At 69.6% G+C, this 57,671-nt stretch carries 50 protein-coding genes, 2 tRNA genes and 1 pseudogene (1 of these 53 running past the window's edge); 44 read left to right on the forward strand and 9 right to left on the reverse strand.

The genetic code is table 11. The annotated features are described in order from the left end of the window. Positions 1–204, reverse strand: a pseudogene (locus TU34_RS08135) (L,D-transpeptidase); the annotation flags it as partial. Positions 205–507: 303 nt separating this feature from the next. Between TU34_RS08135 and TU34_RS08140 the strand changes: the two are divergent. The 7 genes from TU34_RS08140 (at position 508) to TU34_RS08170 (ending at position 7,483) form a co-directional block, all read left to right on the forward strand. Further along, a tRNA-Gly gene (locus TU34_RS08140) sits at positions 508–578 on the forward strand. A 168-nt stretch (positions 579–746) separates the two neighbouring features. Then, positions 747–820, forward strand: a tRNA-Pro gene (locus TU34_RS08145). Between the two features lie 110 nt (positions 821–930). After that, the gene (gene tig / locus TU34_RS08150; RefSeq protein WP_045822381.1) at positions 931–2,343 is read left to right on the forward strand and encodes a trigger factor; all 1,413 of its coding nucleotides are present in this window, start codon (positions 931–933) and stop codon (positions 2,341–2,343) included. Between the two features lie 183 nt (positions 2,344–2,526). Continuing rightward, positions 2,527–3,138, forward strand: a complete 612-nt coding sequence (locus TU34_RS08155) for an ATP-dependent Clp protease proteolytic subunit (RefSeq protein WP_045822382.1) — start codon at positions 2,527–2,529, stop codon at positions 3,136–3,138. A 65-nt stretch (positions 3,139–3,203) separates the two neighbouring features. After that, on the forward strand, positions 3,204–3,875 hold the full coding sequence (locus TU34_RS08160) for an ATP-dependent Clp protease proteolytic subunit (protein WP_045822383.1): 672 nt from the start codon (positions 3,204–3,206) through the stop codon (positions 3,873–3,875). Between the two features lie 263 nt (positions 3,876–4,138). Next, on the forward strand, positions 4,139–5,419 hold the full coding sequence (clpX, locus tag TU34_RS08165; RefSeq protein WP_045822443.1) for an ATP-dependent Clp protease ATP-binding subunit ClpX: 1,281 nt from the start codon (positions 4,139–4,141) through the stop codon (positions 5,417–5,419). Positions 5,420–5,503: 84 nt separating this feature from the next. Continuing rightward, positions 5,504–7,483: a S9 family peptidase gene (locus tag TU34_RS08170; protein WP_082080037.1), complete on the forward strand. Its 1,980-nt coding sequence runs from the start codon at positions 5,504–5,506 to the stop codon at positions 7,481–7,483. Positions 7,484–7,502: 19 nt separating this feature from the next. On the opposite strand, the gene fdhD is transcribed toward TU34_RS08170, so the two are convergent. Beyond that, on the reverse strand, positions 7,503–8,324 hold the full coding sequence (gene fdhD / locus TU34_RS08175; protein WP_045822385.1) for a formate dehydrogenase accessory sulfurtransferase FdhD: 822 nt from the start codon (positions 8,322–8,324) through the stop codon (positions 7,503–7,505). Continuing rightward, complete coding sequence (locus TU34_RS08180; protein WP_045822386.1) at positions 8,324–10,654, reverse strand: FdhF/YdeP family oxidoreductase; 2,331 nt, start codon at positions 10,652–10,654, stop codon at positions 8,324–8,326. Before TU34_RS08180 ends, fdhD begins: the two co-directional genes overlap by 1 nt. A gap of 49 nt (positions 10,655–10,703) precedes the next feature. Between TU34_RS08180 and mobA the strand changes: the two genes are divergently transcribed. From mobA to proB, 11 genes are all read left to right on the forward strand, one after another. Continuing rightward, positions 10,704–11,339: a molybdenum cofactor guanylyltransferase gene (gene mobA, locus TU34_RS08185; protein ID WP_045822387.1), complete on the forward strand. Its 636-nt coding sequence runs from the start codon at positions 10,704–10,706 to the stop codon at positions 11,337–11,339. A 24-nt stretch (positions 11,340–11,363) separates the two neighbouring features. Next, on the forward strand, positions 11,364–14,036 hold the full coding sequence (locus TU34_RS08190) for a valine--tRNA ligase (RefSeq protein WP_045822388.1): 2,673 nt from the start codon (positions 11,364–11,366) through the stop codon (positions 14,034–14,036). After that, complete coding sequence (gene folC, locus TU34_RS08195) at positions 14,033–15,481, forward strand: bifunctional tetrahydrofolate synthase/dihydrofolate synthase (protein ID WP_045822389.1); 1,449 nt, start codon at positions 14,033–14,035, stop codon at positions 15,479–15,481. The genes TU34_RS08190 and folC overlap by 4 nt, the downstream gene beginning before the upstream one ends. Before the next feature lie 56 nt (positions 15,482–15,537). After that, positions 15,538–15,903, forward strand: coding sequence for a DUF4233 domain-containing protein (locus tag TU34_RS08200; protein ID WP_045822444.1), 366 nt, complete (start codon positions 15,538–15,540; stop codon positions 15,901–15,903). Positions 15,904–16,047: 144 nt separating this feature from the next. Beyond that, on the forward strand, positions 16,048–16,482 hold the full coding sequence (locus TU34_RS08205; RefSeq protein ID WP_045822390.1) for a hypothetical protein: 435 nt from the start codon (positions 16,048–16,050) through the stop codon (positions 16,480–16,482). Positions 16,483–16,504: 22 nt separating this feature from the next. Next, a complete protein-coding gene (gene ndk / locus TU34_RS08210) occupies positions 16,505–16,918 on the forward strand; it encodes a nucleoside-diphosphate kinase (protein ID WP_045822391.1) in 414 nt (137 codons plus the stop codon). A gap of 465 nt (positions 16,919–17,383) precedes the next feature. Continuing rightward, on the forward strand, positions 17,384–20,725 hold the full coding sequence (locus TU34_RS08215; RefSeq protein WP_045822392.1) for a translation initiation factor IF-2 N-terminal domain-containing protein: 3,342 nt from the start codon (positions 17,384–17,386) through the stop codon (positions 20,723–20,725). A 270-nt stretch (positions 20,726–20,995) separates the two neighbouring features. Continuing rightward, on the forward strand, positions 20,996–21,307 hold the full coding sequence (rplU, locus tag TU34_RS08220; protein ID WP_045822393.1) for a 50S ribosomal protein L21: 312 nt from the start codon (positions 20,996–20,998) through the stop codon (positions 21,305–21,307). A gap of 32 nt (positions 21,308–21,339) precedes the next feature. Further along, positions 21,340–21,603: a 50S ribosomal protein L27 gene (gene rpmA, locus TU34_RS08225; protein ID WP_045822394.1), complete on the forward strand. Its 264-nt coding sequence runs from the start codon at positions 21,340–21,342 to the stop codon at positions 21,601–21,603. A 156-nt stretch (positions 21,604–21,759) separates the two neighbouring features. Next, positions 21,760–23,301, forward strand: a complete 1,542-nt coding sequence (gene obgE / locus TU34_RS08230) for a GTPase ObgE (RefSeq protein ID WP_082080029.1) — start codon at positions 21,760–21,762, stop codon at positions 23,299–23,301. A gap of 7 nt (positions 23,302–23,308) precedes the next feature. Beyond that, complete coding sequence (gene proB / locus TU34_RS08235) at positions 23,309–24,421, forward strand: glutamate 5-kinase (protein WP_045822395.1); 1,113 nt, start codon at positions 23,309–23,311, stop codon at positions 24,419–24,421. Here proB and TU34_RS08240 read toward each other — a convergent pair. Then, entirely contained in the window at positions 24,377–25,315 is a 939-nt protein-coding gene (locus TU34_RS08240) for a Sir2 family NAD-dependent protein deacetylase (RefSeq protein ID WP_045822446.1), read from the reverse strand. The two genes, proB and TU34_RS08240, sit on opposite strands and share 45 nt — an antisense overlap. A gap of 62 nt (positions 25,316–25,377) precedes the next feature. After that, the gene (locus TU34_RS08245; RefSeq protein ID WP_045822447.1) at positions 25,378–25,935 is read right to left on the reverse strand and encodes a TetR/AcrR family transcriptional regulator; all 558 of its coding nucleotides are present in this window, start codon (positions 25,933–25,935) and stop codon (positions 25,378–25,380) included. 95 nt (positions 25,936–26,030) lie between these two features. Here TU34_RS08245 and TU34_RS08250 point away from each other — a divergent pair, with 95 nt between their 5' ends. Continuing rightward, complete coding sequence (locus TU34_RS08250) at positions 26,031–26,783, forward strand: SDR family oxidoreductase (protein WP_045822396.1); 753 nt, start codon at positions 26,031–26,033, stop codon at positions 26,781–26,783. Positions 26,784–26,793: 10 nt separating this feature from the next. On the opposite strand, the gene TU34_RS08255 is transcribed toward TU34_RS08250, so the two are convergent. The 4 genes from TU34_RS08255 to ectA form a co-directional block, all read right to left on the reverse strand. Beyond that, positions 26,794–27,714, reverse strand: a complete 921-nt coding sequence (locus TU34_RS08255; RefSeq protein WP_045822397.1) for a D-isomer specific 2-hydroxyacid dehydrogenase family protein — start codon at positions 27,712–27,714, stop codon at positions 26,794–26,796. Positions 27,715–27,731: 17 nt separating this feature from the next. After that, positions 27,732–28,127: an ectoine synthase gene (locus TU34_RS08260; protein WP_045822398.1), complete on the reverse strand. Its 396-nt coding sequence runs from the start codon at positions 28,125–28,127 to the stop codon at positions 27,732–27,734. A 67-nt stretch (positions 28,128–28,194) separates the two neighbouring features. Further along, positions 28,195–29,448: a diaminobutyrate--2-oxoglutarate transaminase gene (gene ectB, locus TU34_RS08265; RefSeq protein ID WP_045822399.1), complete on the reverse strand. Its 1,254-nt coding sequence runs from the start codon at positions 29,446–29,448 to the stop codon at positions 28,195–28,197. Positions 29,449–29,609: 161 nt separating this feature from the next. Beyond that, positions 29,610–30,128, reverse strand: coding sequence for a diaminobutyrate acetyltransferase (gene ectA, locus TU34_RS08270; RefSeq protein WP_045822400.1), 519 nt, complete (start codon positions 30,126–30,128; stop codon positions 29,610–29,612). Between the two features lie 193 nt (positions 30,129–30,321). Between ectA and rsmD the strand changes: the two genes are divergently transcribed. From rsmD to trmD, 25 genes are all read left to right on the forward strand, one after another. Further along, positions 30,322–30,924, forward strand: a complete 603-nt coding sequence (gene rsmD, locus TU34_RS08275) for a 16S rRNA (guanine(966)-N(2))-methyltransferase RsmD (protein WP_275041741.1) — start codon at positions 30,322–30,324, stop codon at positions 30,922–30,924. Positions 30,925–30,964: 40 nt separating this feature from the next. Then, positions 30,965–31,441 carry a pantetheine-phosphate adenylyltransferase gene (gene coaD / locus TU34_RS08280; RefSeq protein WP_045822402.1) on the forward strand — a complete coding sequence of 159 codons (477 nt, stop codon included), beginning with the start codon at positions 30,965–30,967 and terminating at the stop codon, positions 31,439–31,441. A 124-nt stretch (positions 31,442–31,565) separates the two neighbouring features. Continuing rightward, on the forward strand, positions 31,566–32,345 hold the full coding sequence (locus TU34_RS08285; RefSeq protein WP_045822403.1) for a DivIVA domain-containing protein: 780 nt from the start codon (positions 31,566–31,568) through the stop codon (positions 32,343–32,345). A gap of 62 nt (positions 32,346–32,407) precedes the next feature. Then, entirely contained in the window at positions 32,408–33,019 is a 612-nt protein-coding gene (locus tag TU34_RS08290) for a YceD family protein (protein WP_045822404.1), read from the forward strand. Between the two features lie 44 nt (positions 33,020–33,063). Further along, positions 33,064–33,792, forward strand: a complete 729-nt coding sequence (gene rnc / locus TU34_RS08295; protein ID WP_045822448.1) for a ribonuclease III — start codon at positions 33,064–33,066, stop codon at positions 33,790–33,792. A 27-nt stretch (positions 33,793–33,819) separates the two neighbouring features. Next, on the forward strand, positions 33,820–34,728 hold the full coding sequence (gene mutM, locus TU34_RS08300; protein ID WP_045822405.1) for a bifunctional DNA-formamidopyrimidine glycosylase/DNA-(apurinic or apyrimidinic site) lyase: 909 nt from the start codon (positions 33,820–33,822) through the stop codon (positions 34,726–34,728). A 289-nt stretch (positions 34,729–35,017) separates the two neighbouring features. Beyond that, the gene (locus TU34_RS08305) at positions 35,018–35,116 is read left to right on the forward strand and encodes a potassium-transporting ATPase subunit F (protein ID WP_045822406.1); all 99 of its coding nucleotides are present in this window, start codon (positions 35,018–35,020) and stop codon (positions 35,114–35,116) included. A gap of 5 nt (positions 35,117–35,121) precedes the next feature. Then, a complete protein-coding gene (gene kdpA / locus TU34_RS08310; RefSeq protein WP_045822407.1) occupies positions 35,122–36,807 on the forward strand; it encodes a potassium-transporting ATPase subunit KdpA in 1,686 nt (561 codons plus the stop codon). 71 nt (positions 36,808–36,878) lie between these two features. Next, positions 36,879–38,924 carry a potassium-transporting ATPase subunit KdpB gene (gene kdpB, locus TU34_RS08315; RefSeq protein ID WP_238981221.1) on the forward strand — a complete coding sequence of 682 codons (2,046 nt, stop codon included), beginning with the start codon at positions 36,879–36,881 and terminating at the stop codon, positions 38,922–38,924. Between the two features lie 6 nt (positions 38,925–38,930). Continuing rightward, a complete protein-coding gene (locus tag TU34_RS08320) occupies positions 38,931–39,557 on the forward strand; it encodes a potassium-transporting ATPase subunit C (protein ID WP_045822409.1) in 627 nt (208 codons plus the stop codon). Positions 39,558–39,590: 33 nt separating this feature from the next. Next, positions 39,591–42,245 carry a sensor histidine kinase gene (locus TU34_RS08325; protein WP_045822449.1) on the forward strand — a complete coding sequence of 885 codons (2,655 nt, stop codon included), beginning with the start codon at positions 39,591–39,593 and terminating at the stop codon, positions 42,243–42,245. After that, positions 42,245–42,952: a response regulator gene (locus TU34_RS08330; protein WP_045822410.1), complete on the forward strand. Its 708-nt coding sequence runs from the start codon at positions 42,245–42,247 to the stop codon at positions 42,950–42,952. The genes TU34_RS08325 and TU34_RS08330 overlap by 1 nt, the downstream gene beginning before the upstream one ends. A 38-nt stretch (positions 42,953–42,990) precedes the next feature. Further along, positions 42,991–43,425, forward strand: coding sequence for an OsmC family protein (locus TU34_RS08335; protein WP_045822411.1), 435 nt, complete (start codon positions 42,991–42,993; stop codon positions 43,423–43,425). After that, the gene (locus tag TU34_RS08340; RefSeq protein WP_045822412.1) at positions 43,422–43,718 is read left to right on the forward strand and encodes an acylphosphatase; all 297 of its coding nucleotides are present in this window, start codon (positions 43,422–43,424) and stop codon (positions 43,716–43,718) included. The genes TU34_RS08335 and TU34_RS08340 overlap by 4 nt, the downstream gene beginning before the upstream one ends. 99 nt (positions 43,719–43,817) lie before the next feature. Next, entirely contained in the window at positions 43,818–47,426 is a 3,609-nt protein-coding gene (smc, locus tag TU34_RS08345; protein ID WP_045822413.1) for a chromosome segregation protein SMC, read from the forward strand. A 61-nt stretch (positions 47,427–47,487) separates the two neighbouring features. Next, positions 47,488–48,882 carry a signal recognition particle-docking protein FtsY gene (ftsY, locus tag TU34_RS08350; protein WP_420835169.1) on the forward strand — a complete coding sequence of 465 codons (1,395 nt, stop codon included), beginning with the start codon at positions 47,488–47,490 and terminating at the stop codon, positions 48,880–48,882. 243 nt (positions 48,883–49,125) lie between these two features. Next, positions 49,126–50,508 carry an ammonium transporter gene (locus TU34_RS08355; RefSeq protein ID WP_045822415.1) on the forward strand — a complete coding sequence of 461 codons (1,383 nt, stop codon included), beginning with the start codon at positions 49,126–49,128 and terminating at the stop codon, positions 50,506–50,508. Between the two features lie 4 nt (positions 50,509–50,512). Continuing rightward, entirely contained in the window at positions 50,513–50,851 is a 339-nt protein-coding gene (locus TU34_RS08360) for a P-II family nitrogen regulator (protein ID WP_045822416.1), read from the forward strand. A 16-nt stretch (positions 50,852–50,867) separates the two neighbouring features. Next, entirely contained in the window at positions 50,868–53,510 is a 2,643-nt protein-coding gene (locus TU34_RS08365; protein WP_045822417.1) for a [protein-PII] uridylyltransferase, read from the forward strand. Positions 53,511–53,514: 4 nt separating this feature from the next. Continuing rightward, positions 53,515–55,086 carry a signal recognition particle protein gene (gene ffh / locus TU34_RS08370; protein WP_045822418.1) on the forward strand — a complete coding sequence of 524 codons (1,572 nt, stop codon included), beginning with the start codon at positions 53,515–53,517 and terminating at the stop codon, positions 55,084–55,086. A gap of 11 nt (positions 55,087–55,097) precedes the next feature. Next, entirely contained in the window at positions 55,098–56,183 is a 1,086-nt protein-coding gene (locus TU34_RS08375) for an amidohydrolase family protein (protein WP_045822419.1), read from the forward strand. Positions 56,184–56,359: 176 nt separating this feature from the next. Continuing rightward, positions 56,360–56,809 (forward strand): 30S ribosomal protein S16, encoded by a 450-nt coding sequence (gene rpsP / locus TU34_RS08380; RefSeq protein ID WP_045822420.1) that lies wholly within the window; start codon positions 56,360–56,362, stop codon positions 56,807–56,809. Further along, positions 56,806–57,048 (forward strand): RNA-binding protein, encoded by a 243-nt coding sequence (locus tag TU34_RS08385; RefSeq protein ID WP_045822421.1) that lies wholly within the window; start codon positions 56,806–56,808, stop codon positions 57,046–57,048. The genes rpsP and TU34_RS08385 overlap by 4 nt, the downstream gene beginning before the upstream one ends. A 28-nt stretch (positions 57,049–57,076) precedes the next feature. Continuing rightward, on the forward strand, positions 57,077–57,592 hold the full coding sequence (gene rimM, locus TU34_RS08390) for a ribosome maturation factor RimM (RefSeq protein ID WP_045822450.1): 516 nt from the start codon (positions 57,077–57,079) through the stop codon (positions 57,590–57,592). 17 nt (positions 57,593–57,609) lie between these two features. Further along, positions 57,610–57,671, forward strand: partial view of a tRNA (guanosine(37)-N1)-methyltransferase TrmD gene (trmD, locus tag TU34_RS08395; protein WP_082080040.1) — the 5' portion only. The gene runs 694 nt beyond the window's last position; only the first 62 of its 756 coding nucleotides appear in the window; it begins with the start codon at positions 57,610–57,612; its stop codon lies off the right edge, out of view.

Here is a 57,671-nt window from a genome sequence, read left to right on the forward strand (position 1 = left end):
GCTCGGGGCCGGCGGGGCCGGGAGCAGCGGCTTGAGGAAGTCCGGCACGGGCACACCCGGCAGGCCGGGGATGGTCGGTGTCGGTGCGGCGGGGGCGGCCATCGCCGCGGTCGGGACCGCCACGAGGGCGATCACGACGCCCATGAGCACGGTGAGCACGCGGCGCACGGTGTGGGCACGGCGAGTGGACTTGGGAGTCAGCACGAGTTCGAGACCTGTCCTTCGATCGGATGCGGGTGTACGGCGCGAGACCCCACGCGCCCACTCATGGTGACACGGACCGAGGACAGCGCCCAACCCAGACCGTGTCTGATTCGTTACAGGAGTGTTGTCATGCGACTCGTGAGGCACACGTGACAGCTCGTGCGGGAGGAACTCCTGGGAGACGCGTGTCACACGAGATGGTCAGCGATCGCCTCGTCGGGGATTTCGGATCGGCCACGCCCACGCGGTACAGTCGCTTCCGCACGCGACGCCGGTGGCGATCCCACCCGGCGTGGTGTGCTCGCGGGTGTAGCTCAATGGTAGAGCCCTAGTCTTCCAAACTAGCTACGCGGGTTCGATTCCCGTCACCCGCTCACCGGACGTCACAGGCGCCGATCGCACTGCGGTCGGCGCCTGTGTCATGTCGGTCGCCCCACCGCCTCGCGAGGCGATTCCCGAGGTCGCACCGCGGCAACGTAGTATTTGCGCTCGGTGTCTGCGAGGACTGCGAGCCTTCTTCTCCGCTGTGGCACCGGCGAGTCCGGGATGTGGCGCAGCTTGGTAGCGCATCCGCTTTGGGAGCGGAGGGTCGCAGGTTCGAATCCTGTCATCCCGACGACAGATGGATCCCCGGGCGAGAACCCCCGACGCGTCTGCGTCCGGACCAGACCCCTGGCCCGGAGACCCCAGACCCGTACCACCGTCATCACACAAGGAGTCAAGTTCGTGAAGAGCACTGTCGAGCAGCTGAGCCCGACGCGCGTGAAACTCAATGTCGAGGTCCCGTTCGAGGAGCTCGAGAAGGATTTCGCCCGCGCCTACAAGTCGTTGGCCCAGCAGATCCGCATCCCCGGCTTCCGGCCGGGCAAGGCCCCCGCCAAGCTCATCGAGGCACGGGTCGGCCGCGATTCGGTGCTCGCGCAGGTCGTCAACGACGCGCTCCCGGGCAAGTACTCCGAGGCCATCGCCGAGACCGAGACCAACCCGATCGGTCAGCCCGACATCGACCTCTCCGAGCTCGAGTACGGCAAGTCGATCACCTTCACCGCCGAGGTCGACGTCCGTCCCGACATCGCCCTGCCCGACTTCGCGTCGCTGTCGGTCGAGGTCGAGCCCGTCGAGGTCGACGACGCCGCGGTCACCGAGCAGTTCGACGCGCTGCGCGCCCGCTTCGGCACCCTCACCGGTGTCGACCGGCCTGCGAAGGACGGCGACTTCGTCTCGATCGATCTCGCCGCCACCGTCGACGGTGCCGAGGTCGAGGAGGCCTCCACCACCGGCCTGTCCCACGAGGTCGGTTCGGGTCAGCTCATCGACGGTCTCGACGAGGCGCTGGTCGGTATGAGCACCGGTGAGGACAAGGTCTTCACGACCACGCTCGTCGCCGGCGAGCACAGCGGCTCCGAGGCCGAGGTGACCGTCACCGTCAACTCGGTCAAGGAGCGCGAGCTGCCCGAGGCCGACGACGAGTTCGCCCAGATGGCCAGCGAGTTCGACACCATCGACGAGCTGCGCGCGGACCTCACCGAGCGCGTCGGCCAGTCGAAGAAGATGGAGCAGGCGAGCGCGATCCGCGACGCGGTGCTCGAGAAGCTGCTCGACTCCGTCGAGGTGCCCCTGCCGCAGGGTGTCGTCGACGCCGAGGCCGAGAGCCAGATGCACCAGGTCGTCCACGCCTTCGATCACGACGACGACAAGGTCGCCGAGTTCCTCGCCCAGCAGGGGACCACCCGCGAGGAGTGGGAGACCGAGGCGCGCGAGGGTGCCGAGAAGTCGGTCCGGTCGCAGCTGCTGCTCGACGCGATCGCCGACGCCCGCGAGACCGTCGTCGGGCAGGACGAGCTGACCCAGCAGATCATGTTCCAGGCACAGCGCTACGGCATGGCGCCCCAGGACTTCATCGCCCAGCTGCAGCAGGCCGGACAGGTGGGCGCGATCTACGCCGACGTCCGTCGTAGCAAGGCGCTCGCGGGCGTCATCGGTCTGGTGTCGGTCACCGACACCACCGGCGCGACCGTCGACACCGCCGAGTTCTTCGGTGGCGGCGAGGACGCCGACCCCGAGGGCGACACCCCCGGGATCGAGGGCGCCGGGACCGAGCAGGCCGAGGCCTCGGCGAAAGAGCCCGAGACCAGCTAGGACCACCGACGACAGCGGCCACCGATGTGTTCCGCTGTCAGCGAATAGGGGCGGCTCCGACGACTCGGGGCCGCCCCTGTTCGTTAGTGTCGACGAAGAGCACTCCCGCACAACGATCTCGTGCACGGCGCCTCGTGCGCCGACCGCCGAGATCTCTCCCGACCTCTTTCGAAAGTAGGAATCGTGACCGAGTCGAAGATCCACACGCCTGCGATGAGCTCGGGTGTCACCGCGAGCTCGGGCATGTCCGGCCTGAACCTGAGCGACTCGGTCTTCGAGCGCCTGCTGCGCGAGCGGATCATCTTCCTGGGCACCCAGGTCGACGACGACATCGCCAACCGGCTGTGCGCCCAGATCCTCCTGCTCGCCGCCGAGGACAGCACCAAGGACATCAACCTCTACATCAACTCGCCCGGCGGGTCGGTCACCGCGGGCATGGCGATCTTCGACACCATGCAGCTCGCTCAGTGCGATGTCGCGACCTACGCGATGGGCATGGCCGCCTCGATGGGCCAGTTCCTCCTCGCCGCCGGTGCGAAGGGCAAGCGTCACGCCCTGCCGCACGCGCGGATCATGATGCACCAGCCGTCGGCGGGCATCGGTGGTACCGCGGCCGACATCGCCATCCAGGCCGAGCAGTTCGCGCTGACCAAGAAAGAGATGAACCGCCTCAACGCCGAGTTCACCGGACAGCCGCTCGAGAAGATCGAGGCCGACGCCGACCGTGACAAGTGGTTCACCGCAGAGGCGGCCAAGGAGTACGGATTCGTCGACCACGTGATCTCTCGGGCCTGACCGACCCCGACCCGACTCCACCCACGCCCCGCGCGCATCGCCGCCCAGAGAACCTCGGAGAAACCATGAGCAACGTGTTCGGATCCACCCCCAGTCCCGCAGGCGTGGCCGCCGCCGGACTCCAGAGTCGCTACATCCTGCCCTCGTTCATCGAGCACACCCCCAACGGCATGCGGGAGTACAACCCGTACGCCAAGTTGTTCGAGGAGCGCATCGTCTTCCTCGGCACCCCGATCGACGAGACCGTGTCGAACGACATCATGGCGCAGCTGCTGGTGCTCGAGTCCCAGGATCCCGACCGGGACATCACCATGTACATCAACTCGCCCGGCGGCAGCGTGCCCGCGATGCTGGCGATCTACGACACCATGCAGTACGTCCACTGCGACATCGTGACGGTCTGCCTCGGCGAGGCCGCCTCGGCCGCGGCGGTCCTGCTCGCCGCGGGTACCCCCGGCAAGCGCGCCGCACTGCCCAACGCCACGGTGCTCATCCACCAGCCGCGCACCGGCGGTTCCTACCAGGGCCAGGTGTCCGACCTCGAGATCCAGGCCGCCGAGATCGAGCGCATCCGCCGCCTCCTCGACGAGATCCTGTCCGGTCACACCAGCCAGGACCCCGACAAGATCCGCCGCGACACCGACCGCGACAACATCCTCACCGCGGCGCAGGCCAAGGAATACGGGATCATCGACGAGGTCTTCGAGTACCGCAAGAAGTCCGCACGCCGTAGCTGACGGTGCACAGCTCTCGGGCGACACGCCGGGTGCGCAGCGGTTGCGCCCGGCGTGGTCACCGAGGGGTGATCCTGTACGCCTGGGACCACTGAGAACTCGTGTTCCCCACCCGTGTCGGCCCCCTGCCGACGCGGTCATGACAAAAGTGTTTATCGGTCGAAGTTCGGTCGGCCCGCGGGTACGGTCGTTCATACTGACGCCAGGTCGGTTCGCCCGACGCGATGCCCATCGCGCCGGTGCACAAGGAAGAGGTACAGCACACGATGGCGCGAATCGGAGACGGTGGCGATCTGCTGAAGTGCTCGTTCTGCGGAAAGAGCCAGAAGCAGGTCAAGAAGCTCATCGCGGGCCCCGGCGTGTACATCTGCGACGAGTGCATCGACCTGTGCAACGAGATCATCGAGGAGGAGCTCGCCGAGTCGAGCGACGTCAAGCTCGACGAGCTGCCCAAGCCCTCGGAGATCCGCGACTTCCTCGAGAACTACGTCATCGGCCAGGACACCGCGAAGCGCACCCTGGCGGTGGCCGTCTACAACCACTACAAGCGCATCCAGGCCGGCGACCGCAAGGACTCGCGTGGCGGCGAGGCCGTCGAGCTGGGGAAGTCGAACATCCTCATGCTCGGCCCCACCGGCTGCGGCAAGACCTACCTCGCGCAGACCCTGGCGAAGATGCTCAACGTGCCGTTCGCCATCGCCGACGCGACCGCGCTCACCGAGGCCGGCTACGTCGGTGAGGACGTCGAGAACATCCTGCTGAAGCTGATCCAGGCCGCCGACTACGACGTGAAGCGGGCCGAGACCGGCATCATCTACATCGACGAGGTCGACAAGATCGCCCGCAAGAGCGAGAACCCCTCCATCACCCGCGACGTCAGCGGCGAGGGCGTGCAGCAGGCCCTGCTGAAGATCCTCGAGGGCACCCAGGCCTCGGTTCCCCCGCAGGGCGGCCGCAAGCATCCGCACCAGGAATTCATCCAGATCGACACCACGAACGTGCTCTTCATCGTGGCCGGCGCGTTCGCGGGCCTCGAGCGCATCGTGTCCGATCGAATCGGCAAGCGCGGCATCGGTTTCGGCACCGAGGTCGCGAAGAAGAACGACGACGAGATGACCGACGCGTTCGCCGAGGTCATGCCCGAGGACCTCATCAAGTTCGGTCTCATCCCCGAATTCATCGGCCGTCTGCCGGTGGTGGCATCGGTGACCAACCTCGACAAGGAGTCGTTGGTCTCCATCCTCTCGACCCCCAAGAACGCGCTGGTGAAGCAGTACGTCCGCCTGTTCGACATGGACGGCGTCGAGCTCGAGTTCACCCCTGACGCCCTCGAGGCCGTGGCCGACCAGGCCATCCATCGGGGCACCGGCGCTCGCGGTCTGCGCGCCATCATGGAAGAGGTCCTGCTCCCGGTGATGTACGACATCCCCAGCCGCGACGACGTCGCCAAGGTGGTCGTCACCGGAGAGACGGTGCGCGACAACGTGTTGCCGACCATCGTCCCGCGCAAGCCGCGTCGCGACGAACGGCGTGACAAGACCGCGTAGTCTCGCGGCGTGACGCACGCCGAGAAATCAGACTTCGCCGATCTCGATCACTACATCGCCCTGCCCCGCGTGAGCGGCCTGGCGATGTCGCCCGACGGCCATCGGCTCGTCACCACCGTCGCCACCCTCGACGACGCCTCCACGAAGTACGTCTCCGCCCTGTGGGAGATCGACCCCGCCGGTGACGAAGCTGGCCACCGTCTCACCCAGGGCGCCGACAGTGCCACCGCGCCCACCTTCGACGGCTCCGGTGCCCTGTGGTTCCTCCGGAAGTCCACGCAGGGTCCCGATGCGGACCCGCAGGCCGCCCTCTGGCGCCTGCCGGCGGTCGGCGAGGCCGAGCGGGTCGCATTGCGCCCGGGCGGTGTCGCCTCGATCGCGAGTGCGACCGCGAGCGACCGGGTGCTCGTCCTGGCCGACGTGCTCTCGCGCACACCGGACACCGACGCCGACGTCCGCGAGCGCCGGCAGACGACGACCACCTCGGCGATCCTGCACGATCGCTACCCGGTACGTCATTGGGACGCCGACCTCGGGCCCGGGCGACCGCACCTGTTCGACGTAGCCCACGACGGCCGGCTCGATCCCGTCGTCACGCGACCGGGCGCGGCGCTACGTGATGCACATGTGGCGATCGCCCCCGACGGCGACGTCGCGGTCACCACCTGGCGGACCGGCGCACCCCAGGCGGCGACGCGAACCGCCCTGGTGCGCATCGATCTTCGCGCCGACACACCGACCGAGCCGGTGACGCTGCGTGCCGATCCCGACGCCGACTTCTTCGCTCCGACGATCTCGCCGGACGGTACGCGGGTCGCGTTCGTGTCGGAGTCGGTGACCACCCCCACCACCGCGCCGGTGGTGACGGTCGGCATCATCGACCTCGCCACGGGCGCGGTCACCGAGCCGGCCGCGAACTGGGATCGATGGCCCACCTCGGTGTCGTGGTCGGCGGACGGAACGGCCCTGATCGTCACCGCCGACGACGACGGCCGGGGGCAGGTGTTCGTGATCGACGCGACCGGGCGCGAGGACCGCGAACCCGTGCGCGCGGTGACATCCACCGACCACTGCTACAGCGATGTGTGCGTACACCCGGACGGCACGACGCTGTTCGCGCTGCGCAGCTCGCCCGCCGAGCCGTCGCACGTGGTGCGCATCGACATCGCCGACGGTGCGGTCACCCCGCTGCCCGGGCCCGCCGAACTCCCGGCACTGCCCGGCACCCTGGAGGAGCTGCGCACCCAGACCATCGACGGCACACCCCTGCGGGCGTGGCTCGCGCTGCCGCACGGTGCGAGCGAGCAGGCGCGGGTTCCGCTGCTGCTGTGGGTGCACGGCGGACCGCTGGCGTCGTGGAACGCGTGGTCCTGGCGGTGGAACCCGTGGATCGCCGTCGCGGCGGGCTACGCGGTGGTGCTGCCCGACCCTGCCCTCTCGACGGGATACGGGCAGAACTTCATCCAGCGCGGGTGGGGGAGTTGGGGCTTCGAGCCCTACACCGACCTCATGGCGGTGACCGACGCCGCCGAGGCCGACCCCCGCATCGCGTCCGAGCGAACGGCGCTCATGGGCGGATCGTTCGGCGGGTACATGGCGAACTGGATCGCCGGGCACACCGACCGGTTCCGGGCCGTGGTCACCCACGCGAGCCTCTGGGCGCTCGACCAGTTCGGGCCGACCACCGACGGCGCCGACTACTGGTCGCGCGAGATGTCGCCGGAGATGGCGGTCGAGAACTCGCCCCACCTCTACGTCGCCGACATCGTGACCCCGATGCTCGTCATCCACGGCGACAAGGACTATCGCGTCCCGGTCGGCGAATCGCTGCGGCTCTGGTACGAGCTGCTCTCCGAATCGGGACTCCCCGCCGCCGACGACGGGACGACCGTCCACCGGTTCCTGTACTTCCCCGACGAGAACCACTGGATCCTCAAGCCCCAGAACGCGATCATCTGGTATCGGGTGGTGCTGGCCTTCCTCGCCCAGCACGTGCGGGGCGAGACCGTCGACCTGCCCGACATCCTCGGTGACGTCGAGATCGCGCCCCACGACCCGATGTGATCGGGTCGTGGACGGTCGCTCAGGCCCCGATGATGCGCTGTGGGGCGGAGTAGACGTTCATCGACGCGCCCCGCAGGAAGCCGACGACGGTGAGATCGAGCTCGGCGCCGAGGTGGGCGGCGAGCGACGACGGCGCCGACACCGCCGCGATGATCGGGATCCCCGCCATCACCGACTTCTGCACGAGCTCGAACGACACCCGGCTCGACATCATCGCCACGGTGTGGCGCAACGGGATCCGTCCTTCCCGCAAAGCCCACCCGACGGCCTTGTCGAGAGCGTTGTGGCGCCCGACGTCCTCGCGGACCACCAGCAGCGTCCCGTCGGTGTCGAAGAGTGCGGCGGCGTGCGTACCGCCGGTCGCGGTGAAGGTGGCCTGCGCCGACCGCAGCCGGTCGGGTAGCGCACCGAGCGCCTCGACGCCGATCGACGAGTCGTCGGTGGAGAGGTCGAACCGTGAGGTGGCGCGGATGTCGTCGATGGCCGACGATCCGCACACCCCGCACGCCGAGTTCGACACGAACGCCCGTGGTCTCGGCGCGATCGACACCCCGTCGGCCGGGGTCACGTCGATCACGTTGTAGGTGTTCGCACCGGCGTCGTCCACGCCGTCGCAGTAGCGAATGGTGGCGATGTCGTCGACCGATCCGATCAGCCCCTCCGACAACAGGAATCCGTGCACGAGGTCGATGTCGGCGCCGGGTGTGCGCATCGTGACCGTCAACGACCGACCGCCGACGCGGATCTCGAGGGGCTCCTCGACGGCCAGCGTGTCCGGTCGGGTGGCGTCGAGTTCCCCGCGGATCCGACGGACCGGTACCCGGGTGGTGACGCGACCCATCAGGCGGCGATCAGACGCACCGTGATCCCCTTCGACACCGGCGTGTTCGACTTCACGGCCACGTGATCGAGGGGGACAAGGGGGTTCGTCTCGGGGTAGTAGGCGGCGGCGTTGCCACGCGGGGTCGAGTACGCGACCACGGTGAACCCGTCGATGCGGCGTTCCTCGACACCGCTGTCGGTCGCGAACTCCGAGACGATCGACACCGACTGCCCGTCGCGCAGACCGAGTTCGGTCAGATCGTCGCCGTTGACGAGCACCACGCGACGGTTGCCCTTGATCCCCCGGTAGCGGTCGTCGTGACCGTAGATCGTGGTGTTGTACTGGTCGTGGCTGCGCATCGTCTGCAGGATCAGTCGTCCGGCAGGGGTGGGGAGCCACTGCAGCGGGTTCACCGTCAGCACGGCTTTGCCGCTGTCGGTGGGGAACTCGCGGTCGTCACGCGGCGGGTGGGGCAGCAGGAACCCGTCGGGCTGGCGGACCCGGGTGTTGAAGTCGGTGAACCCCGGCACCACGTTCGCGACGTGGTCACGGATCACGTCGTAGTCGTCGGCCATCGCCGACCAGTCGACGGGATGGCCGCTACCGAGCACCTTCTCGGCGAGCTGGCAGATGATGGCCACCTCGCTGCGGAGCTCCTCGCTCGCCGGTCGCAGCGATCCGCGCGACAGATGCACCGATCCCATCGAGTCCTCGACGGTGACCTTCTGCTTGTGGCCGGCCCGCATGTCGCGGTCGGTGCGGCCCAGCGTCGGCAGGATGAGCGCGGTCGATCCGGTGGCGAGATGCGAGGCGTTGAGCTTGGTGCTCACCTGCACGGTCAGTCGACACCGCCCCAGGGCCGCGCGGGTGACCTCGGTGTCGGGTGTGGCCGAGACGAAGTTGCCGCCCATCGACATGAACATCGACACCTTGCCGTCACGCATGGCGCGGATGGAATCGACGACGTCCCAGCCGTGGTCGCGCGGGCTGGTGATTCCGAACTCGGCATCGACCGCGGCGAGGAAGGCCTCGTCCATCTGCTCCCAGATCCCCATGGTCCGGTCGCCCTGCACGTTCGAGTGTCCGCGCACCGGGCAGACACCGGCGCCGGGCTTGCCGATCATGCCGCGCAGCAGGAGCGTGTTGGTGACCTCCTCGATGGTGGCGACGGCGTGCGCGTGTTGGGTCAACCCCATCGCCCAGCAGACGATGATGCGCTCCGACGACGCCCACCGGTCGGCGAACTCCTCGATCTGCCGCAGCGACAGCCCGGTCGCCGCGACGATCTCGTCCATGTCGGTGTCGGCGAGCGTGGCGACGTAGTCGTCGACGCCCTCGCAGTAGGTGTCGAGGAACTCGGTGTCGAACACCGTTCCCGGAGCGGCCTTCTCGGCACGGTGGAGCAGTGTCGCGAGACCGCGGAACAGCGCCATGTCGCCGCCGAGCCGGATCTGGAGGAACTCGTCGGCCATGGTGGTGCCGGAACCGACGACACCGTTGACGCGCTGAGGGTCCTTGAACCGCATCAACCCGGCCTCGGGCAGTGGGTTGACCGCGACGATCGTCGCGCCCTTGCGCTTGGCCGCATCGAGGATCGAGAGCATCCGGGGATGGTTGGTGCCCGGGTTCTGTCCGGCGATCACGATGAGGTCGGCGTTCTCGACGTCGAGCACCGACACCGATCCCTTGCCGATGCCGATGGTGGTCGACAGGGCATGGCCCGACGACTCGTGGCACATGTTGGAGCAGTCGGGCAGGTTGTTGGTGCCGAGGCTGCGGGCGAGCAGCTGGTAGGTGAACGCGGCCTCGTTGCTGGTGCGACCCGACGTGTAGAACACCGACTCGTCGGGGGAGGACTGGGCGGCGAGTTCGTCGGCGATGAGGGCGTAGGCGTCGTCCCAGTCGATCGGGCGGTAGTGGGTGTCGCCTTCGCGCAACACCATCGGATGGGTCAACCGGCCCTGCTGCGAGAGCCAGTACTCGGTCCGGTCGCGCAGCGCCTCGACGCTGTGCGCAGCGAAGAACTCCGGGGTCACGGTACGACGGGTCGCCTCCTCGGCCACCGCCTTCGCGCCGTTCTCGCAGAACTCGGCGTGCTTGCGTCCGCCCGGCTTCTCCGGCCACGCGCATCCCGGGCAGTCGAACCCGTCGCGTTGGTTGAGCTCGAGCAGTGTGCGCGCGGTGCGCAGCGGACCCATCTGGGTGAGGCCCCGCTGCATCGACACCGCCACCGCGGGCACCCCCGCGGCATAGGACTTGCGGTGTCCGACCCGTGTGGTCGTCGGCTCGTCGACGTCGGTCTCGGTCGCCTGTACTGCGCCGGTGGGATCGGATTCGATGGAAGTCATTCCTCCATAGTGGCCCCGAGTACGGGGTGCGTCACGCGATACTGGGCCGATGATCGATGTGGCGGGTGTGGTGTTGGCCGGTGGAGCGTCGCGACGGATGGGCTCGGACAAGGCCGGTCTCGACTGGGAGGGCCAGCCGATGCTCGCCCGGATCGTCGCCGAGGTGGGCACCCGGTGCTCGCCGGTGTCGGTCGTCGCCGCGGCGTCGTCGCCCGCGTACAAGACGCTCAAGGGCTCCGGCGGTCCCGAGGCGCACTGGGTCACCGACGAGCAGGCCGGCGCCGGACCTCTCGGTGCCCTGGCCGCCGGACTGGCCGACGCCGCCGCCGCGGGATGTGAGATCGCCTTCGTGTGCGCCACGGACATGCCTCTCATCGAGGTGGCGATCGTCGACGAGCTGCTCCTGGGCCTGCGCGAGGGCGACGACGCGGCGATCGCCGTCGACTCCCAGCGGGTCCATCCCTTCGCCGGCGTGTATCGGACGGCATGCGCCGGACGCATCCGCGACCTGGCCGCGACCGGTGAACGACGCATGCTCGCCGCGCTCGACGCCATCGCCGCCAACCGCGTCGCGGTCAGCGATGTCGCCTGGCTCACCAACGTCAACGCGCCCGAGGACCTGCACCGGCTGCGCCACGCGGGGAGCGGGATCACCGCCGACACGGCAGGCGTGAGCATCCCGTAGGTGGGGCGTCACTAGAATCGAGGGGTGACCGAACTCCCAGACGCGCCCACCCCTGCCGAGAGGCTGCCCAAGTCCTGGGAACCCGCCGCCCACGAGTCGTCGATCTATCAGCGATGGATCGACGACGGCCTCTTCACGGCCGACCCGGCGAGCGGCAAGCCGACCTTCTCGATCGTCATCCCCCCGCCGAACGTCAACGGGTCCCTGCACATGGGCCACGCCTTCGAACACGTCCTGATGGACGCTCTCACCCGACGCCGTCGGATGCAGGGTTTCGAGGTGCTGTGGCTGCCCGGCATGGACCACGCCGCGATCGCCATGCAGGCCATGGTCGAGAAGCGGTTGGCCGCCGAGGGCACCACCCGTTCCGACCTCGGGCGGGAGGCGTTCATCGACCGCGTGTGGCTGGCCAAGGACGAGATCAGCGGGGACATCGGCGCGCAGATGCGCCGTCTCGGCGACGGCGTCGACTGGTCGCGTGAGCGTTTCACGATGGACGAGGGCCTCTCGCGCGCCGTGCACACCGTGTTCAAGCGGATGTTCGACGACGGACTCATCTATCGCGCCGAGCGACTGGTCAACTGGTCGCCGGTGCTGCAGACCGCCATCAGCGACATCGAGGTGTCCTACGACGACGTCGAGGGCGAGCTCGTGAGCTTCCGCTACGGCTCGATGGACGACACGCAACCCCACCTGGTGGTGGCCACGACGCGACTGGAGACCATGCTCGGCGACACCGCGATCGCGGAGCACCCCGACGACGAGCGCTACGCACACCTCGTCGGCACCGAGCTGCCGCACCCGTTCCTCGATCGCTCGATCCCGGTGGTCGCCGACGACTACGTCGACCCCGAGTTCGGCACCGGCGCGGTGAAGATCACCCCCGCCCACGACCCCAACGACTTCGCGCTCGGGCAACGCCACGGGTTGCCCATGCCGACGATCATGGACACCTCCGGTCACATCGCCGACACCGGAACACGATTCGACGGTCTCGACCGGTTCGACGCGCGCGTCGCCGTGCGTGAGGCGCTGGCCGCCGAGGGCAGGATCGTCAAGGAGGTCCGCCCCTACCTGCACAGCGTCGGGCACTCCGAGCGCAGCGGCGAACCGATCGAGCCGCGGCTGAGCATGCAGTGGTGGGTGCGGGTGGAGACCCTGGCGAAGGCCGCCGGCGACGCCGTGCGCAGCGGCGCCACACAGATCCATCCGGCGTCGATGGAGCCGCGCTGGTTCGGGTGGGTCGACGACATGCACGACTGGTGCATCTCGCGGCAACTGTGGTGGGGCCACCGCATCCCGATCTTCTACGGGCCCGACGGTGAGGTCGTGTGCACCGCGCCCGGCGAGGAGCCGCCGGCGGGATACGTCCAGGACCCCGACGTGCTCGACACGTGGTTCTCCTCGGGTCTCTGGCCGTTCTCGACGCTGGGTTGGCCGGACGACACCGCCGACCTGCGCGCGTTCTACCCCACCAGCGTGCTGGTCACCGGCTACGACATCCTGTTCTTCTGGGTCGCCCGGATGATGATGTTCGGCACCTACGTCGGTGCGACCCTCGATCAGGACGCGCCGGTCCCGTTCCGACATCTGTTCCTGCACGGGCTCGTTCGCGACGAACACGGCAAGAAGATGTCGAAGTCGAAGGGCAACGGCATCGACCCGCTCGACTGGGTCGACCGTTTCGGGGCCGACGCGATGCGATTCACCCTGGCCCGCGGAGCCACGCCCGGCGGTGACCTGTCGGTGGGCGAGCGGCACGCCGAGGCGTCGCGCAACTTCACCACGAAGCTGTTCAACGCGACCCGTTTCGCCCTGATGAACGGCGCCACCCTGGGCACCCTGCCCGACCGCGCGACGCTCACCGACGCCGACCGCTGGATCCTCGACCGCCTCGACGAGGTGCTCGCCGACGCGGATTCGGGCTTCGAGTCCTACGAGTTCGCCCGCGCGTGTGAATCGCTGTATCACTTTGCGCGCGACGAGTTCTGCGACTGGTACGTCGAGCTGTCGAAGGTGCAGGTGTACGCCGACGCCGACGGTCACGTCGACGACGATCGTGTGCGGACGACCGGCCTCGTGCTCGGCACCGTGCTCGACTCGATCCTGAAGATGCTGCACCCGGTGATGCCGTTCGTCACCGAGACCCTGTGGACGACCCTCACCGGTGAACCGACGGTGGTCACCGCGCCGTGGCCCACCGCCGGCGGGGCCACCCGGGACGCCGACGCGGCGACCCGCGTCGCCGACCTGCAGCACCTGATCACCGAGATCCGTCGCTTCCGCGGCGATCAGGGCATCCCCGACAACAAGCGGGTCCCTACCCGTCTCGACGGCATCGACGCGGCGGGTATCGGGCACCTGCGGCCCTACGCCGACTCCCTGGCCAGGCTCACCGTGCCGGGCCCGGAGTTCACCGCCACCGCGACCCTCGAGGTGCGGTTGTCGACCATGACCGTGACCGTCGATCTCGACACCTCCGAGGCGATCGACGTCGAGGCCGAGAAGCGCCGACTGGCAAAAGATCTCGCGGCCGCCGAGAAGGAGCTGACGCAGACCGCGGCGAAGCTGTCGAACGAGCAGTTCCTCGCCAAGGCGCCCGATCCGGTGGTGGAGAAGATCCGGCTGCGTCAGCGGATCGCCACCGAAGAGGTCGAGCGGATCGGCGCCAAGCTCGCGTCGCTCGGTGGCGCGTGAGCACGACCGACGCCGGCGGGTCGAGCCCGACGGGGTCCGCCGACGAGACCCCGACGCCGGAGGACCTCGCCGAGTTCGCCGACGTCGAGACCGAACTCGACGGGCGGTGGCCGGAGACGAAGATCGAGCCGTCGCTCACCCGGATGACCGCGCTGATGGACCTCTTGGGGTCACCGCAGCGCGGATACGCCTCGATCCACATCGCCGGGACCAACGGCAAGACGTCGGTGACCCGCATGATCGACGCCCTGCTGACCGCCCTGCACCGTCGCACCGGCCGTATCACCAGTCCGCACCTGCAGCTCGCGACCGAGCGCATCTCGGTGGACGGACAACCGATCTCGCCGCGCCGGTACATCGACGCGTATCGCGAACTCGAACCGTTCATCACCATGGTCGACGACTCGTCGGAGGCACAGGGCGGCCCGCGGATGAGCAAGTTCGAGGTGCTCACGGCGATGGCGTACGCCGTGTTCGCCGAGGCGCCCGTCGACGTCGCGGTCGTCGAGACCGGCATGGGCGGGACCTGGGACGCCACCAACGTCATCGAGCCGTCGGTCGCGGTCATCACGCCCATCGCCATGGATCACGCCGACTACCTCGGTGACACGATCGCGGCGATCGCGGGGGAGAAGGCGGGGATCATCAAGGCCGCCGCCGACGACCTCGTGCCCGTCGACCCGGTCACCGTGATCGCCGTGCAGGATCCCGAGGCCGAGAAGGTGCTGCTGGCCCGGACGGTGGAGACCGAGACCCTCGTCGCGCGTGAGGGATCGGAGTTCCGTGTGCTCGAACGCCGCACCGCCGTCGGTGGGCAACTGCTCGAACTGCAGGGCCTCGGCGGGGTGTACTCGGAGATCTTCCTGCCCGTCCACGGTGGGCACCAGGCCTCGAACGCGGCGATCGCGCTGGCGGCCGTCGAGGCGTTCTTCGGCGCCGGGGCCGACCGTCAACTCGACATCGACGCCGTGCGAGCCGGTTTCGCCGCGGTGACGACGCCGGGGCGGCTCGAGCGGGTGCGGTCGGCGCCGTCGGTGTTCCTCGACGCCGCCCACAACCCGCACGGCGCTGCGGCCCTGGCCCGCAGTCTCACCGAGGAGTTCGACTTCCGTCGGCTCGTCGCCGTCGTCGGCGTGATGGCCGACAAGGACGCCGTCGGCCTCCTCACCGCCCTCGAACCGGTGGTCGACTCGATCATCACCACCCACAGCGGGTCGCCGCGATCGATGGAGGCCGAGGTGCTCGCCGATCTCGCGCTGCCGATCTTCGGCGAGGATCGCGTGGCGGTCCACCCGTTCCTGCCCGATGCGGTGGAGGCGGCGATCGCCGCGGCCGAGGACGTCGGCGAGGACCTCGACCACCTGTCCGGCGCGGGCGTGGTGATCACCGGTTCGGTGGTGACCGCGGGTGCGGCCCGCACCCTCTTCGGAAAGGATCCCGCGTGAGCGAGACCCGCTTCACCCCGCCGGTCAACGATCCGTGGCGCGGACTGCGCGGAGTGATGGCGGGGACCCTCGTGCTGGAGGGGATCGTGGTCGTCCTCGCGCTGCCGATCGTGGCGAAGGTCGGCGGGGGACTGACCGTCGCCTCGACCACCTACCTCGTGGTGCTGACCGTCGCCATGTTCCTCGGCGCCGGCCTGCAGGGACGGTCGTGGGCGCTCACCTTCGATCTCGCGCTGCAGGTGCTGCTGATCGCCGGCGTGGTGTTCCACTGGTCGATCTGCGCCGTCGGCATCGTCTTCGGGTTGGTGTGGGTCTACATCGCCTACATCAAGCGCGACGTCGAGAAACGCGTGGCGAGGGGACAGTTGCCCGGTCAGGAGCCCATCGTCGACGACGGTCCCGGCGGCGTGTCCGATTCGTGACCTGTTGATCGGCGTCGTCGCCGAGACGTGGCTCGGGACGACTGACACCATGCCCGTGTGAGGTGGCGCCGAACCAGGCCGACACCGACAGATCCCCCTTTCACCGATCTCACCGACAGTCCCCGACGAAAGGCCCGCCACGTCATGCCCCGTCCCCGCATCCTGTTCCCGGCCGTCACCGCCGGTGTGTTCGCCGGCCTGTGTCTGACGGTGGTCGCACCCGCCGGCGCCGACGTGCCCCCGGCCGGTACGTCCCAGGCGCCGGGCGCGTCGACGCAGGTGGTCGTGCCGCCCGGCCCGCCGGTCCCGGTCTCGCCGTCGGAGTTCGGATACGTCGCCACCCATGCCCTGACCGTCCGTGCCGCCTCGATCGACCTCGCCGGTTTCGTGGCCTCGATCCCCGTGCCCGAGCAGTACCGTGCGGCGAACCTCGCGCTCGCCGACCGCTTCCAGGCGACCGTCGCCGAGGCCCTCACCTCCCGGGGCGGCTGTGTGCAGGTCGTCGTGAACCCCCGGGCGACCGACGGCAATCTCTTCAACTACGGCTTCTTCCCGGTGGCGGGCGAGTTCTGCGACTGAGCACCTCGCTACGCTGTCGAGCGTGACTGAACGGACACTGGTCCTGATCAAGCCCGACGGCGTAGCCCGGGCAGTGGTCGGCGAGATCATCAGCAGAATCGAACGCAAGGGCCTGTCGCTGGTCGCCTTGCAGCTCACCACCGTCAGCGACGAGGTGGCGCGGGGCCACTACGCAGAACATGCGGAGAAGCCCTTCTTCCCGTCGCTGCTCGAGTTCATCACCTCGGGGCCCCTCGTGGCCGCGGTGGTGGAGGGTCCTCGTGCCATCGCGGCCTTCCGGCAGCTCGCCGGTGGCACCGATCCGGTGGAGAAGGCCGTTCCCGGCACGATCCGTGGCGACTTCGCCCTCGAGACCCAGAACAACCTGGTGCACGGATCGGATTCGCCCGAGTCCGCCGAACGCGAGATCGCCCTCTGGTTCCCCGGCCTGTCCTGATCTGACCGACCGTCCCCTCGGCCCGCCGCCCTGCGAGCACCGCCACGCAGACCCGGCGGGCCGACTCATGTCCCGGGTCGGTGCGGCGCCTCTCGAACGGTGTGTCCGCTGGTCGCGATGGCTCGGTTGCGCGATCCGCTGCGGGGCCGCGGCGTGCTGGTGTGGGATACTCGTGGAGTTGTCCTCGACACAGTTCGGTGACGACACGATGACCAGCCGATTCCTCGGTCCCCGCTACAGGCGTTGATCACAACAACGCGACGGCGTCGATCACAACGACGCATCGCGGTGTGGACCGTACGGACACCGGGATGGCCATCACCGCCAAGGCGTGGCAGCGACACGGCACAACCGACGTCCTGCGACGCGAGACCATAGAGAATTCGGACCGTCCGCGGTCCGATACACAGAGCACACCCTCGCGAGGCCGCGTCACGACGATGCGCCCGGGGGTTAGGAGAGCACGTGGCCGACAATGGCGCGCCCGAGGATCAGAGCAGTGAATCGACCTCGGCGCAGGAGTTCCCGCACAAGATGAGAGTGCACGCACTGGCCAGGATCCTCGGGATCACCAGCCGCGAGGTGCTCGCCTTCCTCGCCGAACTCGGCGTCGCGGCACGCAGCCCGCAGTCCAGCATCGACCGCAGCGCGGCGGTGCAGGTGCGCGACCGGGCGGCAGCGCCCGACGCCGAATCCGTCGCCGAGTCGACGGACGGCGACACGCCGACCGTCGACGCCCCCGCTACCGAGAAGGCCGCGCCCTCGGCCTTCGAGCAGACCCCCTCGCTGTTCTCCGCAGCCGCGACCGCGGAGCCGGCAGCGCCGTCCGCCGACGCCCCGGCGACCGAGCCCACGTCCGAGGCGGCGCAGACCCCGCTGTTCCTGCAGCCGCAGGCCCCGGAGCGTCCCGCTCGGGCGCGTCGCGCCGAGCGTCCGGCCGCCCAGGCCACCGACGATCCGTCCGAGAAGGTCGGCGCCGACACCTCACCGCGCGAGACCCCTGCAACCGAGGCCGTGACCTCCTCGACCGATGCCGAGGCCGATACCACCGCCGGCGACCCGAACGGATCCGACGACCGCTCCGACAACGACGGCGAGGGCGGTGCCAACCGTCGTCGGCGTCGTGGACGCCGCGGTCGCGGTCGCGGTCGCGGTGACCAGAGTGGCGACGAACAGAACAGTGACGATCAGTCCGGGGACGACGAGTCCAAGGATGATCAGAACACGGCCGACCGGAACAGGGCCGACCGGAACAGGGACGCCGAGAACGGCGACGCGACGAGCGGGTCCGACGACTCGACGTCCGGACGTACGGACGAGGGCGATGCGAACGGCGACGACACCGGCGATGCCGCCGACGACGACGCCACAGAGGCCACCGGACCCCGCGGATCGGGACGGTCGCGCAACGCCCGTCGATCGGGTGGCAAGAGTGCGGGTGGCGACACCACGAACGCTCCCGAGAACGAGAGCTCGGACAGCTCGCCGTCGAACTCGGACGACGACTCCGACAGCGACGGGGACGACTCCGACGACGACTCGGGGTCGGGCACCCGTCGTCGGCGCCGCCGTCGTCGTCGTAAGGGCGGAGCCGGCGACGGGGACAGCCCCGACGCGCCGACCGACGACGATCCGCCGAACACCGTCGTCCACGAGCGGGAGCCGCGCAACAAGTCACGCAGCCGCGACCGTGACGAGGTACAGGGCATCTCCGGGTCGACCCGACTCGAGGCGAAGCGTCAGCGTCGCCGCGACGGCCGCGACGCCGGTCGTCGGCGGCCGCCGATCCTCACCGAGAGCGAGTTCCTCGCCCGGCGCGAAGCGGTCGACCGCGTGATGGTGGTGCGCGAGCGTTCGGCCAACACCCGGCTCAACGACGACACCGGTGAGACCACCGCCGCCGAGGACTACACGCAAGTGGCGGTCCTCGAGGACGGCGTGCTCGTCGAACACTTCGTGACCACCTCGACCTCGTCGTCGATGGTCGGCAACATCTTCCTGGGCCGCGTCCAGAACGTGCTCCCCGGCATGGAGGCCGCGTTCGTCGACATCGGCCGCGGCCGCAACGGCGTGCTCTACGCGGGCGAGGTCAACTGGGACGCCGCCGGTCTCGACGGCGGCAGCCGCAAGATCGAGCAGGCGCTCAAGCCCGGCGACCCGGTCGTCGTGCAGGTCAGCAAGGACCCCGTGGGCCACAAGGGAGCGCGTCTGACCACGCAGATCTCCCTCGCCGGCCGCTACCTCGTGTACGTGCCCGGTGGTTCGTCGACCGGGATCAGCCGCAAGCTGCCCGACACCGAACGCAAGCGGCTGAAGTCGATCCTGTCGAAGCTCATCCCCTCGGATGCGGGTGTCATCATCCGCACCGCGTCGGAGGGTGTCAGCGCCGAGGAACTCGCCGCAGACATCGATCGCCTCAAGAACCAGTGGGCGCAGATCGAGAAGGTCACCGCCGAGGCCGGCGGGGGCAACGGGGGCAAGGGCGGAAAGAACGGCTCGAAGGGGTCGGCACCGCAGGCGCTCTACGAGGAGCCCGATCTCCTCGTCAAGGTCGTGCGCGACCTGTTCAACGAGGACTTCACGAGCCTCATCGTCGACGGCAACTCGGCCTGGGATCAGGTGCACGGGTACGTCGAGGCGGTGGCACCCGACCTCATGGAACGGCTCGAACGCTTCGAGAAGGCCCACGCCGACGCGCCGGACGCGTTCGTGGTGCACCGCATCGACGAGCAGCTCGCCAAGGCCCTCGAGCGCAAGGTGTGGCTGCCCTCGGGCGGCACGCTGATCATCGAGCACACCGAGGCCATGACCGTGGTCGACGTCAACACCGGCAAGTTCACCGGGTCGGGCGGCAACCTCGAGGAGACGGTCACCCGCAACAACCTCGAGGCCGCCGAGGAGATCGTGCGGCAGATGCGTCTGCGCGACATCGGCGGCATGATCATCGTCGACTTCATCGACATGGTGCTCGAGTCGAATCGCGACCTGGTGTTGCGTCGACTGACCGAGGCACTCTCCCGTGACCGCACCCGGCACCAGGTGTCCGAGGTGACGTCGCTGGGTCTGGTCCAGATGACCCGTAAGCGACTGGGAACCGGTCTGCTGGAGGCGTTCTCGTCGACCTGCACCTGCTGTAACGGTCGTGGCATCGTGGTGCACGCCGATCCGGTGGAGGTGCAGTCGGGGGACGAGGCGCCCCGTCAGGAGGGGTCGAAGCGGTCCCGTCGTGGCGGCAAGCGCAAGTCGGAGGCGTCGACCGAGTCGAAGCCCGCGCACAATCCCTCCGAACACCCGATGTTCCGGGCCATGGCCTCCCACGGCGACGAGCCCGCCGACGACTCGGGCCACGAGACCGCGGGCCACGAGAGTCCGGCAACGGACACCGCGGCCGACACGAGTGGCCCGGCCACCGAGGTCGAGGTGGTCGTCGAGACGGCGACCGACGCCGAGGTCGCCGTCGTGGAGGTGACCGGACCCGCGGAGGTCGACGCCTCCCCGGAGGTCGCCGACGACGTCGAGATCGCACCCGACGCCGCAGCACCGGAGACCGCAGCGCCCGAGACCGACGCACCCGAGACCGCGGCGCCCAAGCGGCGCCGTCGGGCTGCCCGTCGTCCCGCTGCGGCACCCACCGGCGGCGGCGAGGCCGTCGCCGGGACCGCGGAGACCCTGGCCGCGACGGTCACCACGACCACCCCGGTCACGACGATCACCGCCGCGACCTCGGAGGAACCGACCGTGGCGGTGCGAACCCGCCCGCGGCGACGAGCCGCCGGTCGCCCCGCGGGACCGCCGGTCGAGGAGTGACGCGGGGTGGGCGGGTCGCGGTTTGACCCGGCCGACGGCGCTCCCGTAACCTTGGACGGTCGCCTCAGGGCGAGCATGGTGACGCTGTGTCCGAAACCAGCGTGACGCCCCTGCGCGGAGAACGTTCCACGACAGACGGCGACCGAGCTCACCGAAGGCATCGTCGGATCCCACGCGGTGCGACCGTGACACCCGCACGACAGACAGACGCCAACAGCGCCCGCGCAACCGCGGGCGCCCGGACAACAGACAGTAAGAGGTAGTGCTTCGATGGCAACGTACGCGATCGTCAAGACCGGCGGTAAGCAGTACAAGGTCGCTGAAGGCGACCTCGTGAAGGTCGAGAAGATCGACGGCGCCGTCGGCGCGACGGTCTCGCTCCCGGTCACCCTCGTGGTGGACGGTTCGACGCTGACCACCGACGCCGCCGCGCTCGCCAAGGCCTCGGTGACCGGCGAGGTCGTCGAGCACGTCAAGGGCCCCAAGATCCGGATCCACAAGTTCAAGAACAAGACCGGCTACCACAAGCGCCAGGGGCATCGTCAGAAGCTGACGGTCCTCAAGGTCACCGGTATCAAGTAACGCGACGCGACTGCTAGAAGGGATCCACAGACATGGCACACAAGAAAGGCGCGTCCAGCTCGCGCAACGGTCGTGACTCCAATGCCCAGCGCCTCGGCGTGAAGCGTTTCGGCGGCCAGCAGGTCAGCGCAGGCGAGATCCTCGTCCGTCAGCGCGGCACCCACTTCCACCCCGGCGTGAACGTCGGCCGTGGCGGCGACGACACCCTGTTCGCCGTCTCGGCGGGTGCGGTGGAGTTCGGCGCCAAGCGTGGTCGCAAGACCATCAACATCGTCCCGGCCGCCGCGCAGGCCTGACGCGCGGCGTTCTGACCGGACAACGCTTCACGCTCCACGAGGGGCGGGCCAGGGTGATCGTGAACCCGGCCCGCCCCTCGTGGCGTTTGCATCCTTCTTCTCCACCCCCGCCGACCCGGCGGACCGAACACCCTGAGCACCGAGAAAGGCCCGCACATGTCGAGATTCGTCGATCGCGTGACCATCCACGCAACGGCGGGCAACGGCGGTCACGGCTGCTCGTCGGTGCATCGCGAGAAGTTCAAGCCCCTCGGTGGTCCCGACGGCGGTAACGGCGGAAACGGCGGCAACGTGACCCTCGTCGTCGATCCCCAGGTGCACACCCTTCTCGACTTCCACTTCCGCCCGCATGCGAAGGCGGGCAACGGGCGTCCCGGCGCCGGATCGAACCGGGACGGCGCCCACGGCGACGACCTCGTGTTGCCCGTCCCCGACGGCACCGTGGTCCTCGACGGTGACGGCACGATCCTCGCCGACCTCGTCGGTGCCGGCACCACCTTCGCCGCGGCCGCCGGTGGACGCGGAGGACTCGGCAACGCCGCCCTCGCCTCCCGTGCGCGCCGCGCACCCGGCTTCGCGCTGCTGGGCGAGGAGGGCGAGATCAACGAACTCGTCCTGGAACTGAAGTCGGTCGCCGACGTCGGGCTCGTCGGCTTCCCGTCGGCGGGCAAGTCGTCGTTGGTGTCGGTGCTCTCGGCCGCGAAGCCGAAGATCGCCGACTACCCGTTCACCACCCTCGCCCCCAACCTCGGTGTCGTCACCGCGGGCGCGGAGGTGTTCACCATCGCCGACGTCCCCGGACTCATTCCCGGCGCGTCGGCAGGCAAGGGCCTCGGCCTCGAGTTCCTCCGCCACCTCGAGCGGTGCGCCGTGCTGGCGCACGTCGTGGACTGCGCGACCCTCGAACCGGGTCGCGACCCGCTGTCGGACATCGACGCCCTCGAGGCCGAACTCGCCGCGTACACCCCCGCGCTGAGCTCCGATCACGGGCTGGAGGATCTCGCGACCCGCCCCCGCGCGGTGATCCTCAACAAGATCGACGTCCCCGACGCCGCCGACCTGGCCGACCTGGTCCGTCCCGAGCTGGAGGAGCGCGGTTGGCCGGTCTACGCGATCTCCGCGGTGAGCCGGACCGGACTGAACGAGTTGACCTATGCGCTCGCCGACCTCGTACGCCGGCACCGCACGGAGAACCCGCCGCCGGTGCCGCGTCGCGCGGTCGTGCGCCCGAAGGCTGTCGACGAGGCGGGCTTCAGCGTGATCGCCGACCCGAACCAGCCCGGTGGCTTCATCGTCCGCGGTACGCGCCCCGAACGATGGATCAAGCAGACCGCCTTCGACAACGACGAGGCCGTCGGCTACCTCGCCGACCGGTTGAACCGGCTCGGTGTCGAGGCCGAGTTGGTGAAGCGAGGCGCCCAACCGGGTGCCCCGGTCACCATCGGTGCCGTCACGTTCGACTGGGAGCCCCAGGTGCCCAGCGGTGAGGACGTCCCCATCCAGGGACGCGGCACCGACATCCGTCTCGACCGTCCCGACCGCATCGGCGCCGCCGACCGCAAGGTCGCACGCAAGGCCAGGCGTCATCACGCCGACGACATCGGCGCGGGGTGGGTGTCGATCGGGTCCGATGACACCGTCGACCCCGGCGCCGTCGCCCCCGCCACGACGTCGGAATCCGCGCAGAGCGACGACTGAGGGTCCGGTGAGCACCTCCGAGAATCCGACGGTCCGCGCCGAGATCGCCTCGGCGCGCAGCGTCGTGGTCAAGATCGGTTCGTCGGCTCTCACCGACATCGACAGCGGTCTCGATCTCGACCGCCTCGACCGGCTGGCCGACGCCCTCGAGGCGAGGATGGCCGCGGGCAGTGACGTCATCGTCGTGTCGTCGGGCGCCATCGGTGCGGGCATCGCGCCACTGGGTCTCAAGCGCCGACCGACAGATCTCGCGACCAAACAGGCCGCGGCCAGCGTCGGGCAGCTCGCGCTCGCCCACGCCTGGGGCACGTCGTTCGCCCGCCACGGACGGACGGTCGGTCAGGTCCTGCTGACCGCGCACGACATCTCCATGCGGGCCCAACACGCGAACGCCCAACGGACACTGGACCGTCTGCGGTCCCTCGGCGCGGTGGCCGTGGTCAACGAGAACGACACCGTGGCCACCGACGAGATCCGCTTCGGCGACAACGACCGACTGGCCGCGCTCGTCGCCCACCTCGCCGGCGCCGACGCCCTCTTCCTGCTGTCCGACGTCGACGGCCTCTACGACGGCGACCCCCGCAAGGGGGACGCGCGGTTGATCCCCGAGGTCGCCGGACCCGCCGACCTCGACGGGGTCATCGCGGGCTCGGGTGGCGCGCTCGGTACCGGCGGCATGGCCTCGAAGCTGTCGGCGGCGCGCCTGGCCGCCGACGCCGGGGTACCGGTGTTGCTCGCCGCGGCCGCCGACGCCGGGGCGGCACTGGGAGACGCCACCGTCGGGACCGCGTTCGCCGCGCGTCCCACCCGCATGTCGGCGCGCCGGTTCTGGGTGCGGCACGCCGCCGAGACCCGGGGACGCATCGTCGTCGACGACGGTGCCGCGGTGGCCATCTCGCGCCGCAAGTCGTTGCTGCCGGCCGGCGTCCTCGATGCGCACGGGCGGTTCTCGGCCGGCGACGTCGTCGACGTCGTCGACAGCGGGGGAGCGATCCGCGCGCGCGGCGTCATCGCCTACGACGTCGACGAGGTCGGGGAGATGGTGGGGAAGTCGACCGGCGACCTGCCTCCGGGCCTACGGCGACCGGTGGTGCACGCCGACGACCTCGTCGGGGTGTGAAGCGACGCCCGCGCCGATCCGCTCGACGAGCGCGGTGAGGACCTCGGCGCAGCGATGGTCGATGGTGAGGTCGGCGAGGCTGTCGCCCCGGGTGTGGCCACGGTTGACGATGGCGACCGACTTGCCCTGTCGTTTGGCGTGTTTGACGAACCGCAGGCCGGACATGACCGTCAACGACGACCCGAGGACGAGCAGGGTGTCGGCGGCGTCGACCATCGCGTACGCCCGGTCGACGACGTCGGCGGGAACACTCTCCCCGAAGTAGACGATGGCCGGTTTCAGCGGACCGCCGCACGCGGGACAGTCGATCATCACGAAGTCGTCGGTGTCGCCGACGGCGACGTCGGCGTCGGGGGCGACCTCGATCGCGCCGCGGCTGCGGATGCGCGCGGTGAAATCGGCGTTGAGGGGTTCGAGCATGCTCGCGAGGCGATGTCGCGAGACCTGCCACCCGCAGTCGATGCAGCAGACGCGGCCGTAGCACCCGTGCAGTTCGAGCACGGGGTGGTTGCCCGCCTTGGTGTGCAGCATGTCGACGTTCTGGGTGATCACCCCGGACACGAGCCCGAGCCGCTGCAGATCGGTGATGGCGTGGTGAGCACGGTTGGGTGTCGCGGCGTCCATGTGACGCCACCCGAGATGGTTGCGCGCCCAGTAGTGGGTGCGGAACTCCCGCGACGCCAGGAACGCGTCGATGGTCATCGGGGTGCGCGGCGCGGCATCGGGACTGCGGTAATCGGGGATCCCGGAGTCGGTGGACATGCCCGCCCCGGACAGGATCACCGTGTGTCGGCCCGCGACGAGGGCCGACAGCCGCGCGACCGCGCCATCGAGGTCGAGGTCGATCTCGGTGGGTTCTCCCGGAGTCCAGGCGACCTGGCTACGCGTCCGCATCACCATCCAGAGTAGCGATCGGCGCGCGCACCGAGTCCCGGGTCGAACCGGACGGTCGTCCGCTACACCTCGCCGGTTGCGCGGAGGCCGTCGAGGACCACGCCGAGCAGGTGCCTTGCGCGCGAGTCCCATTCGTCATCGGAGAGGCGGGTCAGGTATCCGATCAACAGGATCACGTCGCGTGCGTCGACGTCGTCCCGGATCGTGCCGTCGGCCTGACCGGCCGCGAGCAGCGTTGTCACCGCGTCGCCGATCGGCCCGATGCTGTGTGCGGACAACTGCTGCCACACCCCTGCCTCGACCGCGGCGAAGACCCCCCGTTTGATCCTGGCGTACTGCGCCACGCGATCGAACCAGTGCGACAGCGCCTCGATCGGCGGGTATCGGTCGAGCAGGTCCGGGGCGGCGGCGACCAACTCGTCGACGTCACCGCGGTAGACCTCGACGAGAAGGTCCTCGCGCGTGGGGAAGTGGCGGTACAGGGTGCCCTGGCCGACATCGGCCTGTTTGGCGATCGCGTTGAGTTTCACCTCGCCCGACGTCGCGATCACAGCCCGTGCGGCGGCGACGATACGTGCGCGGTTCTCGACGGCATCGGCCCTGCGCCCCGGACGGCTCACCGCACCCACCGCACGGGCCTTTGCTCAAGCGGACACGTGTCCGCTACGGTTGGGGAGTAAGCGGACATGTGTCCACATTAGCCGGAGGTGGTGTGATGACCGAAATGGTCGACAAGGTCGTGGCGATCACGGGTGCGAGCAGTGGCATCGGGGAGGCGACCGCCCGGCTGCTCGCTGCGCGCGGTGCGGCGGTGGTGCTCGGTGCCCGCCGGTCCGACCGCCTCGATCAGGTGGCCGCCGACATCGTCGACCGTGGTGGTCGTGCGGAGGTGTGCACCGTCGATGTGACCCGACGCGCTGATCTGGAGCGGTTGGTCGACACGGCGGTGACGCGTTTCGGCCGTCTCGACGTCCTGGTGAACAACGCCGGTGTGGCGAGGCTGGGCCCGGTCGGCGATCTCGACGTCGACGGATGGTCGGCGATGATCGACGTCAACGTCCGCGGGGTGCTGAACGGGATCGCTGCCGCACTACCGGTGTTCCGGGCTCAGGGCCATGGTCACCTCGTGACCACGCTGTCGACATCGGGACTGACGATCACGCCGACGCAGGCGGTCTACGCGGGTACGAAGAACGCGGTTCGCACACTGCTGGAGGGACTGCGCCAGGAGTGCACCGACGGTGCGCTCCGGACGACGTCGATCTCGCCGGGGATGGTACGCACCGAGTTCTCCGATCGCATCGCAGAGTCATGGACCGACCGTGGCGCCGCGTCGGCGCTCACCGACGCCGTGGCCGAACTGGGGATGGCCCCCGACGCGGTCGCTCGGGCGATCGCGTTCGCCATCGAGCAGCCCGATGACGTGGAGGTGGGTGACATCACGATCCGGCCCACCCGACAGGGCTGATCGCCGTCGATCAGTAGGTGCTGTCGGGGGAGATGGTCGAGAGGAGTTCCTCGCCGGCCCGGAAGCGTCGGAGGTTCTCGGCGACCCACGGCGCCAGTGTCCGTGTGAGTCCCGAGGCGGGGTTGGCGACATGCGGGGTGACGATGATCCGGGGCTCGTCGAAGAGGGGGTCGTCGGGACCCGGGGGCTCGGGGTCGGTGACATCGAGGGCCGCACCGGCGATCTCGCCCGCACGGACCGCCCGCAGCAGGGCGGACTGATCGACGAGGGTGCCGCGAGCGACGTTGACGATCCAGGCGTGGTCGGGGAGCGCGGCGAGAACCGAGGCATCGATGAGGTGACGGGTCTCGGCGGTCGACGGCGCGGCGAGCACGACATGGTCGCAGCGCGGCCACACCTCGTCGACGCGGTCGGCGGGCAGGGTCTCGCGGGCTCCGTCGACCCGACGACCGGATCGGTTGACGGCGATGACGTCGGCGCCGCACGCCACGAGTCGGGGGATCAGCGATCGCGCGATGCCGCCCGCGCCGATGATCGCCACGGTGGAGCCGTGCAGCGAGCGGATGGTGGTGTCGATGACCTGCTTGTCCCAGCGCGACGTCACGGCCGCGGGGATCTGACGCAACCCGGCGAGCAGCAGCGCCAGGGCGTGCTCGGCGACGTTCTCGGCGTAGAAGCCCGACGCATTGGTCCATGTACGACGGTCGTCGATGAGTCCCGCCGCCATGAACTCCTCGATTCCGGCGAGTTTGAGTGCCACCCATTCGACGGCGTCGGGAAGGTCGGTGGGGAAGTCGTCGACACCTCCCGCCCACACCAGGACCTGCGCATCGGCCAACGAGGCGAGCACCCCACCCGCGGATTCGATCGCGGCGGTGAGGTGCTCGTCGTGTCCCGGCGCCAGGGCGACCGGGGTTGTCTCGCTTGTCATCCCATGACGATAAGGGGTCAGTCGACGGTGACGAGCGGGTAGACACCGTTCTCGTCGTGGGTCTCGTTGCCGACCACCGGCGGGTTGAACACGCAGTACATGCGCAGCTCGGTGGTCGCGGTGACGGTGTGGCGCTCGTGGCCGTTCAGCAGGTACATGGTGTCGGGCCCCAGCGGGTACTCCTGGCCGGTCTCACGGTCGAGCAGCGTGCCCTCACCGGAGATGAGCCACACGGCCTCGACGTGGTTCGCGTAGTGGAACTCGTTCACGGTACCGGCCTTGATGACGGTCTCGTGCAACGAGAAACCGACCTTGTCGCCACCGAGGATGATCCGCTTGGAACGCCAGTTGCCGTTCTCGGCGACGATGTCGCGGTCGGTGTCGGTGATCTCTGTGGTGGTGCGGACGATCATGGACGCGTTCCTTCCCGTTGCGGTCCGGCCCGGTCGGGCCGGGGACATGCGTGTGTTCTCCGAGTGCTCAGACGACCTTGGCGGTCGCCCGCGCGAGGATGTCGAGTCCCTGCTCGAGCTCGTCGTCGGAGATCGTCAGCGGCGGAAGCAGTTTCACGACCTGATCCGACGGCCCGGCGGTCTCGGTCAGCAGGTGCTCGTCGAAGGCGAGCGAGCACACCTTGCCGGCGTTCTCGGCGACCTCGAACACGAGGCCCTGGGCCATGCCGCGACCCCGGGTGCTGACGCCGTCGTACTTCTCCGACAGCTCGGTGAAGGCCTCGTGGATCCGGTTGCCCTTGGCGATGGTCGCCTTCTCGAAGGTGTCGTCGGACCAGAAGTGGTCGATGGCGGCCTTCGCGGTGACGAACGACGGGTTGTTCCCGCGGAAGGTGCCGTTGTGCTCGGCGGGGCTCCACACGTCGAGATCGCGCTTGAACAGGGTCAGGGCCATCGGCAGGCCGTAGCCGCCGATCGACTTCGACAGGGTGACGATGTCGGGGGTGATACCGGCGATCTCAAACGAGAAGAACGGACCGGTACGGCCACAACCCATCTGGACGTCGTCGACGATGAGCAGGATCTCGTGGCGCTTGCACAGATCGGCCAGTCCACGCAGCCACTCGGCGCGGGCGACGTTGACGCCGCCCTCACCCTGGACGGTCTCCACGATGACACCGGCGGGCTTGTTGAAGCCGCTGCCCGAGTCGCCGAGGACCTGCTCGAACCAGCGGAAGTCCTTCATGTCGCCGTCGAAGTAGTCGTCGTAGGGCATCGGGGTGGTGTGCACCAGCGGCACGCCCGCCCCGGCGCGCTTGAACGCGTTGCCGGTCACCGACAGCGCGCCCAGCGTCATGCCGTGGAAGGCGTTGGTGAAGTTGATGATCGCCTCGCGGCCTGTCACCTTACGGGCCAGCTTGAGGGCGGCCTCGACGGTGTTGGTGCCCGTGGGGCCCGGGAACATGACCTTGTAGTCGAGGTTGCGCGGCATCAGGATCGTGTCCTGGAAGGTCTGCAGGAACTCGCCCTTCGCGACGGTCGACATGTCCAGACCGTGGGTGATGCCGTCGCCGGACATGTACTCCAGCAGTGCCTCTTTGAGCACCGGGTGGTTGTGCCCGTAGTTCAGCGCGCCGGCGCCGGCGAAGAAGTCGAGGTAGCGCACGCCCTCGCGGTCGGTGAGCCACGAGCCCGACGCCTTCTCGAAGACGGCGGGCCAGCCGCGGCTGTAGCTGCGGACCTCGGACTCCCGCGTTGCGAATATGTCGGATGAGAAGGTCATGGTCGTCCTCAGATCTCCAGATGGTGAGTGGTCACGGCTGCGGCGAGATGCGCGCGCCGGGCGACACGGCTGTACCCGGGTACGCGGCGAACGTCGTCGTCCGCTCGCACTGGAAAGCGCGCCCGGACCGTCGTCTGTACATCCGGCACGCGAAACGGGGTCTAGGCGCGCGGCGCGATGGTGTAGAGGTCCTCGGGCTCATGGGAGTCCGGGAAGTCCTCGGGCGCGAAATAGTCGCGACGGCTGATCGTCATGTCCCGACGCTCGGCGAACGAGGTGAACAGCTTCTGCGACGCCTCGTTGTCCGGGCTGATCGTGGTCTGCATCCGAGTGATGGAGTCGGTCTCCACTCGGTCCATGAGCGCTGACAACATCCGTCCGGCGAGACCGAGACCACGCTGGTCGGCGTCGACCGCGACCTGCCACACCATCACGGTGTCGGGGGCCTGCGGACGCACGTAGCCGGTCACGAAGCCGACGACGGTTCCGTCGACCTCGGCCACGATGCTCGTGCGCGCATAATCCTGGCACCACAGCACGTAGGCGTAGCTGCTGTTGAGGTCGAGGACCTCGGAGTCACGGGCGATTTCCCAGAGACGAACGCCATCGGCGACATCGGGCTCCCGGAAGGAGACCTCGGGTGTAGTGGTCAGGGTGGCACTCGTCTGTATGGGGGTCATGGCATCTCTGAAGTTAACAACGGGTCACACCGATGTCACCCAGAACCGGATATTTGCTGGTGAAAGCGCCTCTAAGCGCCAGTACAGACCCTCTTTGTGATACCCGTCACGAAGTGGCGTGCCACGTCGGTGCGACGGGGTCGTGTCATGCCCGAACGGCCGTCGCCACGTCGCGGGGACGTCGGCGCCCTGGGTGCGACCACCGGGTAGGACAATCACGGGCATGAGGATCATCGCGGGGTCGGCGCGGGGACGCCCGATCACGGCGCCGCCCGCCGGCACCCGACCCACATCGGATCGCGTTCGCGAGTCGGTGTTCGCGATGCTCGACGCCCGCGTCGACCTCGATGGGGCCCGAGTCCTCGACCTCTACGCGGGGTCCGGCGCTCTCGGGCTCGAGTCGCTCTCGCGGGGGGCGGTGCGGGCGGTGTTCGTCGAGTCCGATGCGAAAGCGGCGTCGACCATCGCCGGCAACGCCGCGCGGTGCGGATTCACGGCCGCGTCGCTCGACGTGCGGCGGCGACGCGTCGAGACGGTGGTCTCCGCCGCGGCCGACGACCGTTTCGACATCGTGTTCTGTGACCCGCCCTACGACGTCGACACCGAGGTCGTCGAGGGACACCTGCAGGCGCTCGCCGACCACGACTGGTGTGCGCCGGGCGCGCTCGTCGTGGTGGAGCGTTCGGCCCGGACGCCGCAGATCACGTGGCCGTCGGCCTTCACCCCCGAGCGTTCGCGACGGTACGGCGAGACCCGTGTCGACCTGGGCGAGGTGGCCGACCCGGAGCAGGAATGACGACCACGGGCACCGGCGGGCGACTGCTAGCTTGACCGGTATGGCTGGAGCCGTCTGTCCGGGATCGTTCGATCCGCTCACCCGCGGTCACCTGTTCGTCATCGAGCGCTGCGCCCCGCGATTCTCGGAGCTGGTCGTGCTGGTGACGGTCAACCCGTCGAAATCGGGTCTGTTCGACATCGACGAGCGGGTTGCGCTGATCACCGAGTGCACATCGCACCTGCCGAACGTCCGCGTCGACCGTTGGCAGGGACTCCTCGTGGACTACCTCCGCACCCACGAGCTGACCACGGTGGTGAAGGGATTGCGGGGAGCGGTCGACTTCGAATACGAGATGCCGATGGCCACCATGAACCGCGACCTGGCCGACGTGGAGACCTACTTCATGCTCACCGAGCCCCGATGGGCGCACGTGTCGAGTTCGCTGGTGAAGGAGGTCGCGCGACTCGGCGGCGACGTCGAGACGTTCCTCCCGCCGCCGGTGTTCGCCGCGCTCGGCGCCAAGCTCGCGCAGTAGTGCCGACGCGCCGACACACCGAGGCTCGCCTGACCGGGATTCGTCGTACCAATGGGCACAATAGTCACAGGAACAACACCAACCACTCGAGTCGGGCTCGTCCCGGCCGAGAAACGAGGTAGCTGTGTATCGGGTATTCGAAGCTCTGGACGAACTGGGCGCCATCGTCGAGGAGGCGCGCGGGGTCCCGATGACCGCCGGATGCGTCGTCCCCCGTGGCGATGTGCTCGAACTCCTCGACGATGTCAAGGACTCCATCCCCGCTGAACTCGACGACGCGCAGGACGTGCTCGACCAGCGCGACAAGCTCATCGGTGACGCGCGTGCACACGCCGACACCGCTGTCTCCGAGGCGACGTCGCAGTCGGACTCGATGGTCGCCCACGCGCGGGCCGAGGCAGACCGCATCCTGTCCGAGGCGAAGTCGCAGGCCGACCGGATGGTGGGCGAGGCCTCGGCCCACGCCACCGAGCTGGTCACCGACGCCACCGCCGAGGCGCAGCGGACCGCGGCCGGTGCCGCCCGCGAGTTCGAGGCCGTGACCGGCCGGGCCCGCGCCGAGGCCGCCCGGATGATCGAGTCCGGCAACGCGAGCTACGAGAAGTCGGTCGCCGACGGCATCGCCGAGCAGCAGCGACTGGTGTCGGAGACCGAGGTCGTCGCGGCCGCGAAGAGCGAGGCCGACCGCATCATCGACGCTGCTCACGCCGAGTCCGACCGCCTGCGCGGCGAGTGCGACGTCTACGTCGACAACAAACTCGCCGACTTCGAGGAGGTCCTCACCTCCACGATGCGCTCGGTGAACCGCGGCCGTCAGCAGCTCCGCACCGGGGCCGGCGTGCACGACTACAGCGAGCATCCCCGCGCCGTGCGGGACGACTACCCGACCGGCGTCGCGGTCTGACCTCGTCTCCCACCTCGGGCGAGGTGGGAGACGGTGGCCCTCGCGGCGTATCGTCTACTCCCGTGTCCGATCAGCGTCTTCGATCGAGTTCCGCGGTCACCCCGTTCGTTCTCGACATCCGTTCCCTGGGACGTCGTCCCGGCACGATGACCCAGATCCATCGCACGGTCACCTGTGACCACAGCCTGGGTCTCGACCTCATCGCCATCCCCGCCGACAGCGAGATCGATCTCGACCTCCGGCTCGAGTCGGTCAACGAGGGAGTGCTGGTGACCGGCACGGTCAGCGGCGAGACCGAGGGGCAGTGCGCGCGCTGCCTCGATCCGGTGAGCGGCACGGTGAACGTCTTCCTCACCGAGCTGTTCGCCCACCCCGACAGCGTCACCGAGCAGACGACCGACGCCGACGACGTGCACCGCATCGTCGACGACAGGGTCGACCTCGAGCAGGCGGTCATCGACGCGGTCGGTCTCGATCTGCCGATGACGCCGCTGTGTCGCGAGGACTGCGGCGGCCTGTGTGTGGAGTGCGGCGTGCGACTCGACACCGCAGATCCCGAACACGGACACGAGTTCATCGACCCGAAGTGGGCGGCGTTGCGCGAGAAGTTCGCGGACCCGGCGTCTGCGGATGCACCCGGACCGGCCCGCGACGCGGCCGGCCCCACCGGGTGAGCACGGTGTCGCCGAAGGCCTCCGATCCCGCTGGCGCCGCGTCGCTGCCGGGGCTGCCCGATCTCGTCGACGATCCGACCGACCTGCTCGAGGCGCTCGGTGTCGACATCTCGCGCGGGCTCCTGACGCTCGCGCTGACCCACCGCTCGTACGCCTACGAGAACGGTGGACTGCCCACCAACGAGCGCCTCGAGTTCCTGGGCGACTCGGTGCTCGGTGTGGTCGTGACCGAGACGCTGTATCTCACCTATCCCGACCGTCCCGAGGGCGAACTCGCGAAGATCCGCGCCAGCGTCGTCAACATGTACGCACTCGCCGACATCGCGCGCGGGCTGGGACGCGGCGGCCTCGGTCGCCACATCCTGCTCGGCCGCGGTGAGGAGCTCACGGGCGGTCGCGACAAGGCGAGCATCCTCGCCGACGGCACCGAGTCGATCCTGGGCGCGGTCTACCTCGACCACGGCTTCGCGACGGCGCAGCGCGTCGTCGGTGCCCTGTTCGCGCCCTCCCTCGATCGGGCCGCCGTGCTCGGCGCCGGACTGGACTGGAAGACCTCGCTGCAGGAGCTGACCGCCGAGCGCGGCCTGGGCGTCCCGCAGTACGTGATCACCTCCACCGGACCCGATCACTCCAAGGAGTTCACCGCCACCGCGGTCGTCGCCGGTGCGTCCATGGGTGTCGGTGCGGGCCGCACGAAGAAAGAAGCCGAGCAGAAGGCGGCCGCCACGGCATGGCAGGTGATCTCGGAGTCGAAGGCCGGCCCCACCTCGTGACCGGCGCGCTCATCCCGCGGGTGTGCGGTGCCTGAGCTCCCCGAGGTCGAGGTGGTGCGGCGCGGGCTCGACGCCCACGCCGTCGGCCGGACGATCGAGTCGGTCACCGTGCACCACCCTCGCGCGGTACGTCGTCATCTCCCCGGCGCCGAGGACCTCGCAGGTGTTCTCGCCGGCACGCGCATCGTCGCGGCCCGCCGCCGCGGCAAGTATCTCTGGCTCGACATCGACACGTCGGCGTCCTCGTCGTCCGCGGTCGACCCGCTGACCGAGGCCGCCCCTGATGTGGCCCTCGTCATCCATCTCGGGATGAGCGGTCAGATGCTGGTCTGCGACCCCGCGACCCCGGACCCCACACACCTGCGGGTGCGGGCGGCCCTCGGCGACGGCATGGAACTGCGCTTCGTCGATCAGCGGACGTTCGGCGGATGGTTCCTCGACGCGCACACCGACACCGACACCGGGGTCGGGATCCCCTCGACGATCGCGCACATCGGACCCGACCCGTTCGATCCCGCCTTCGACCCGCGATCCGTGGTCGCGACATGGCGCACCCGACACACCGAGATCAAGCGGGCACTGCTCGACCAGACCGTCGTGAGCGGCATCGGCAACATCTACGCCGACGAGGCGTTGTGGCGCGCCAGGATCCACGGCGCGCGGCCGACCGACGAGATCGGACCGCGCAAGTTGAACGACCTCCTCGCCGCGGCGACCGAGGTGATGGAGCAGGCGCTGGCCTCGGGCGGGACGTCGTTCGACTCCCTCTACGTCAACGTCAACGGCCAGTCGGGGTACTTCGAGCGATCGCTGAACGCCTATGGGCGCGAGGGGCAACCGTGCCGCCGATGCGGACGCATCATGCGTCGCGAACAGTTCATGAACCGCAGCTCGTTCAGCTGCCCGAAGTGTCAGGTGCGTCCGCGCGGCGCCTGACATCGGCGCGGAGAAGAACTTAGCGAACCGAACTATAGCGTAGAGGCACCGCCGCTCGCCGTAGGGATCCCGTAAAGGCGCCAGGTCGCGGCGTCGGGAGTCCGTTAACGACGGCGGAACCGGGGATCCGGATGGGTCACGATCGGGCTCGTAGATCGGACCACCTCGAGTCCGGTCCTTGCCGTTCGTCAGGAGATCGCGTGACCGACTTCGTCTTCGTGCTCACCATCATCGGGTTGTTCGGAGCCTGTGCACTGGTGCTGCGCGCCGTGTCGGGACGGATGTCGCGATGACCGCCTCGGGGACGGTCAACGTCATCCTCCTGGTCGCCGCGCTCGTGGTGGCCGTCTATCTGCTCGTCGCACTGGTCTTCCCGGAGAGGTTCTGACACACGTGAACCCCGCACTCGCCGCCGCCCTGCAGGTCGGCGTCGTCATCGTCGTCCTCGCCCTCGTGTACGTCCCCCTCGGCGACTACATGGCCCGCGTCTTCACCAGCGCCCGCGACCTCGCCGTCGAGCGCGTCTTCTACCGCGTGGTGCGGGTGGACGCGGGTCGGCAGCAGACCTGGGTCGGCTACGCCGCAGCCCTCCTCGGCTTCTCGCTGGTCGGTGTCCTGTTCCTCTATGTGCTGCAACGGATCCAGGGTCACCTGCCGATGTCGGGGGGACGGCCCGGGGTGCCGGGCGCGATGGCCTTCAACACGGCGGTGTCGTTCGTCACCAACACCAACTGGCAGTCGTACTCACCCGAGGTGGTGATGGGGAACCTCACCCAGGCCGGTGGCCTGGCGGTGCAGAACTTCCTCTCCGCCGCCGTCGGCCTTGCGGTCGCGGTCGCGCTCGTCCGCGGCATCATCGCCCGCACCACCACCGGTGAGATCGGCAACTTCTGGGTCGATCTCGTGCGCGGTGTCGTCCGAATCCTGTTGCCGCTCAGCGTGCTGTTCGCGATCCTGTTCGTGGCCCAGGGTGTGGTGCAGTCGTTCCATTCCGGGTTCGACTTCACCGGACTCGGCGGCGGCAGCGGCCACGCCGTGGTCGGCCCCTTCGCCTCGCAGGAGGCCATCAAGGAACTCGGCACCAACGGAGGTGGCTCGCTCGCCACGAACTCCGCGCACCCGTTCGAGAACCCCACCCCGCTGACGAACATCGCCCAGATCATCGCGATCCTCGTGATCCCGGTGTGCCTCACGAGGACCTACGCCACGATGGTCGCCGACCGTCAGCAGGGCTACACCGTCCTCGGTGTCATGGCGACGCTGTTCGCCCTGATCCTCGCCGTCACTTGGTTCTTCGAGGAGCGGACCAACGGGGCCGCCGCCACCGCGGCCGGCGCGATGATGGAGGGCAAGGAACAGCGCTTCGGTATCCCGGCCTCGGTCCTCTACGCCGTCGCCACCACCGGCACGTCCACCGGTGCCGTCAACGCCCAACACGACAGCTTCTCCGCGGCGAGCGGCGGCGCGGTGATGTGGAACATGCTGCTCGGCGAGGTGGCGCCCGGCGGGGTCGGGACCGGTCTCTACGGCATCCTCGTGCTGGCCATCATCGCGGTCTTCGTCGGCGGTCTGCTCGTCGGACGTACCCCCGAGTTCCTGGGCAAGAAGATCGGCCAGCAGGAGATCACGATGGCCGCCCTGTCGATTCTCGTGATGCCCGCACTGGTGCTCGTCGGGACCGCGATCACCGCGATCCTGCCGTCCACCACCGGTTTCCAGGGCAACAGTGGCGACCCCGGGACCCCGGGATCGATCCACGGATTCTCCGAGGTGCTCTACGCCTACGCCTCGGCCGCCAACAACAACGGCAGCGCGTTCGGCGGCCTCACCGTGACCAGCGACTGGTTCCAGGTGTCGCTCGGCGTGTGCATGCTGTTCGGCCGGTTCCTGCCCATCATCTTCACCCTCGCCCTCGCCGGACTGCTCGCGAAGCAGAAACCGAAACCCGCATCGACGGCGACCCTGCCCACCCACGGCCTGCTCTACGGCGGCCTGGTGACCGGCACCGTGCTCCTCGTGGCCGGTCTCACCTTCTTCCCCGCCCTTGCCCTGGGGCCCATCGCGGAGGCACTCGCATGACCATCACCGATCCCGGTCCCTCCGGACCGAGCACCTCAGATACCGCGGGTGCACCCGCGGTGTCGGACGACATGGCCGGCAGCGGGGCGTTCTCGCCGACCCAGCTCGTCCGTTCCCTGCCCGACGCCGTACGCAAGCTCACCCCGCGCGACCAGGCCCGCAACCCCGTCATGTTCGTGGTCTACCTCGGGGCCATCGCGACCACCTTGCTCGCGATCTACCAGCCGTCGTGGTTCTCGTGGGCCATCGCCTTCTGGCTCTGGTTCACCTCGCTGTTCGCCAACCTCGCCGAGGCGGTGGCCGAGGGTCGCGGGAAGGCCCAGGCCGCGAGCTTGCGGAAGGTGAAGCGCGACACCATGGCCCGGCGTCTCGGTGACGACGGGTCGATCACCGAGGTCCCCGGCTCGGATCTGACGATCGGTGACCGCATCGTCGTCGAGGCGGGCGAGGTGATCGCCGGTGACGGCGATGTCGTCGAGGGCATCGCCACCGTCGACGAATCGGCGATCACCGGTGAATCGGCGCCGGTGATCCGAGAGTCCGGCGGCGACCGCTGCGCGGTGACCGGGGGCACCGTGGTCCTGTCGGACCGCATCGTCGTCGAGATCACCACCATGCCCGGCGAGTCGTTCGTCGACCGGATGATCGCCCTCGTCGAGGGCGCGTCGCGGAAGAAGACACCGAACGAGATCGCCCTCGACATCCTCCTCGCGAGCCTCACCGTCATCTTCCTGCTCGCGGTCGTCGCCATCGGACCCATGCAGCAGTACGCGGGGTCGACCCCCGATCCGGTGAAGCTCATCGCGCTGCTGGTGTGCCTCATCCCGACCACGATCGGCGCGCTGCTGTCGTCGATCGGCATCGCGGGCATGGACCGGCTCGTCCAACGCAACGTGCTCGCGATGTCGGGGCGCGCGGTCGAGGCGGCCGGCGACATCGACACCCTGTTGATGGACAAGACCGGCACCATCACCTTCGGCAACCGCAGGGCCACCGCGCTCGTCCCGGCACCCGGCGTCGCGATCGGCGACATCGCAGGCGCGGCATGCCGTTCGAGCCTCGGCGACGACACCCCCGAGGGCCGCAGCATCATCGACCTCTGCCGTGAGCGCTACGGCGTCGACGTCGACGCGCTGCGACCCGCACCGGGCGCCGCCACCATCGTCGCCTTCACCGCCCAGACCCGGATGAGCGGTCTCGACCTCCCCGACGAGGGTGACCTGCTGATCCGCAAGGGGGCCGCCGACGCGGTGGTGCGCTGGGCCCGCGAGGGGGGAACGACCGTCGATGACGCGGTCACCTCCGCGGTCGAACAGATCGCGGCCGGTGGCGGCACACCGCTGCTGGTGGCCGACCGCGCAGGGTCGGCCCCGGTCCGCGTCCTCGGGGTGATCGCGTTGTCCGACGTGGTGAAACCCGGTATGGCCGAACGGTTCGCGCAGTTGCGCGCCATGGGCATCAAGACGGTGATGGTGACCGGCGACAACCCGCGCACCGCCGCGGCGATCGCCGCCGAGGCCGGCGTCGACGACTACATCGCCGAGGCCACCCCGGAGGACAAACTCGCACTGATCAAGACCGAGCAGACCGGTGGACGGCTCGTCGCGATGACCGGCGACGGCACCAACGACGCACCGGCGCTGGCGCAGGCCGACGTCGGCCTGGCGATGAACACCGGTACCTCGGCGGCCAAAGAGGCCGGGAACATGGTCGATCTCGACTCCGACCCGACCAAGCTCATCGACGTGGTCGCGATCGGCAAGCAATTGCTGATCACCCGCGGTGCCCTCACCACGTTCTCCCTCGCCAACGACCTCGCCAAGTACTTCGCCATCCTGCCCGCACTGTTCACCGGCATCTACCCCCAGCTCGACTCGCTCAACGTGATGCGCCTGCACTCGGCGCAGTCGGCGATCGTGTCGGCGGTCATCTTCAACGCGCTCATCATCGTCGCGCTGATCCCGCTGTCGCTCAAAGGCGTTCGCTACCGGCCGTCGTCGGCCTCGAGGCTGCTCGGGCGCAACCTGCTCCTCTACGGCGTCGGCGGTGTGGTGTCACCGTTCGTCGGCATCTGGCTCATCGATCTCGTCGTCCGCTTTCTCCCGGGAATGGGGTAGCAGCACATGCTCGTCATCCGAAACGTCGTGCGCCAGTCGCTCGTCGGTCTCGCCGTGCTCATCGGCCTGACGCTGCTGTTGGGGGTGGCCTATCCCGCCGCGGTGTGGGGCGTCTCGCGCCTGACCACCCACTCCGCCGAGGGATCGCAGGTCACCGACGCCAACGGGTGCGTTGTCGGGTCGAAGCTGCTCGGCGTCGACATCGCGGTTCCCGCCGGAACGCCCGACCCCTATCTGCACTCACGGGTGGTCGGCTCGGCCGACGACCCGTTCGCCCCCGGAGACCCGTCGGCGTCGGCGGCGAGCCAGCAGGGACCCAACAGCGAACTGCTCGCCAAGAACATCGATGCACGCCGCGCGGCCATCGCGGCCCGCGAGGGCATCACGCCCGGGCAGGTCCCCGTCGACGCCGTCACCGGGTCGGGTTCCGGGCTCGACCCCGACATCAGCGAGGCCTACGCGGCGCTGCAGGTGCCCCGGATCGCACGCGTCCGCAATCTGACCCCGCAGCGCGTGCAGGCGGTGATCGACGCGCACACCTCCGATCGCCAGCTCGGGTTCCTGGGCCAGTCGCGCGTGAACGTCCTCGAGGTCAACATCGCCTTGGGCGCCACGGCACCGAAGTGCGGGTAGCGGGCGGTGGCGGCGTCCGACGATGATCGTGTGGTGACCACCGGACCCGAGAGCGCCGAACGGCGCGGCACCCTGCAGATCTTCCTGGGCTGCGCTCCCGGCGTCGGCAAGACCTACGAGATGCTGGCGCAGGCCGCGACTCTGGCGGCCGAGGGTGCCGACGTGGTCGCCGCGGTCGTCGAGACGCACGGTCGGACGGGCACCGCACGGATGCTCGAGGGCATCGAGGTCATCCCGACCGTGACGATCGAGTACCGGGGCACCGTTCTGTCCGAACTCGATCTGGAGGCGGTCCTGGCCCGCGCTCCCGACGTGGTGCTGGTCGACGAACTCGCGCACAGCAACGCCCCCGGCAGTCGCAACGCCAAACGGTGGGAGGACATCCGCGACATCGTCGACGCCGGCATCTCGGTGCTCTCCACGGTCAACATCCAGCACCTCGAGAGCCTCAACGACGTCGTCGCCCAGATCACCGGCGTCACCCAGCGCGAGACCGTCCCCGACGAGATCGTGCGTGCGGCCGACGCGATCGAACTGGTCGACATCGCCCCCGAGGCGCTGCGGCGGCGCCTCGCCGCGGGCAAGGTCTACCCGGGTGAGCGCATCCAGGGTGCGCTCGTCAACTACTTCCGCCAGGGCAACCTCACGGCCCTGCGGGAGTTGGCGCTGCTGTGGCTCGCCGACCGGGTCGACGACTCGCTGGCCGACTATCGAGCCGAACACGCGATCACCGACACCTGGGAGACCCGTGAACGCGTCGTCGTCGCGGTCACCGGTGGCCCCGAGTCGGCGACCCTGCTGCGCCGCGCATCACGGATCGCCTCGCGGTCGAGCGCGGAACTGATCGCGGTGCACGTGGTCCGCGGCGACGGCCTCCTCGACCGACTCTCCGGTGAGATGCCCTCGCTCACCGAACTGGCCGCCGGTTTCGGCGCCCGGATCCACACCGCGGTGGGCGATTCCATCCCCGAGACCCTCCTCGACTTCGCCCGCGGCGTGAACGCCACGCAGCTGGTGATGGGGACCTCGCGCCGATCACGATGGCAACGACTCCTCGACGAGGGGACCGGGGCCACCGTGGTGCGGATGTCGGGGAAGATCGACGTCCACATGGTCACCCACGACCAGGCGCGACGACGCAACCGGCTCGACATCCGCGAGACCCGTCTGCACCGACCGCTGAGCTGGGTGCTGGCGGTGGTGGTCCCGTGCGTGGCCGCCGCCGCGATCTTCGGTCTCGACCGGTGGCTGGGGTTCGCCAGCGAGACCGCCATCTTCTTCGTGGTGGTGCTGGCGATCTCGATGCTCGGCGGTGTCGGGCCCGCGGCGCTCACCGCGATCACCTCGGGACTGCTGCTCAACTTCTTCTTCACCGCACCCCGCTACACGTTCACCATCGACAGCGTCGAGAACCTGTCGACGATCGTGGTGATGTTGCTGATCGCCATCGCCGTTGCCGTGCTGGTGGATTCGGCGACCGTGCGGAGGCGGGAGGCCACCCGCGCGGCCAGGGAGGCCGAGCTGCTGACCACCTTCGCCGGGGCGGTGCTCCGGGGACAGGGCCTCGCCACCCTGCTCGATCTCGTCCGGACCACCTTCGATCAACGGTCGGTGTCGGTGGTGCGGATCGACGAGGGCGCCTCGGCCCCGGTGGTCACCGACGCGGTCGGCGACGACCCGGCGACCGCCCCGGCGCAGGCCGACACCGTCTGCACCGTGCCGTCGGGTCCCTACGCGTTGCTGCTGCGCGGCCCGGTGGTGACCGGCCGCGACCGTCGGGTGTTGACCGCCGTCGCGTCGCAGGCCGCCGCGGTGGTGGAGCGCCGCCAGCTCGCCGAGGAGGCCTCGAACGCCAAGGCGCTCAGCGAGACCGACCGACTGCGACGTGCCCTGCTCTCGGCGGTGAGCCACGATCTGCGGACCCCGCTCGCCGCGGTGAAGGCCGCGGCGTCGAGCCTGCGCAGCACCGACGTGTCCTTCTCGGCCGAGGACACCGCCGAGCTGCTGGCGACGATCGAGGAGTCGACCGACCACCTCACCGCCCTGGTGGGCAACCTGCTCGACTCCTCGCGTCTGGCCGCCGGTGTGGTGCGACCGCAGATGAAGTTCGTCTACCTCACCGAGGTCGTCAGCCGAGTGCTGGTGGGCATGTCGGCGTACGACACGCGCCAGCTCGCGCGGGTGCGACTCGAACTCGGTGACACGCTCGTCTACGCCGATCCCGTTCTGCTGGAACGCGTGTTGGCGAACCTCATCGACAACGGGTTGCGGCACAGTGGGCGCGGTGACGGATACGGGGCAGAGGGTGAGGGCGAGGTGACCGTGTGCGCCGAGGTCGTCACCGAGGGTCCCGGCCAGGGCATCGGCACCTCGACCTCGGTCACCGATCCCGACGCCCCGACGCGCGTGCTGATCCGTGTCATCGACCACGGCGCGGGCATCGCCCCGGCCGATCGCGAGCAGATGTTCGCCGCGTTCCACCGGGTCGGTGATCAGAACGCGAGTTCCGGTGTGGGTCTGGGTCTGTCCGTGGCGCAGGGGTTCACCGAGGCGATGGACGGTCGACTCGAGGCGGTCGACACCGACGGTGGGGGCCTGACCCTCGTCGTCGACCTCCCCGGCGCGCCGGGGGAACCACGACCGTCCGACGACCACCGCCTCGCGCGCGAATCCCTGGGGGGCCACTGATGTCACAACCGCAACCGGTCGAGCACACACGCGTCCTCGTCGTCGACGACGAGCCGCAGATCCTGCGCGCGCTGCGCATCAACCTGAACGCCCGTGGATTCGACGTGACGACCGCCTCGACCGGTGCCGGCGCACTGCGTGCGGCCGCCCAGACGAACCCCCAGGTGGTGATCCTTGACCTCGGCCTGCCCGACATCGACGGGTTCGAGGTCCTCGAGGGCCTGCGCGGGTGGACGACCGTCCCGGTGATCGTCCTCTCGGCGCGCACCGACTCCGGCGACAAGGTCCAGGCCCTCGACGCCGGCGCCGACGACTACGTGACCAAGCCGTTCGGGATGGAGGAACTGCTGGCCCGTCTCCGTGCCGCCGTCCGGCGTGCGAGCGCCCCCTCCCCGGGGCTGGAGGAACCCGTCGTCGACGCCGGGTCGTTCGTGGTGGACCTGCGCGCGAAGCTCGTCACCCGGGAGGGGACCGACGTCCATCTCACCCCGACCGAATGGGGTGTGCTGGAGATGCTGGTGCGCAACGAGGGCAAGCTGGTGGGGCAACGCGAGTTGCTCCACGAGGTGTGGGGACCGTCCTACGACTCGCAGACCCACTATCTGCGCGTGTATCTCGCGGGTCTGCGACGCAAACTCGAACCCGATCCGACGCACCCGCGCCACCTCATCACCGAGGCCGGGATGGGGTACCGCTTCGTCCGGTGAGCGGAATTCGGGGTCCCGGCACGGTGTTCAATGCTGCTATGAGCACCGAGAACACCACCCCCGCCGCCACGACACTCTGGGTCGAGCGCACCGGCACCCGCCGCTACACCGGCCACAGCTCGCGCGGCGCGCAGGTGCTCGTCGGGTCCGAGGACGTCGAGGGCGTCTTCACCCCGGGTGAGCTGCTGAAGATCGCCCTGGCCGCGTGCACCGGGATGAGCTCGGACGCACCGCTGGCGCGGCGGCTCGGCGACCACTACGCCGCGACCGTGCGCGTCTCCGGCGCCGCCGATCGCGACGCCGAGGTCTACCCGCGGCTCGACGAGGAGCTCGACATCGACCTGTCCGGGCTCGACGCCGACACCGCGCAGCGTCTCCTCACCGTGGTCGCACGCGCCGTCGACGCGTCGTGCACCGTCGGCCGCACCCTGAAGGCGGGCACCGAGGTGTCGCTCACCCTGCCGACACGATGAGCGGGCCCACCGACGCCGACGACACCCTTCGGCTCACGGCGTGGGTCCACGGGCGCGTGCAGGGTGTGGGGTTCCGTTGGTGGACGCGAGCGCGTGCGCTCGAACTGGGGTTGGTCGGGCACGCCACCAACCAGCCGGACGGCCGGGTGCTCGTCGTCGCCGAGGGACCACGCGACGCCGTCGACGGACTCCTCCGTCTCCTGCGGGGTGACACCACACCGGGGCGGGTCGATCTCGTGGTGGACGACGTCGGACCCGCCGTCGGGGGACTCGAGGGATTCGTCGAACGGTGAACCGAACCGACAGGTGAGGCGGAGGTTTCGCCCCGGTGACCGCCCGGCGACGACTGGGATGTCCACCGGTGGTGTGCGACGTGGGTAATCTCTACCGTCGTGCACCTCAAGAGCCTGACGCTGAAGGGATTCAAGTCCTTCGCGTCGGCCACCACCCTGCGCTTCGAGCCGGGGATCACCTGCGTCGTCGGACCGAACGGATCGGGTAAATCCAACGTCGTCGACGCGCTGACCTGGGTGATGGGGGAGCAGGGGGCCAAGGCCCTGCGCGGCGGCAAGATGGAGGACGTCATCTTCGCCGGGACCTCCGGGCGCCCGCCGCTGGGCCGCGCCGAGGTCACCCTCACCATCGACAACTCCGACGGCGCCCTGCCGATCGACTACTCCGAGGTCTCGGTGACCCGGCGGATGTTCCGCGACGGCGCCGGCGAGTACGAGATCAACGGCAGCACGTGTCGCCTCATGGACGTGCAGGAACTGCTCAGCGACTCCGGCATCGGCCGCGAGATGCACGTGATCGTGGGGCAGGGACGACTCTCGGCGATCCTCGAGTCGCGTCCCGAGGACCGTCGTGCGTTCATCGAGGAGGCAGCTGGGGTCCTCAAGCACCGCAAGCGCAAAGAGAAGGCCGTCCGCAAACTCGAGTCGATGCAGGCGAACCTCGCCCGTCTCACCGATCTGACCGACGAGCTGCGTCGACAGCTCAAGCCGCTGGGTCGCCAGGCCGAGGTCGCCCGTCGCGCGCAGACCGTGCAGGCCGATCTGCGCGACGCCCGTCTGCGGCTGGCCGCCGACGACCTCGTGACCCTGCGGACCGCCATGGCCGAGCAGACCGCCACCGAGAGCCTCATCAGGGAGAACTCCGACCGCGTCGCCGCCGAACTCGATCGCGCGACGGCCGAGATGACCGACCTGGAGACCCAGGTCGCCTCGATCGCCCCCGCGGCACAGCAGGCCGCCGCGGCCTGGTTCCGACTCTCGGCCCTGGCCGAACGGGTCGACGCCACCCGGCGCGTCGCCTCCGAGCGGGTGCGCCACCTCGCCGAACCCGTGGTCGCGGCCGCCACCGGACGCGATCCCGACGAACTCGACGCCCAGGCGGCCGCCGCCGCCGAGGAGGAGGAGATCCGCGCCTACGCGGTCACCGAGGCCGACGATGCGCTCCAGGCCACCCGGGCGGCGCTGGCGGCTGCGGAATCGATTGCCGCGCAGGCCGACAGGGCCCATCTGGCGGCGGTCCGCGCGGTCGCCGACCGGCGTGAGGGATTGGTGCGTCTGGAAGGTCAGGTCACCAACCTCGCCACCCGCGCGGGGTCGACCGACGCCGAGGCGGCCCGCCTGTCGGCCGCGATCGTCGACGCCGACCGCCGCGCCGACGAGGCGCAGGCCGAACTCGACACCGTCGCGGCGACCGTCGGCGACCTCGACGCGACCGAACGCGGCCTCGACGAGCACCACGAACGCAGCGTCGTCGCCCTCAACCACGCGAACGAACGCGTCGCGGAGCTGCAGGCCGCCGAACGCGCCGCCGAACAACGGGTCGCGTCGCTCACCGCCCGTATCGAGGCGTTGTCGACGAACCTCACGCGCAAGGACGGCGGCGCCTGGCTCCTGTCGAACGACGTTCGGGGACTGCAGGGTTCGGTGGTCGACCTGGTGAAGGTCGCCCCCGGCTACGAGGCCGCGATCGCCGCCGCGCTCGGTCCGGCCGCCGACGCCGTCGCCGCCGACGACACCGACGCCGCCCGCACCGCGCTCGCGACACTCAAGGACGCCGACGCCGGCCGTGCCGCCCTGTTGCTCGGCGGGTTGAGTGCGCCCCGGCGCCAGGGCCCCGCGCTGCCGCCGGGCGCGCGGTGGGCCGCCGAGGTGGTGACCGCCCCGGAGCAGCTGCGTGGCGCGGTCGACCTGCTGCTCGCCGACACCGTCGTCGCCGACAGTGACACCGTCGCCGCCGACGTGGCCGCGCGTGCCCGCGAGGCCGGCGACCGACTGCACGTGGTGACCCTCGACGGCGACGTGCTGGGCCCGGGGTGGATCAGCGGCGGCTCCGACCGTCGGCCCTCCACCCTCGAGTTGCAGGCCGACATCGACTCCGCCAAGGCCGATCTCGTCATCACCGCCCACCAGGGCGAGGAGATCGCCGCGGCGCTCTCGGGTGCCCTCGGCGAGCAGGAGGCCCGCCGCCAGTCCGCCGACGACGCCCTGGTGGCCCTGCACGAATCCGACGCGGCGGTCGGCGCGGTCTACGAACAGCTCGCCCGCCTGGGTCAGACCGTGCGCGCCGCCCGCGACGAGTCGGCCCGCCTCGCCGCCCAGCGCAGCGCGATCGAAGCGGGCCGCACCACCGCCCTCGCCGAACTCGCCGAGATGGAGGAGCGGCTGCGCGCGGCGCAGGTGGACCCCGACGACGAGGGGACCGATCTCGACACCGACGGTGAACGTGTCGCCGCGGCCGGCGCCGTGGCCGAGGCCCGGACCACCGAGACCGAGGCGCGGCTGGCGTTGCGCACCGCAGAGGAACGCCTGGCGTCGGTGCGGGGACGTGCCGATTCCCTGCGCCGCGCCGCCGAATCCGAGCGCGAGGCCCGTGCCCGCGCCGAACGACAGAACCGCGCCCGGGCGCACGCCGCCGCAGTGGCCGAGGTGGTGGTGACCGCGGCCGACGACATCATCGTCCGCCTGAGCGGTGCGGTGGCCGATGCGCAGCGGACCCGCGACGACCTCGAGACCGCACGCACCGACCGTGCGGCGCTGCTCGACGCCGCACGACGCCAGGTCGCCGAGCTCACCGGTGAACTGAACCGACTGCGCGATCGGCTCCACGCCGACGAGGTCGCCGGGGCGCAGGCGGCGCTGCGGGTGGAGCAGCTCGAGGAGCAGATCGTCTCCACCCACGCCATCGGCCTCGACGACCTGCTCGCCGAGTACGGCCCCGATGTGGAGTTGCCGCCGACCGAGCTCGAGATGACCGAGTACCGGCAGGCCGTCGAGCGTGGCGAGATCGTGGTCGCGCCGGCACCCATGCGATTCGACCGCGCGGTCCAGGAGGCGCGCGCCAAACGCGCCCAGAAGGACCTCACCACCCTGGGCAAGGTCAACCCGCTCGCCCTGGAGGAGTTCGCGGCCCTCGAGGAGCGCTACACCTTCCTCTCCACCCAGCTCGAGGACGTCCGCAGCGCGCGTCGCGATCTCCTCGACGTCGTCGACGACGTCGACGCGAAGATCCTGCAGGTGTTCACCGAGGCCTATGCCGACGTCGAGCGCGAGTTCGTCGAGGTGTTCAAGACCCTGTTCCCCGGGGGCGACGGACGGCTGGTGCTCACCGACCCCACCGACATGCTCACCACGGGCATCGAGGTGGAGGCGCGCCCCCCGGGCAAGAAGGTCAAGCGGCTCTCGCTGCTGTCGGGTGGGGAGAAGTCGCTGACCGCCGTGGCGATGCTCGTCGCGATCTTCCGGGCGCGGCCCTCGCCGTTCTACGTGATGGACGAGGTGGAGGCCGCCCTCGACGACACGAACCTGCGGCGCCTCATCCGGCTGTTCGAGCAACTCCGGGAACGCTCGCAGCTGATCGTCATCACCCACCAGAAGCCGACGATGGAGATCGCCGACGCGCTCTACGGGGTGAGCATGCAGGGCGACGGCATCACCACCGTCATCTCCCAGCGCCTGCGCGGCATGGACGTCACCACGTCGGGCGCCTGATCGGCTCGTCGGCGCCGAGGCGTCGGCTGACACAATGACTCACGTGAACACCGAACTCATCATCGGCATCGGCATCGTCGTCGGCGTGATCGTCGCGATCCTCGCCGTCGTGTTGATCGCCCGGGTCGTCGCGAACCGGCGCCGTATCTCGTTGCGGGACGGCACCTCGACCGATCAGCCCACCCGTGAGGTCGATCGCTCGGGCGGCTACCAGGCGGGCGGTGGTTTCACCTTCAGCCAGGGTGGCGGCGCCGGTCTCGCCGATCCGCCCGCGGAGACGACGTCGGCGCCCCCGCCGACCGTGACACCGCCTGCCACGACCTACGAGCGCACCGAGACCGACGGCCAGCCCGGTGTCGGCGACGACGCGTCGGTCCCGCGCGATTCCGCGCAGCGGGGGATGAAGGACATCTCCCTGCCCGATCTGGACACACCGGATCTCGACACGCCGGATGTGGACACGACCGGCGCCGAGCCCGAGACGGCCGACACCGATGCCTCGGCCCTCGCCACGCCCGCGCCGCTCGACGTCATCGAGCCGGTCGACGGCCGGTTGCTCCGACTGCGCGGCCGCCTGGCCCGTTCGCAGGGCACCCTCGGCAAGGGCGTGCTGGGACTGCTCGGTGGCGGCGATCTCGACGAGGACTCCTGGGAGGAGATCGAGGACACGCTCATCTCGGCCGACCTCGGCAGCGCCACCACCGCCCGCGTCGTCGACGCGTTGCGCACCGGGTTGGCGACGTCGTCGGTCCGCACCGCCGCGGAGGTCCGCGCACTGCTCCGAACGGTGCTCATGGCCGAGTTGATGCCCGATCTCGACCGCTCGATCCGGGCGCTCCCGCACGCCGGCGTACCCGCGGTGTTGCTCGTGGTGGGCGTCAACGGCACGGGCAAGACCACCACCGTCGGCAAGCTCGCGCGCGTGCTGGTCGCCGACGGTCGTCGTGTGCTGCTGGGCGCGGCGGACACCTTCCGCGCCGCGGCCGCCGATCAGCTGCAGACCTGGGGGGAGCGCGTCGGGGCGCAGACCGTCCGGGGACGCGAGGGTGCCGATCCCGCGTCGGTCGCGTTCGATGCGGTCGCCACCGGTGTCGCCGACGGTGTCGACGTCGTGGTGGTCGACACCGCGGGCAGGCTGCACACCAAGACCGGTCTGATGGACGAGCTCGGCAAGGTCAAGCGAGTGATCGAGAAGAAGACCGCGGTCGACGAGGTGCTGCTGGTCCTCGACGCGACGACGGGCCAGAACGGGATGATGCAGGCGAAGGTGTTCGCCGAGGTCGTCTCGATCACCGGCGTCGTGCTCACCAAGCTCGACGGCACGGCGAAGGGCGGCATCGTCTTCCACGTGCAGCACGAGCTCGGGGTCCCGGTGAAACTCGTCGGACTCGGCGAGGGTGCCGACGATCTGGCGCCGTTCGAGCCGGGTGCGTTCGTCGACGCCCTGTTGGGCTGAGCCGACCCACTGCCGTCCCGCTGCGCCCGTTTTGCCCGATCGCGCGAGTCGTTTGCCTCGGCTCACGACTTTCTGACCTGGGGCGATACCTGCGCGAAATATGAGGCGCCGATCCGTTCACACCCGGGAAACATGCAGTAGCCATCACCGAAACATCCGGATAGGAAAGTTCTCCCAGATCGAAGCCGCGGCCTCATGCCGTGGTGATGAAAATCGAGGAGGAATAGGGTGGCTTACCCCGCAATGGGTGTCCCGGATACCGGAGACACCGCCTGGATGCTCGCGAGCGCAGCGCTCGTGTTGCTGATGACCCCAGGTCTGGCGTTCTTCTACGGCGGCATGGTGCGCGCCAAGAACGTCCTCAACATGATCATGATGAGCGTCATCGCGATGGGCATCGTGACCGTGCTCTGGGTGCTCTACGGATTCTCCTTCGCCTTCGGCGACGACAAGGGGAACATCATCGGCGACCCGGGGCAGTACCTCGGGCTCAAGGGCGTGATCAGCGGCAACGGCGCGGCTGCGGTCGCCGCCGACCCGGCCACCGGGACCGCGGCCTCCGAGGCGGTCAACATCCCACTCTTCGGCACGCTCCCGCTGTCGGTGTTCGTCGTCTTCCAGCTCATGTTCGCCATCATCACCGTGGCCCTCGTCTCGGGCGCCGTGGCCGACCGCATGAAGTTCAGTGCCTGGGCCGCGTTCACCGTCCTGTGGTCGACCATCGTCTACTTCCCGGTCGCGCACTGGGTGTTCGCGTTCGACGGCTACACCGGTGAGACCGGCGGCTGGATCGCCAACAAGCTCAAGGCGATCGACTTCGCCGGCGGTACCGCGGTCCACATCAACGCCGGTGTCGCGGGCCTCGTCCTCGCGATCATCCTCGGCAAGCGCCGCGGCTGGCCCGGCACCCCGATGCGTCCGCACAATTTGCCGTTCGTGATGCTCGGCGCCGGTCTGCTGTGGTTCGGCTGGTACGGCTTCAACGCCGGTTCGGCCACCGCGTCGAACGGTGTCGCGGGCTCGACCTTCCTCACCACCACCGTCGCCACCGCCGCGGCCATGCTCGCCTGGCTCGTCGTCGAGGTCATCCGCGACGGCCACGCCACCTCGCTCGGTGGCGCGTCGGGTGTCGTCGCCGGTCTGGTCGCCATCACCCCGTCGTGTTCCTCGGTGAACGTCCTCGGCGCGCTCGTCATCGGTGTCGTCGCCGGTGCGATCTGTGCCCTGGCGGTCGGACTGAAGTACAAGCTCGGGTTCGACGATTCGCTCGACGTCGTCGGCGTCCACCTCGTCGGTGGTCTCATCGGAACGCTGCTGGTCGGACTGGTCGCCACCCACCAGGCCCCGGCTGCGGTCGACGGTCTGTTCTACGGCGGCGGATTCGATCAGCTGTGGCGCCAGGCGGTCGGGGCGTTCGCGGTGCTGGGCTACTCCGCCATCGCAACTGCCATAATTGCTCTGATCATCAAGTTCACCATCGGACTCCGTATCGATCCCGAGGGTGAGGCCGAAGGTGCCGACGAGTCGCAACACGCCGAGTCCGCCTACGACTTCGCCGCACTCGGTGGAAGCTCCGGAAGCAGCGCATTGAGCCAGAGCGGCGTCGCTCTCGGCAAGGAGGGATGAGTCAGTGAAACTGATCACAGCAATCGTCAAACCGTTCACACTGGAGGACGTCAAGACCGGGCTCGAGCAGGCCGGGGTCCTGGGTATGACGGTCAGTGAGGTCCAGGGCTACGGCCGCCAGAAGGGCCACACCGAGGTCTACCGCGGTGCGGAGTACTCGGTCGACTTCGTCCCCAAGGTCCGCGTGGAGGTCGTCGTCGACGACGCCGCCGTGGACAAGGTGGTCGACGTCATCGTCGAGGCCGCGCGCACCGGCAAGATCGGTGACGGCAAGGTCTGGGTCTCGCCGGTCGACTCGGTGGTGCGGGTGCGCACCGGCGAGCGTGGCGGCGACGCGCTCTAGAGGTATACGTACACCTGTGCCCTTCGTGACCAGCGGTGACGATTCGCACGGCGACCACGCGGAAGGCCCTGCGTCCGACTCGACGTCGAACGCGGGGCCTTCCCCGTCGCCGGATCGATCGTCCGGGCCGCGCACCCCGACCCCGGCCGCACCCGCGGCGGCGACCGACCTCGTCGACGCCCGCCGCCGACTGCTGCGCACCACTGACGGCACCAAGCGGGCCGACGCACCCGCACTCCGGCAGATCCTCGTCGACCTCCACGATTTCTGGCTCACCACCAAGGGCGCCGAGATCGGCGTTCGCCCCGACAGCGGTTTCGCGATCGTCGCCGTCGGCGGATTGGGGCGCCAGGAACTGCTGCCGCACTCCGATCTCGACCTGATCCTGCTGCACGACGACATGGACACCGCCCGTGTGTCCGAGGTCGCCGACGCGCTCTGGTACCCCCTGTGGGACGCCCACATCAAGCTCGACCACAGTGTCCGCACCGTCCCGCAGGCCCTGCAGGTCGCCGCAGCGGACATGACTGCCGCGCTCGGACTGCTCGAGGCCCGGCACATCGCCGGTGACGAGGCGCTGACCACGCTGCTCATCAGCGGCGTCCGGCGTCAGTGGCGCAGCGACATCCGCACCCGGTTCCCGGAACTGGTCGACCAGGCGTCGGACCGGTGGCGCCGCAGCGGCGACATCGCCCACCGCGCCGAACCCGACCTGAAGAACGGCCGCGGCGGACTGCGTGACGTGCAGATGCTCGGTGCACTCGCGATCGCGCAGCTCACCGACGGCATGGCCAACTTGCGTCCCGACTCCCCGGGGGCGGGGCTGCAGGTGGCCTACAACCGGCTGCTCGACATCCGCACCGAACTGCACCGGATCGCCGGCCGCCCGCGCGAACAACTCCGCGCCCAGGACGCCGACGAGATCGGTGCCGCATTGCGCATCGGCGACCGCTTCGACCTCGCGCGGGTGATCAGCGACAGCGCCCGCACCATCAGTTACTCGGTGGAGGTCGGGCTGCGCACCGCAGGCAACGCGCTGCCGCGCCGCGGTCTCGCGAAACTGCGTCGCTCACCGGTACGTCGCCCCCTCGACGAGGGTGTCGTCGAACACTCCGGTGAAGTGGTGTTGGCGCGCAACGCGATTCCCAGCAAGGACCCGGGACTGATCCTGCGCGTGGCCGGCGCGTCGGCCCGCACCGGACTCCCCATCAGCGCCTCGACCCTGTCGCGGCTCGCCGACTTCGCGCCCGAACTGCGTGAGCCGTGGCCGGCCGAGGCACTGAGCGACCTGTTGGTGCTGCTGGGCACCGGGCGACACATGGTGGCGCCGATCGAGGCCCTCGACCGCACCGGCCTCTGGGGACGTCTGCTGCCCGAATGGGGTGCGGTGCGCGACCTCCCGCCCCGCGACGCCATCCACACCTGGACCGTCGACCGGCACCTCGTGGAGACCACGGCCTATGCCTCGACGATGACGACGCGGGTGTCGCGGCCGGACCTGCTGGTCCTCGGTGCCCTGCTCCACGACCTCGGCAAGGGGCGCGGAGCCGACCACAGCATCGTCGGCGCCGAACTCGCCACGCAGATCGGCAACCGGTTCGGACTGTGGCCGCAGGACGTCGCGACGCTGTCGGCCATGGTGCGTCATCACCTGCTGCTCCCGGCGACGGCGACCCGCCGCGACCTCGACGACCCCGCCACGACACAGGCCGTCGTCGACGCGCTCGGGGGAGACCGGGTGCTGCTCGAACTGCTCGCCGCGCTCGCCGAGGCCGACTCGCTGGCCACCGGGCCCGGGGTGTGGGGCGACTGGAAGGCCTCGCTCATCGGCGACCTGGTCCGCAAATGCCTGCGCGTCATGGACGGTGAGCAGCTGCACCGCCCGGACCCGCTGACCGACGACCAACGCGACCGGGCGAAGGCCGGCGGGGTCCACGTCGACATCGTCGGGACCGGCAGCATGCACACACACCTGGTCACGATGATCGCGCCCGACCAGCCGGGCCTGCTGTCGAAGATGGCCGGGGTGTTGTCACTGAACGGTCTGCGCTGCCGCAGCGCCGCGGTCCAGTCGTACGCCGACAGCATCGTCAACACCTTCCTCGTGGTACCCGCCTTCGGCGACCCGCCCGACGCCGGTCTGCTGCGACAGCAACTGCTGCAGGCGACCGCGGGCACCCTCGACGTCATCGCACGCATCGACGCCCGCGAACGGGATTCACCGATCCCCACGGCGCCGCCGCCGGTCACCGACCCCGACGGCGCCCCGGTCGCGGTACCCGCCCTGTTCGCCCAGGCCCCGCCGAAGGTGCTGTGGTTCGACGTCGAGCCCGCCGGGACCGACACCGCCGGCGCAGCCGCCGACTCCGGTGCGCCCGAGCGTGTCGTGATGGAGCTGCGCGCGGCCGACCGCTCCGGGTTGCTCAGCCGGGTCGCCGCGGTGCTCGACACCCACGGGGTGACCATCGAGTGGGCCTCGGTGTCGACCATGGGCGGCACCGTCGTGGACACGTTCTGTCTCCGGCTGCCGACGGGAACGCCGGACGGCGACGAGATGCGTCGGACGCTGGCCGACGCGGTGCTCACGGTGGTCCCACCGCCCGAACCGCCCCGCGAGAACGACGACGGGACGAGCGCGGCCGGCGTCCCGATAGGGTAGGGCCATGTTCGATTCGCTGTCCGACCGGTTGACCGGGGCACTCAAAGACCTGCGCGGCAAGGGAAAGCTCACCGATGCCGACATCGACCGCACCTGCCGGGAGATCCGCCTGGCCCTGCTCGATGCCGACGTGTCGCTGCAGGTGGTCCGCGGCTTCATCGCCCGGATCAAGGAGCGCGCCAAGGGCGCGGAGGTGTCGGGTGCGCTGAACCCGGCGCAACAGATCGTCAAGATCGTCAACGAGGAGCTCGTCGGCATCCTCGGTGGTGAGACCCGGCGCATCGCGTTCGCGAAGACCCCGCCCACGGTCATCATGCTCGCGGGTCTGCAGGGTGCCGGTAAGACGACGTTGGCGGGCAAGCTCTCGGCGTGGTTGACCAAGCAGGGTCACACCCCACTGCTCGTGGCGTGTGACCTCCAGCGCCCCGGCGCGGTGAGCCAGCTGCAGATCGTCGGTGAGCGTGCGGGCACCCCGGTGTTCGCGCCGCATCCGGGGACCTCGGTCGGCGGCGAGGGCGAGCTCGGGGTGAGCGCCGCCGACCCGGTGGAGGTCGCGCGCGCCGGTGTCGCCGAGGCCCGCGCCAAGCAACACGACATCGTCATCGTCGACACCGCCGGCCGACTCGGCATCGACGAGGAACTGATGGCGCAGGCCGCGGGCATCCGCGACGCCGTGCAGCCCGACGAGGTCCTGTTCGTCGTCGACGCCATGATCGGACAGGACGCGGTCACCACCGCCGAGGCCTTCGCCTCCGGTGTCGGTTTCACCGGTGTCGTGCTGACGAAACTCGACGGTGACGCCCGCGGTGGCGCCGCGCTGTCGATCCGCGAGATGACCGGTGCGCCGATCATGTTCGCGTCGTCGGGCGAGAAGCTCGAGGAGTTCGACACCTTCCACCCCGACCGCATGGCCAGCCGCATCCTGGGCATGGGTGACGTCCTGAGCCTCATCGAGCAGGCCGAGGAGCACTGGGACGCCACGCAGGCCGAGGCGGCCGCGGCGAAGATCACCCAGGGCGAGCTCACCCTCGAGGACTTCCTCGAGCAGATGCTGATGATCCGGAAGATGGGGCCGATCGGGAACCTGCTGGGCATGTTGCCCGGGGCCGGTCAGATGAAGGACGCCCTGAGCCAGGTCGACGACAAGCAGCTCGACCGTGTGCAGGCGATCATCCGCGGCATGACCCCCGCCGAACGCGACAACCCGAAGATCATCAACGCCTCGCGGCGTCTGCGTATCGCCAACGGATCCGGTGTCGCGGTGAGCGAGGTCAACCAGCTCGTCGACCGCTTCTACGAGGCCCGCAAGATGATGGCGGCGATGTCGGGACGCATGGGCATGCCCGGCGCGAACCGCCGCACCAACCGCAGCAAGAAGGGCAAGAAGGGGAAGAAGGGATCCGGTCGCGGACCCACCCCGCCGAAGATGCGCGGTGGCATGCCCGGGATGGGGATGCCCGGCATGCCCGCCGGGTTCCCGGACCTGTCGAACATGCCCGCCGGACTCGATCAGCTGCCGCCGGGGCTCGAGGGCATCGACATCTCGCAGTTCCAGAAGCCGAAGAAACGCGGCTGACCGCCCGCGTGATGCCCGAGTCACCCACTGCCGCACTGCATTTCCGCGGTCACTGCGTCGACACCGACACCCCGGTCGAGTTCTGGACCCACGACGGCCTCATCACCTTCGAGCCGGTGCCCGGTGCCGACACCGTCTGCGACGGCGGGTGGATCACGTCAGGACTCGTCGACGCCCACAACCACGTCGGCATCGCCCCGGGGCTCGGCGTCACCCTCGACCAGGCCCGGGGTTTCGCCCGGCTCGACGCCCGCGCCGGGGCCCTGTTGATCCGCGAGGTCGGCTCGCCGCTGGACACCCACCCGCTCGACGCCGATCCGAACGGCCCGCGGTTCATCCGGTCGGGTCGCCACATCGCACGTACCAAGCGCTATCTGCGCGGGTACGGCGTCGAACTCGACGACCCCGACACCCTCGCCGACGAGGTCCGCCGGCAGGCCCGCGTGGGTGACGGCTGGGTGAAGCTGGTGGGGGACTGGATCGACCGCGAGGTCGGGGACCTCGCGCCGCTGTGGACCGACGCGCAACTCGCCGCGGCGGCCGAGGCCGCGCACGCCGAGGGCGCCCGCATCACCGCGCACATCTTCGGCACCGACGCCCTGCACGGCGTCATCGCCGCGGGATTCGACTGCATCGAACACGGCACCGGGCTCACCGACGACCTCCTCGCGGCGATGGCGCAGCGCGACATCGCGCTCGTGCCGACACTCATCCAGGTCGAGAACTTCCCGTCGATCGCCGACGGCGCCGACCGCTTCCCGACCTATCAGTCGCACATGCGCGCGCTGTACGCCGGCGCCCACGACGTGTTCGCGCACGCCGTCGAGGCCGGTGTGCCGATCTACGCGGGCACCGACGCCGGCGGGTTCGTCGACCACGGCCGCATCGTCGACGAGATGGTCGCGCTCACCACCATCGGGCTCGACGCCGCCACGGTGGTCGCCGCCGCAACCGTCGGATCCCGGGAGTGGCTGTCGGGGAGCACCCTCGGCGAGGGGGAGCGCGCCGACCTCATCGTGCTCGACGCCGATCCACGCGTCGACATCGAGACGCTGCGCGCCCCGCGCGTCGTCGTCTGCGGTGGTGCCGTCCTGTAGACGACCGACTCGGCGAGATTTCGTCGGGGCCACCCCTGCGTGGCAGAATGGGCCGCTGGTTCGTCGGACCCGGTCACGTACCGCCCGACGGTCACACCACCACAAACCGCAAAACCGGGCCCACCACACCGGGTGGGTCGCTGAATTGCACTGTGACCGCAGATGAGAGAGAAACAATGGCTGTCAAGATCAAGCTCACCCGCCTCGGCAAGATCCGCAACCCGCAGTACCGGATCGTCGTCGCCGACGACCCCGACCGCCGCGACGGCCGTGCGATCGAGACCATCGGCAAGTACCACCCGAAGGAAGAGCCCAGCCTCATCGAGATCGACTCCGAGCGCGCGCAGTACTGGCTGGGCGTGGGCGCACAGCCCACCGAGCCCGTCGCGGCGCTGCTCAAGGTCACCGGTGACTGGCAGAAGTTCAAGGGCCTCCCGGGCGCCGAGGGCACCCTCAAGGTGAAGGAGCCCAAGACCAGCAAGCTCGACCTGTTCAACGCGGCCCTGGCCGCCGCCGACAGCGAGCCCGCCGCCGAGGCGACCACCCCGAAGAAGAAGGCCGCCAAGAAGGCAGACGCCGAGGAGCCCGCCGCCGACGCCGCACCGGCCGCCGGGACGGACGCGTGAGCACTGTCGTCGCCGACGCCATCGAGCACCTGGTGCGCGGTATCGTCGCCAACCCCGACGACGTCTCGGTAGACATGATCACCGGTCGCCGGGGACGGATGGTCGAGGTGCACGTGCACCCTGAGGACCTCGGCAAGGTCATCGGCCGTGGCGGTCGCACCGCCACCGCCCTGCGCACCCTCGTCACCGGTATCGGTGGCCGCGGGGTGCGTCTCGACATCGTCGACACCGATCGCTGATCGCCCGATCGCCGAACAGACCGATTCGATGGACCTCGTCGTCGGACGCATCGTGAAATCTCACGGCGTCCGCGGCGAGGTCGTCGTCGATGTACGCACCGACGACCCCGACACCCGCTTCGCCGACGGATCTCGCCTGCGCGGACGCCTGCCGAAGGGCGGCGGTGAGCGCGAGTTCGTCGTCTCCGGTGCCCGCGACCACGGCGGACGGATGCTCCTGCGCATCGACGGCGTCGACGACCGTGGCGCCGCCGACGAGCTACGCGGTGTGTTGTTCCTGATCGACACCGCTGCAGTCGATTCCGGCGACGATCCCGACGAGTTCTACGACCACGAACTGATCGGGGTCGCGGTGACGACGGTCGGTGGCGACCCGGTCGGCGAGCTCACCGAGATCCTGCACCTCCCCGGCGGCGACACCCTCGTGGTGCGCACCCCGCAGGGCCGTGAGGTGCTCGTACCGTTCGTCGCCGAGATCGTCCCGACGGTCACCACCGAGCGCATCGAGATCGACCCGCCGGACGGATTGCTCGACCTCGAATGACCGGTCCGTCACCGCGGATGCGGATCGACGTGGTGTCGATCTTCCCCGAATACCTCGATCCGCTGCGGATGGCGCTGCT

This window comes from Williamsia herbipolensis, assembly GCF_000964005.1.
In the GTDB taxonomy this organism is placed as follows: Bacteria; Actinomycetota; Actinomycetes; order Mycobacteriales; family Mycobacteriaceae; genus Williamsia_A; species Williamsia_A herbipolensis.

Coding starts and splice junctions, on each gene's coding strand:
- TU34_RS08160 (WP_045822383.1), top strand. CDS start 3,204: ATGAGCAACGTGTTCGGATCCACCCCCAGTCCCGCAGGCGTGGCCGCC.
- clpX (WP_045822443.1), top strand. CDS start 4,139: ATGGCGCGAATCGGAGACGGTGGCGATCTGCTGAAGTGCTCGTTCTGC.
- TU34_RS08170 (WP_082080037.1), top strand. CDS start 5,504: ATGTCGCCCGACGGCCATCGGCTCGTCACCACCGTCGCCACCCTCGAC.
- fdhD (WP_045822385.1), bottom strand. CDS start 8,324: ATGGGTCGCGTCACCACCCGGGTACCGGTCCGTCGGATCCGCGGGGAA.
- TU34_RS08180 (WP_045822386.1), bottom strand. CDS start 10,654: ATGACTTCCATCGAATCCGATCCCACCGGCGCAGTACAGGCGACCGAG.
- mobA (WP_045822387.1), top strand. CDS start 10,704: ATGATCGATGTGGCGGGTGTGGTGTTGGCCGGTGGAGCGTCGCGACGG.
- TU34_RS08200 (WP_045822444.1), top strand. CDS start 15,538: ATGGCGGGGACCCTCGTGCTGGAGGGGATCGTGGTCGTCCTCGCGCTG.
- TU34_RS08205 (WP_045822390.1), top strand. CDS start 16,048: ATGCCCCGTCCCCGCATCCTGTTCCCGGCCGTCACCGCCGGTGTGTTC.
- rplU (WP_045822393.1), top strand. CDS start 20,996: ATGGCAACGTACGCGATCGTCAAGACCGGCGGTAAGCAGTACAAGGTC.
- rpmA (WP_045822394.1), top strand. CDS start 21,340: ATGGCACACAAGAAAGGCGCGTCCAGCTCGCGCAACGGTCGTGACTCC.
- obgE (WP_082080029.1), top strand. CDS start 21,760: ATGTCGAGATTCGTCGATCGCGTGACCATCCACGCAACGGCGGGCAAC.
- TU34_RS08240 (WP_045822446.1), bottom strand. CDS start 25,315: ATGCGGACGCGTAGCCAGGTCGCCTGGACTCCGGGAGAACCCACCGAG.
- TU34_RS08250 (WP_045822396.1), top strand. CDS start 26,031: ATGACCGAAATGGTCGACAAGGTCGTGGCGATCACGGGTGCGAGCAGT.
- TU34_RS08255 (WP_045822397.1), bottom strand. CDS start 27,714: ATGACAAGCGAGACAACCCCGGTCGCCCTGGCGCCGGGACACGACGAG.
- TU34_RS08260 (WP_045822398.1), bottom strand. CDS start 28,127: ATGATCGTCCGCACCACCACAGAGATCACCGACACCGACCGCGACATC.
- ectB (WP_045822399.1), bottom strand. CDS start 29,448: ATGACCTTCTCATCCGACATATTCGCAACGCGGGAGTCCGAGGTCCGC.
- ectA (WP_045822400.1), bottom strand. CDS start 30,128: ATGACCCCCATACAGACGAGTGCCACCCTGACCACTACACCCGAGGTC.
- coaD (WP_045822402.1), top strand. CDS start 30,965: ATGGCTGGAGCCGTCTGTCCGGGATCGTTCGATCCGCTCACCCGCGGT.
- TU34_RS08305 (WP_045822406.1), top strand. CDS start 35,018: ATGACCGCCTCGGGGACGGTCAACGTCATCCTCCTGGTCGCCGCGCTC.
- kdpB (WP_238981221.1), top strand. CDS start 36,879: ATGGCCGGCAGCGGGGCGTTCTCGCCGACCCAGCTCGTCCGTTCCCTG.
- TU34_RS08320 (WP_045822409.1), top strand. CDS start 38,931: ATGCTCGTCATCCGAAACGTCGTGCGCCAGTCGCTCGTCGGTCTCGCC.
- TU34_RS08330 (WP_045822410.1), top strand. CDS start 42,245: ATGTCACAACCGCAACCGGTCGAGCACACACGCGTCCTCGTCGTCGAC.
- TU34_RS08335 (WP_045822411.1), top strand. CDS start 42,991: ATGAGCACCGAGAACACCACCCCCGCCGCCACGACACTCTGGGTCGAG.
- TU34_RS08340 (WP_045822412.1), top strand. CDS start 43,422: ATGAGCGGGCCCACCGACGCCGACGACACCCTTCGGCTCACGGCGTGG.
- TU34_RS08355 (WP_045822415.1), top strand. CDS start 49,126: ATGGGTGTCCCGGATACCGGAGACACCGCCTGGATGCTCGCGAGCGCA.
- ffh (WP_045822418.1), top strand. CDS start 53,515: ATGTTCGATTCGCTGTCCGACCGGTTGACCGGGGCACTCAAAGACCTG.
- TU34_RS08375 (WP_045822419.1), top strand. CDS start 55,098: ATGCCCGAGTCACCCACTGCCGCACTGCATTTCCGCGGTCACTGCGTC.
- rpsP (WP_045822420.1), top strand. CDS start 56,360: ATGGCTGTCAAGATCAAGCTCACCCGCCTCGGCAAGATCCGCAACCCG.
- rimM (WP_045822450.1), top strand. CDS start 57,077: ATGGACCTCGTCGTCGGACGCATCGTGAAATCTCACGGCGTCCGCGGC.